This window comes from Coprobacter fastidiosus, from assembly GCF_982245605.1.
On sequence record NZ_CEVCIF010000014.1, the window covers coordinates 1 to 57,671 of the forward strand.

The 57,671-nt window shown below is 37.5% G+C and carries 50 protein-coding genes, 3 pseudogenes and 1 riboswitch (1 of these 54 running past the window's edge); of the genes and pseudogenes, 23 read left to right on the plus strand and 30 right to left on the minus strand.

Annotated elements, in window-relative coordinates; genetic code table 11:
* Window positions 1-264 precede the first annotated feature (264 nt).
* From AC0UMU_RS05095 to AC0UMU_RS05105, 3 genes are read right to left on the minus strand one after another with little or no spacing between them, the layout of a single operon-like run.
* Window positions 265-906 carry a hypothetical protein gene (locus AC0UMU_RS05095; protein ID WP_022390661.1) on the minus strand — a complete coding sequence of 214 codons (642 nt, stop codon included), beginning with the start codon at window positions 904-906 and terminating at the stop codon, window positions 265-267.
* Between the two features lie 11 nt (window positions 907-917).
* Window positions 918-1,757 carry a carboxylating nicotinate-nucleotide diphosphorylase gene (gene nadC, locus AC0UMU_RS05100; protein ID WP_009319227.1) on the minus strand — a complete coding sequence of 280 codons (840 nt, stop codon included), beginning with the start codon at window positions 1,755-1,757 and terminating at the stop codon, window positions 918-920.
* The gene (locus tag AC0UMU_RS05105; RefSeq protein WP_122337343.1) at window positions 1,757-2,143 is read right to left on the minus strand and encodes a DUF4783 domain-containing protein; all 387 of its coding nucleotides are present in this window, start codon (window positions 2,141-2,143) and stop codon (window positions 1,757-1,759) included. Before AC0UMU_RS05105 ends, nadC begins: the two co-directional genes overlap by 1 nt.
* A 147-nt stretch (window positions 2,144-2,290) precedes the next feature.
* Between AC0UMU_RS05105 and rlmH the strand changes: the two genes are divergently transcribed.
* The 8 genes from rlmH (at window position 2,291) to rlmB (ending at window position 10,463) form a co-directional block, all read left to right on the plus strand.
* The gene (rlmH, locus tag AC0UMU_RS05110) at window positions 2,291-2,764 is read left to right on the plus strand and encodes a 23S rRNA (pseudouridine(1915)-N(3))-methyltransferase RlmH (RefSeq protein WP_009319229.1); all 474 of its coding nucleotides are present in this window, start codon (window positions 2,291-2,293) and stop codon (window positions 2,762-2,764) included.
* Complete coding sequence (locus AC0UMU_RS05115; protein ID WP_278714509.1) at window positions 2,757-3,437, plus strand: DUF2490 domain-containing protein; 681 nt, start codon at window positions 2,757-2,759, stop codon at window positions 3,435-3,437. The genes rlmH and AC0UMU_RS05115 overlap by 8 nt, the downstream gene beginning before the upstream one ends.
* A 472-nt stretch (window positions 3,438-3,909) precedes the next feature.
* Entirely contained in the window at window positions 3,910-5,037 is a 1,128-nt protein-coding gene (gene dnaN, locus AC0UMU_RS05120; protein WP_009319231.1) for a DNA polymerase III subunit beta, read from the plus strand.
* Window positions 5,038-5,053: 16 nt separating this feature from the next.
* Window positions 5,054-5,821: a 3'-5' exonuclease gene (locus tag AC0UMU_RS05125; protein ID WP_009319232.1), complete on the plus strand. Its 768-nt coding sequence runs from the start codon at window positions 5,054-5,056 to the stop codon at window positions 5,819-5,821.
* Window positions 5,822-5,919: 98 nt separating this feature from the next.
* On the plus strand, window positions 5,920-7,116 hold the full coding sequence (coaBC, locus tag AC0UMU_RS05130) for a bifunctional phosphopantothenoylcysteine decarboxylase/phosphopantothenate--cysteine ligase CoaBC (RefSeq protein WP_278714511.1): 1,197 nt from the start codon (window positions 5,920-5,922) through the stop codon (window positions 7,114-7,116).
* 14 nt (window positions 7,117-7,130) lie between these two features.
* Window positions 7,131-8,033 (plus strand): type IX secretion system protein PorD, encoded by a 903-nt coding sequence (porD, locus tag AC0UMU_RS05135; RefSeq protein ID WP_009319234.1) that lies wholly within the window; start codon window positions 7,131-7,133, stop codon window positions 8,031-8,033.
* Window positions 8,034-8,043: 10 nt separating this feature from the next.
* The gene (recN, locus tag AC0UMU_RS05140) at window positions 8,044-9,702 is read left to right on the plus strand and encodes a DNA repair protein RecN (RefSeq protein WP_009319235.1); all 1,659 of its coding nucleotides are present in this window, start codon (window positions 8,044-8,046) and stop codon (window positions 9,700-9,702) included.
* A 14-nt stretch (window positions 9,703-9,716) separates the two neighbouring features.
* The gene (gene rlmB, locus AC0UMU_RS05145) at window positions 9,717-10,463 is read left to right on the plus strand and encodes a 23S rRNA (guanosine(2251)-2'-O)-methyltransferase RlmB (RefSeq protein ID WP_022390658.1); all 747 of its coding nucleotides are present in this window, start codon (window positions 9,717-9,719) and stop codon (window positions 10,461-10,463) included.
* 444 nt (window positions 10,464-10,907) lie between these two features.
* On the opposite strand, the gene AC0UMU_RS05150 is transcribed toward rlmB, so the two are convergent.
* Complete coding sequence (locus AC0UMU_RS05150; protein ID WP_039928723.1) at window positions 10,908-12,257, minus strand: sigma-54-dependent transcriptional regulator; 1,350 nt, start codon at window positions 12,255-12,257, stop codon at window positions 10,908-10,910.
* 241 nt (window positions 12,258-12,498) lie between these two features.
* Here AC0UMU_RS05150 and AC0UMU_RS05155 point away from each other — a divergent pair.
* Window positions 12,499-14,071, plus strand: a pseudogene (locus AC0UMU_RS05155) (ABC-F family ATP-binding cassette domain-containing protein); the annotation flags it as partial.
* A gap of 95 nt (window positions 14,072-14,166) precedes the next feature.
* Window positions 14,167-14,385 (plus strand): annotated as a pseudogene (locus AC0UMU_RS05160) (ABC transporter C-terminal domain-containing protein); the annotation flags it as partial.
* A gap of 118 nt (window positions 14,386-14,503) precedes the next feature.
* On the opposite strand, the pseudogene AC0UMU_RS05165 reads toward AC0UMU_RS05160, so the two are convergent.
* Window positions 14,504-14,919: pseudogene (locus tag AC0UMU_RS05165) on the minus strand (DUF1349 domain-containing protein).
* Between the two features lie 265 nt (window positions 14,920-15,184).
* On the opposite strand from AC0UMU_RS05165, the gene AC0UMU_RS05170 reads away from it, so the two are divergent.
* On the plus strand, window positions 15,185-16,852 hold the full coding sequence (locus AC0UMU_RS05170) for a C10 family peptidase (RefSeq protein ID WP_288641695.1): 1,668 nt from the start codon (window positions 15,185-15,187) through the stop codon (window positions 16,850-16,852).
* 75 nt (window positions 16,853-16,927) lie between these two features.
* Here AC0UMU_RS05170 and AC0UMU_RS05175 read toward each other — a convergent pair whose 3' ends face one another.
* The 10 genes from AC0UMU_RS05175 to thiD all read right to left on the minus strand — a co-directional run bounded on the left by AC0UMU_RS05175 (window position 16,928) and on the right by thiD (window position 26,465).
* Window positions 16,928-19,093: a S46 family peptidase gene (locus AC0UMU_RS05175; RefSeq protein WP_278714737.1), complete on the minus strand. Its 2,166-nt coding sequence runs from the start codon at window positions 19,091-19,093 to the stop codon at window positions 16,928-16,930.
* A gap of 98 nt (window positions 19,094-19,191) precedes the next feature.
* Window positions 19,192-19,884 carry a HesA/MoeB/ThiF family protein gene (locus AC0UMU_RS05180; RefSeq protein ID WP_009319243.1) on the minus strand — a complete coding sequence of 231 codons (693 nt, stop codon included), beginning with the start codon at window positions 19,882-19,884 and terminating at the stop codon, window positions 19,192-19,194.
* Between the two features lie 11 nt (window positions 19,885-19,895).
* Entirely contained in the window at window positions 19,896-21,011 is a 1,116-nt protein-coding gene (thiH, locus tag AC0UMU_RS05185; protein ID WP_022389670.1) for a 2-iminoacetate synthase ThiH, read from the minus strand.
* 4 nt (window positions 21,012-21,015) lie between these two features.
* Window positions 21,016-21,561, minus strand: coding sequence for a HEAT-like fold family protein (locus AC0UMU_RS05190; RefSeq protein ID WP_009319245.1), 546 nt, complete (start codon window positions 21,559-21,561; stop codon window positions 21,016-21,018).
* 6 nt (window positions 21,562-21,567) lie between these two features.
* Window positions 21,568-23,265 carry a phosphomethylpyrimidine synthase ThiC gene (gene thiC, locus AC0UMU_RS05195; RefSeq protein WP_278714736.1) on the minus strand — a complete coding sequence of 566 codons (1,698 nt, stop codon included), beginning with the start codon at window positions 23,263-23,265 and terminating at the stop codon, window positions 21,568-21,570.
* Window positions 23,266-23,291: 26 nt separating this feature from the next.
* Window positions 23,292-24,059 carry a thiazole synthase gene (locus AC0UMU_RS05200; protein ID WP_278714735.1) on the minus strand — a complete coding sequence of 256 codons (768 nt, stop codon included), beginning with the start codon at window positions 24,057-24,059 and terminating at the stop codon, window positions 23,292-23,294.
* Window positions 24,052-24,681, minus strand: coding sequence for a thiamine phosphate synthase (locus tag AC0UMU_RS05205; protein WP_122303578.1), 630 nt, complete (start codon window positions 24,679-24,681; stop codon window positions 24,052-24,054). Before AC0UMU_RS05205 ends, AC0UMU_RS05200 begins: the two co-directional genes overlap by 8 nt.
* A gap of 11 nt (window positions 24,682-24,692) precedes the next feature.
* Complete coding sequence (locus AC0UMU_RS05210) at window positions 24,693-25,280, minus strand: thiamine phosphate synthase (protein ID WP_009319249.1); 588 nt, start codon at window positions 25,278-25,280, stop codon at window positions 24,693-24,695.
* Window positions 25,281-25,363: 83 nt separating this feature from the next.
* A complete protein-coding gene (gene thiS / locus AC0UMU_RS05215) occupies window positions 25,364-25,552 on the minus strand; it encodes a sulfur carrier protein ThiS (protein WP_270214540.1) in 189 nt (62 codons plus the stop codon).
* 70 nt (window positions 25,553-25,622) lie between these two features.
* Window positions 25,623-26,465: a bifunctional hydroxymethylpyrimidine kinase/phosphomethylpyrimidine kinase gene (gene thiD, locus AC0UMU_RS05220; RefSeq protein WP_278714734.1), complete on the minus strand. Its 843-nt coding sequence runs from the start codon at window positions 26,463-26,465 to the stop codon at window positions 25,623-25,625.
* A 69-nt stretch (window positions 26,466-26,534) separates the two neighbouring features.
* Window positions 26,535-26,624: riboswitch (TPP riboswitch) on the minus strand.
* A gap of 191 nt (window positions 26,625-26,815) precedes the next feature.
* On the opposite strand from thiD, the gene mscL reads away from it, so the two are divergent.
* The gene (gene mscL, locus AC0UMU_RS05225) at window positions 26,816-27,253 is read left to right on the plus strand and encodes a large-conductance mechanosensitive channel protein MscL (protein WP_278714733.1); all 438 of its coding nucleotides are present in this window, start codon (window positions 26,816-26,818) and stop codon (window positions 27,251-27,253) included.
* A gap of 257 nt (window positions 27,254-27,510) precedes the next feature.
* Here the strand turns inward: mscL and AC0UMU_RS05230 are convergent, their stop codons facing one another.
* From AC0UMU_RS05230 to AC0UMU_RS05260, 7 genes are all read right to left on the minus strand, one after another.
* Window positions 27,511-28,266: a hypothetical protein gene (locus AC0UMU_RS05230; RefSeq protein ID WP_022600910.1), complete on the minus strand. Its 756-nt coding sequence runs from the start codon at window positions 28,264-28,266 to the stop codon at window positions 27,511-27,513.
* 64 nt (window positions 28,267-28,330) lie between these two features.
* The gene (locus tag AC0UMU_RS05235) at window positions 28,331-29,563 is read right to left on the minus strand and encodes a porin family protein (RefSeq protein WP_270214542.1); all 1,233 of its coding nucleotides are present in this window, start codon (window positions 29,561-29,563) and stop codon (window positions 28,331-28,333) included.
* 48 nt (window positions 29,564-29,611) lie between these two features.
* Entirely contained in the window at window positions 29,612-30,136 is a 525-nt protein-coding gene (locus tag AC0UMU_RS05240) for an RNA polymerase sigma factor (protein WP_009319258.1), read from the minus strand.
* A gap of 164 nt (window positions 30,137-30,300) precedes the next feature.
* Window positions 30,301-31,548, minus strand: a complete 1,248-nt coding sequence (locus AC0UMU_RS05245; protein ID WP_022390719.1) for a DUF1015 domain-containing protein — start codon at window positions 31,546-31,548, stop codon at window positions 30,301-30,303.
* Between the two features lie 118 nt (window positions 31,549-31,666).
* Window positions 31,667-32,587 carry an NAD(P)-dependent oxidoreductase gene (locus AC0UMU_RS05250; RefSeq protein ID WP_009319260.1) on the minus strand — a complete coding sequence of 307 codons (921 nt, stop codon included), beginning with the start codon at window positions 32,585-32,587 and terminating at the stop codon, window positions 31,667-31,669.
* Between the two features lie 15 nt (window positions 32,588-32,602).
* On the minus strand, window positions 32,603-33,670 hold the full coding sequence (serC, locus tag AC0UMU_RS05255) for a 3-phosphoserine/phosphohydroxythreonine transaminase (protein WP_009319261.1): 1,068 nt from the start codon (window positions 33,668-33,670) through the stop codon (window positions 32,603-32,605).
* Between the two features lie 289 nt (window positions 33,671-33,959).
* Window positions 33,960-35,234 carry a replication-associated recombination protein A gene (locus tag AC0UMU_RS05260; protein WP_473979889.1) on the minus strand — a complete coding sequence of 425 codons (1,275 nt, stop codon included), beginning with the start codon at window positions 35,232-35,234 and terminating at the stop codon, window positions 33,960-33,962.
* Window positions 35,235-35,479: 245 nt separating this feature from the next.
* Between AC0UMU_RS05260 and AC0UMU_RS05265 the strand changes: the two genes are divergently transcribed.
* The 4 genes from AC0UMU_RS05265 (at window position 35,480) to AC0UMU_RS05280 (ending at window position 41,038) form a co-directional block, all read left to right on the plus strand.
* Complete coding sequence (locus AC0UMU_RS05265) at window positions 35,480-37,024, plus strand: sulfatase family protein (protein WP_278714730.1); 1,545 nt, start codon at window positions 35,480-35,482, stop codon at window positions 37,022-37,024.
* A 126-nt stretch (window positions 37,025-37,150) separates the two neighbouring features.
* Window positions 37,151-38,731: a sulfatase family protein gene (locus tag AC0UMU_RS05270; protein WP_278714729.1), complete on the plus strand. Its 1,581-nt coding sequence runs from the start codon at window positions 37,151-37,153 to the stop codon at window positions 38,729-38,731.
* Window positions 38,732-39,026: 295 nt separating this feature from the next.
* The gene (locus AC0UMU_RS05275) at window positions 39,027-40,460 is read left to right on the plus strand and encodes a DHA2 family efflux MFS transporter permease subunit (protein WP_022600923.1); all 1,434 of its coding nucleotides are present in this window, start codon (window positions 39,027-39,029) and stop codon (window positions 40,458-40,460) included.
* A 44-nt stretch (window positions 40,461-40,504) separates the two neighbouring features.
* Complete coding sequence (locus AC0UMU_RS05280; RefSeq protein ID WP_022390415.1) at window positions 40,505-41,038, plus strand: GNAT family N-acetyltransferase; 534 nt, start codon at window positions 40,505-40,507, stop codon at window positions 41,036-41,038.
* A 27-nt stretch (window positions 41,039-41,065) separates the two neighbouring features.
* On the opposite strand, the gene AC0UMU_RS05285 is transcribed toward AC0UMU_RS05280, so the two are convergent.
* From AC0UMU_RS05285 to AC0UMU_RS05295, 3 genes are all read right to left on the minus strand, one after another.
* The gene (locus AC0UMU_RS05285; RefSeq protein WP_022600926.1) at window positions 41,066-41,848 is read right to left on the minus strand and encodes a formate/nitrite transporter family protein; all 783 of its coding nucleotides are present in this window, start codon (window positions 41,846-41,848) and stop codon (window positions 41,066-41,068) included.
* A 583-nt stretch (window positions 41,849-42,431) separates the two neighbouring features.
* Entirely contained in the window at window positions 42,432-42,626 is a 195-nt protein-coding gene (locus AC0UMU_RS05290; RefSeq protein ID WP_009319270.1) for a hypothetical protein, read from the minus strand.
* A gap of 53 nt (window positions 42,627-42,679) precedes the next feature.
* Window positions 42,680-44,419 (minus strand): thiamine pyrophosphate-dependent enzyme, encoded by a 1,740-nt coding sequence (locus AC0UMU_RS05295; protein WP_031258477.1) that lies wholly within the window; start codon window positions 44,417-44,419, stop codon window positions 42,680-42,682.
* Between the two features lie 251 nt (window positions 44,420-44,670).
* On the opposite strand from AC0UMU_RS05295, the gene AC0UMU_RS05300 reads away from it, so the two are divergent.
* From AC0UMU_RS05300 to AC0UMU_RS05310, 3 genes are all read left to right on the plus strand, one after another.
* Entirely contained in the window at window positions 44,671-46,731 is a 2,061-nt protein-coding gene (locus AC0UMU_RS05300) for an RNA degradosome polyphosphate kinase (protein ID WP_288641333.1), read from the plus strand.
* The gene (locus tag AC0UMU_RS05305) at window positions 46,728-47,651 is read left to right on the plus strand and encodes a Ppx/GppA phosphatase family protein (RefSeq protein WP_288641330.1); all 924 of its coding nucleotides are present in this window, start codon (window positions 46,728-46,730) and stop codon (window positions 47,649-47,651) included. The genes AC0UMU_RS05300 and AC0UMU_RS05305 overlap by 4 nt, the downstream gene beginning before the upstream one ends.
* A 100-nt stretch (window positions 47,652-47,751) precedes the next feature.
* On the plus strand, window positions 47,752-48,378 hold the full coding sequence (locus AC0UMU_RS05310; protein WP_022600931.1) for a DedA family protein: 627 nt from the start codon (window positions 47,752-47,754) through the stop codon (window positions 48,376-48,378).
* Window positions 48,379-48,598: 220 nt separating this feature from the next.
* Here AC0UMU_RS05310 and AC0UMU_RS05315 read toward each other — a convergent pair whose 3' ends face one another.
* The 5 genes from AC0UMU_RS05315 to AC0UMU_RS05335 all read right to left on the minus strand — a co-directional run bounded on the left by AC0UMU_RS05315 (window position 48,599) and on the right by AC0UMU_RS05335 (window position 52,770).
* Window positions 48,599-49,249, minus strand: coding sequence for an HAD-IA family hydrolase (locus AC0UMU_RS05315; RefSeq protein ID WP_009319278.1), 651 nt, complete (start codon window positions 49,247-49,249; stop codon window positions 48,599-48,601).
* Between the two features lie 248 nt (window positions 49,250-49,497).
* On the minus strand, window positions 49,498-50,064 hold the full coding sequence (locus tag AC0UMU_RS05320; protein ID WP_278714298.1) for an NAD(P)H-dependent oxidoreductase: 567 nt from the start codon (window positions 50,062-50,064) through the stop codon (window positions 49,498-49,500).
* Between the two features lie 20 nt (window positions 50,065-50,084).
* Window positions 50,085-50,948, minus strand: coding sequence for an aldo/keto reductase (locus tag AC0UMU_RS05325; RefSeq protein WP_278714296.1), 864 nt, complete (start codon window positions 50,946-50,948; stop codon window positions 50,085-50,087).
* A 6-nt stretch (window positions 50,949-50,954) separates the two neighbouring features.
* Entirely contained in the window at window positions 50,955-51,515 is a 561-nt protein-coding gene (locus AC0UMU_RS05330) for a flavodoxin (protein ID WP_278714294.1), read from the minus strand.
* Between the two features lie 73 nt (window positions 51,516-51,588).
* Window positions 51,589-52,770: an iron-containing alcohol dehydrogenase gene (locus AC0UMU_RS05335; protein WP_288641323.1), complete on the minus strand. Its 1,182-nt coding sequence runs from the start codon at window positions 52,768-52,770 to the stop codon at window positions 51,589-51,591.
* A gap of 165 nt (window positions 52,771-52,935) precedes the next feature.
* Here AC0UMU_RS05335 and AC0UMU_RS05340 point away from each other — a divergent pair, with 165 nt between their 5' ends.
* The 4 genes from AC0UMU_RS05340 to AC0UMU_RS05355 form a co-directional block, all read left to right on the plus strand.
* The gene (locus tag AC0UMU_RS05340; RefSeq protein ID WP_288641320.1) at window positions 52,936-53,835 is read left to right on the plus strand and encodes a helix-turn-helix domain-containing protein; all 900 of its coding nucleotides are present in this window, start codon (window positions 52,936-52,938) and stop codon (window positions 53,833-53,835) included.
* Between the two features lie 313 nt (window positions 53,836-54,148).
* Window positions 54,149-55,435, plus strand: a complete 1,287-nt coding sequence (locus AC0UMU_RS05345) for a DEAD/DEAH box helicase (RefSeq protein ID WP_009319284.1) — start codon at window positions 54,149-54,151, stop codon at window positions 55,433-55,435.
* Between the two features lie 84 nt (window positions 55,436-55,519).
* Window positions 55,520-55,981 carry a DoxX family protein gene (locus AC0UMU_RS05350; protein WP_022600938.1) on the plus strand — a complete coding sequence of 154 codons (462 nt, stop codon included), beginning with the start codon at window positions 55,520-55,522 and terminating at the stop codon, window positions 55,979-55,981.
* Between the two features lie 39 nt (window positions 55,982-56,020).
* Window positions 56,021-57,671, plus strand: the 5' portion of a protein-coding gene (locus AC0UMU_RS05355) for an AsmA family protein (RefSeq protein ID WP_473979890.1). The gene runs 1,331 nt beyond the window's last position; 1,651 of the gene's 2,982 nt are visible here — the first part of the coding sequence; its start codon is at window positions 56,021-56,023; the stop codon falls past the right edge of the window.

Here is a 57,671-nt window from a genome sequence, read left to right on the forward strand (position 1 = left end):
GTAGGTAGCCGCCGATTTTAGATAGGAAGGGGAGACGAGAAAAGATCGTCTCCCCCCTTTTTTTTGTCCCCCCCTCTTTCTCCCCTTTGTATCATCCTCTCCCTTGTCCGGGGGGGTGGGGAAAACTCTCCGCAGAGCAGGCCTCTCGGCAGTGAGAAATGACGGTATGCTTTCCCTATTGTCCTGTAAAATAAAAAAAGAGCCGTTTGTAAAGTAAACGGCTGTTCAGGCTAAATAAACAAAAACGATTAATTATTATTATTATTATTGTCTCTCTATTAATGAGTCTATTAAAGAGTAAATGATAGAATTTGACAGATTATCTTTTTGTTTATTATTTTTGAGTAGCTGCGGTTGAAATAAAAATTGATTGAATATTTTATTATTTTGTCGGATTTTATTGTCTTCAAAAAATTCTAATGCTTCACGGTTTATATAATAAATTAAGTTAGATGAAAAAGACGAATCACCTTTGTAAACTTTGTAATATTCATCTGTATATTCTACCGTATATGTTAAATTAGACATAAACGAAGGATCTCCTTTATAAATTTTATATCCTTCGTTTGTATATACCAATGCATAAATAAGGTTTGAAGAAAAATCTGTATCTCCTTTATAAATTCTGTAACCTTTATTATCTGCTTCTACTGCATAAATTAGATTTGAAGAAAAAGCGGAACTACCTTTAAATATTTTGTAATTTTTGTTGGAAAACTCAATTGTATAAACCAAATTTGAAGAGAAAGCCGGATTCCCTTTATAGATTTTATATTCGTTATCAGAGCTTTCGATCGTATATCCCGGGTAATGAAAAATAGGTTCTCTTCTTTTCCCTATCTCAGAGCAGAATATATTCCCAATTGTGCAAATACTAAAAATAAAGGAGATGATCAGTTTCTTCATAAAGTTTATTTTTAGCAGGCTTTAAAACTCATGTCTAACCCTTTGACAGAATGAGTTAATGCTCCTACTGATATAAAATCTACACCGCATTCTGCATAATCCCTAATCGTGTCGAAAGTAATTCCTCCGGATGATTCTGTTTCGTATTTTCCTCCGATTCGTTTTACAGCTTTACGCGTAAGTTCAGGAGTAAAGTTGTCTAACATGATACGATCTATGCCTCCGATACGCATAACTTCTTCGAGTTCGTCCATGTTGCGGACTTCGATTTCTATTTTCAGATCTTTTCCTTTTTCCTTCAAGTATTCTTTTGCACGTGTTATAGCTTTTTCTATGCCTCCGGCAAAGTCTATGTGATTATCTTTAAGTAAAATCATATCGAAAAGTCCGATTCTGTGGTTTACTCCACCTCCGATTTTTACAGCCGCTTTTTCGATCATGCGCAATCCCGGTGTTGTTTTACGAGTATCTAATATGCGGGTATGAAGACCTTCTAATCGTTTTACATATTTATTTGTAACGGTTGCTATTCCACTCATTCGCTGCATTACGTTCAACATTAGACGTTCGGTTTGCAGAAGGGATCTGACTTTTCCTTCTACAGTAAAGGCTATATCTCCCGGTTTAACAGCTGTTCCATCTTTGATAAATATTTCCATCTTTAGATTAGGATCGAAATCTTTAAAAATGCGTTGAGCCATCTCTACGCCAGCTAGAATGCCTTCTTCTTTGATTAGTAATTTAGATTTACCCATAGCGTTTTCTGGAATACAACACAAAGTTGTATGATCTCCATCGCCTATATCTTCGGCGAATGCCAATTTTATTAAATCATCAATTAATTTGTCCATTAGAAATTTTCTATTCTTAATTGGTTTATAATATATTTTTTATCTGTTATTTTCATTAAAATGTGTACTCTGAATTCATGATTGTCAGAGGTAAGTTTTCCGATCATGTATCCTGAGTTGTTTTGTTCGCTTTGGTGGATCGTTTTAAAATCTGTCGGTTTATTTTTAGAAAAGAATGCTGATAGTTTTTCTTTTGCTTTTGGACGAGGCAATTGTTGTTTTATGCCTGATATAGTTAGAAGTATTTTATCTTCCATGTATTTTTCGAGACATTGAACATCTCCGGTTTTAAAAGCTTTAGGAATATCATTCGGTATATTTTGAGACAGAGTAGTTCCCGTTATGATTAGACCGAAAATCAATAGTGTAATAACTTTTAGCTTCATAGCATTATTATTTTATGAGTTGTCAATCCTTAGAACTTTCTGTAAAATTTTATTACCTTTGCTCCCCAAAAAAAGGAAAATATCCGGATCGATTTTTATTACTTAAATGCAAATGTAAACAAAAAGCGGGAATATCATATCTATAAGATGAAAATACTCCTTTTAGTTGTCGGAAAAACTACTGAATCTTATTTTTCAGAAGCAATTAAAGAATATAGTGAGCGATTAAGGCACTATATCTCTTTTGATATGGAAGTAATACCTGATTTGAAAAATATGAAGAATTTGAGTTTTGACCAGCAGAAAGAGAAAGAGGCCGATCAGATTTTTAAATTTTTGCAATCGGGAGATTATTTGGTTTTATTAGACGAACGGGGTAAAGAATATTCTTCTGTGCAGTTTGCTGCTTATATTGAACGGAAAACACATGTAGTTCCTAAAAGACTTGTTTTTATTGTAGGTGGGCCATACGGTTTTTCCTCTCGTGTGTATAAGGCTGCTAATGAGAAAATATCACTTTCAAAAATGACTTTTTCGCATCAAATGATCCGGATGATATTTGTAGAACAACTTTATCGGGCTATGACTATATTGAATAATGAACCGTATCATCATGAATAGATTTGTTTGTTTTAGAATAACGTTAATAATAGTGTTTGTTGCTGTTTTTTTTAATCGTGTTTCTGCTGTAGAGTTTGATAGTGGGATGATGTTCGGCATCACTGTACAAAAGCAATTTACAAAACGATTTGGTGCGCAAGTGCAACAAAATTTGTGGATAAATCAGAATTTTACTCGTTATGAACGTTATATGCCTATTGTTGGTTTGCATTATTCTATATGGAAAAATTATTTGAAAGCTAATGTATATTATTACTATTTGAACCAGCAGTCCGAAACAGGATATCGAATACATCGGCAACGTTATCAATTAGGATTAAGCGGAGGATATACATTTACTCACTTGTCGGTATCTCTTTTGTCTCGTTTTGAGTCTACTTATACCAGAAATGCTTCTCGGAATCCTAATAATAAATGGCGTAATAGGGCACAATTCAGTTATATAATCGGTAGACAATGTAATTGGAAACCGTTTATTGCTGCAGAGGTATTTAATACTTTAAATCGTTTAGGTGGAAATGCTACTGAACGTGTATGGTATGAAATCGGAGCTGAGTGTAGTTTAGATAAGTCGATGTCTATAGAATTAAAGTTGCGTGAAGAACAAATGCTTTTGACTTCACCTGAGAAATTGAATACTTTTTTAGGTGTAGCTTATAAAGTAAGATTATGATATTTATTGTCTCTTTGTAATAAGAAAGTTACAGAAAATCGCATTTGGGAATTCTGTACTGTGAATTGATTGATTTTCGTAGTAACTTATAGTTGTTAGATATTTCGAAAATATTTTCCACTTTCATGCATGATAGGAAATTATTTTCAGGTGTAGCATATTGTGTGGGGATAATCATATGTGCCGACTTAGACAAGGTACGACAATAATTATTATGATAGTAGATAGGATTCCGATGAAAATTCAGAAATATTTCCGATCTAGTTTCATAGTAGAAAATTTATAAAAATCGATGCTAAACAAATGTAGTGAATAAATCTGATTTCTTTTTTTTCGTATGTCTTTTTTCAATTTAAGATAGAGCGATTTTCTAAAAAATGATTACATTTGTTCACTATAAAGAGAACTCCGTATTTGTGGAAAAATATTTTTCGGAGGGATTGAGAAGAAATAATAAATAAAATATAACATCATGAAATTTATTGTATCAAGCACAGCTTTATTATCTCATTTGCAAGCGATCAGTCGAGTGATAAATACAAAAAACTCTATGGCTATTCTTGATAATTTTTTATTTCGGCTCGAAGGTAATTCATTGACCATGACAGCATCGGATCAAGAAACCACTATGACTACCACAATAGAAGTTTTGGAAGCCGAAGGGCAAGGGTTATTTGCTGTTTCTGCAAAAATTTTGTTAGAACCGTTAAAAGAATTGCCCGATCAGCCTTTGACATTTGAAATCAATGATGAGAATTTGGAGATATTTTTGTATTTTCAAAATGGTAAGTATAATTTTATTGGTGTGAATGGCGATGAGTATCCTCAAAAATCTCCGTTGAGTGATACGGCAAAAACATTTTCTATCAGTTCACAGGTATTGTTGAATGGAATTAATCGCACGATATTTGCTACGGCTGATGATGAATTGCGTCCGATAATGAATGGTATCTGTATGGATATTCATCCTGAGGATATTGTTTTTGTAGCTTCAGATAGTCATAAGTTGGTTCGTTGTAAAAATGATTCGGTACAATCCGGAATCCAGGCATCGTTTATTCTTCCCAAAAAACCGGCAAATCTTTTAAAAAATATTTTACCCAAAGAAGCCGGAGATGTAACGGTCTCTTTTGATGATAAGAATGCATGCTTTACATTATCGAATTTTGTTTTGAATTGTCGTCTTATTGAAGGCCGTTACCCTAATTACGCATCGGTAATACCTCAAAATAATCCCAATAGATTGATTATCGACAGGGCTTTATTTACAAATGTATTGCGTCGTGTATCCGTATTTTCTAATCAGGCGAGTAATTTGGTGAAATTGCAGTTGAGTGAAAATCAGATTGTCGTTTCTGCTCAAGATATAGATTTTTCTACATCGGCAGAAGAAAGCATTTCTTGCAGTTATTCAGGAGACTCTATGGGTATCGGTTTTAAATCGGTATATCTTATTGAGATATTAAATAATATCTCTTCTCAGGAAGTCTCTATAGAACTTTCTGATCCTTCGCGTGCGGGGCTTATTTTGCCAATAGAGAATCAGGCTAATGAAGATTTGTTGATGTTACTGATGCCTATGATGTTGACCGATTTTTAAACAAATAAGAAATTAAATGCAGCTGAATCTTAAAAATCCGATTGTTTTTTTTGATTTGGAAACAACCGGAGTTAATATTGCCACCGATAGAATTGTCGAAATAAGTTATTTAAAAGTATATCCTAACGGGAAAGAAGAGTGTAAAACATTGCGGATTAATCCGGGAATACCTATTCCTCCTGAATCGACAGCCGTTCATGGAATAAGTGATGCTGATGTTGCAAATTGTCCGACATTTAAAGAAGTTGCAAAAACGATCGCTCGTGAAATTGAGGGGTGCGATTTGGCTGGTTATAATTCGAACCGTTTCGATATACCTCTTTTGGTCGAAGAGCTATTGCGTGCAGGGGTCGATATTGATCTTTCAAAGCGAAAGATGATCGATGTACAGACTATTTTCCATAAAATGGAGCAACGTACGTTGTCAGCAGCTTATAAGTTCTATTGTGATAAAGATTTAAATGATGCTCATACGGCAGAGGCTGATACACGGGCTACTTATGAAGTTTTGAAGTCACAACTTGATCGTTATGAGAATTTACCTAATGATGTAGCTGCACTTGCAGAATTTTCGACTCATAATAAAAATGTCGATTTTGCCGGTCGTATAGTGTATAACGATAAAGGTGAGGAGGTCTTTAATTTTGGAAAATATAAAGGACGTTCTGTTGCCGAAGTTTTTAAAACGGATATCGGATATTATGGCTGGATGATGCAGGGTGATTTTACTTTGAATACTAAAAATGTGATTACTAGCATCAAATTGAGAGCCTTTAATAAATAAGATTGTTAAGCCCGGTATTTTTTTCTACCAATAATTGGCGTGAAGAGAATATTGGGGCTTTTTATATAAGATTTTTTCTGATAAAGATTATTTTGGAGATGAGAGGAAAAAAAATTATATTGGGTATAACCGGAAGTATTGCAGCATATAAAGCCGCATATTTGGTGCGTGCATTTATAAAGAAGGGAGCGGAAGTTCAGGTCGTGATAACACCGGCAGGAAAGGAGTTCATTACTCCGGTTACGCTGTCGGCATTAACGGGTAAACCGGTAGTAAGTGAATTTTTTACGGCAAATGACGGTACTTGGCATAGCCATGTCGATTTGGGGTTATGGGCTGATGCGATGGTTATTGCACCGGCAACGGCAAGCACGATCGGAAAGATGGCAAATGGAATTGCCGACAATATGCTGATAACGACTTATCTTTCTGCGAAAGCTCCTGTATTTATCGCTCCAGCTATGGATCTTGATATGTTTGCTCATCCGTCCACTCAGTATAATCTTGATTTACTACGTTCGTATGGCAATCATATAATAGAACCCGGAGTTGGAGAATTAGCAAGTCATCTTGAAGGGAAAGGTCGGATGGAAGAACCGGATAAGATTGTTGCAATTATTGAAAACTTTTTTTCTGTCCAGCAAGAGTTGGCAGGAAAAAAAATTATAATAACTGCCGGGCCAACATATGAAAAGATCGATCCTGTACGTTTTATAGGTAACTACTCTTCTGGAAAGATGGGTTTTGCTTTAGCCGAAGAGTGTGCAGCAAGGGGGGCAGAAGTTACTTTGATAGCAGGTCCGGTCTCTTTAAAAGCATATCATTCTTCGATCCGTAGAATTGATGTTGAATCTGCTCGGGAAATGTATGATGTCGCATTAAGAGAATATCCCGGTGCTGATGCTGCGATAATGTGTGCGGCCGTTGCCGATTATGCTCCAGATCATTGTAGTGATATAAAGATAAAACGTTCGGGAGATGATATAGTCTTACGTTTGCAGCCAAATCCGGACATTGCGGCTGCTTTAGGAAAGATAAAGCGTCAGAATCAAGTGTTGGCGGGTTTTGCTTTGGAGACTGATAATGAAGAAGAGCATGCACGGTTGAAGATGAAGCGGAAGAATTTAGATTTTATTGTTTTGAATTCATTGAAGGATGCCGGAGCAGGATTTCGATGCGATACGAATAAAGTTACGATATTAACAAGAGACGGGGAAAAAATTCCGTTTGAAGTTAAGCCTAAAAAAGAAGTGGCATCCGATATAATATCGGTTTTATCCGGATATATGAAATAACAGGAGAATAAAGAATGAAACGAGTATCTTTTTTTATCATGTGTTTTTTACTTTTGTCGTCTTTTTTGTCGGCACAAGAATTAAATTGTCGGGTACAAGTCAACAGCGATAAAATACAAGGTACCAATAAGCAGGTTTTTACTACGTTAGAACAAGCTATTTCGGAATATATTAATAATCGGAAATGGAGTAATGCTCAAATTTCTAATAACGAGCGTATCGAATGTACTTTTTTGCTTACAGTAAATGAAGTGGAAGATAATCGGTATAAATGCGATTTGCAAGTGCAATCGAGACGTCCGGTTTATAATGCGTCCTATTCTACGGCAATGCTTAATTTCAGGGATACGGAATTTGAATTTAATTATCAAGAGTATGAACCTTTGGTATATAATGAAAATACATTAGAGAGCAATCTTACTGCAGTGATAGATTTTTATGTGTATATGATTCTGGGATTGGATTTTGACAGTTTCTCTCCTGAAGGAGGAACGGTGTTTTTCCAAAAGGCGGAAAAAATTGTAGCGATGGGACAATCTTCTATGGAAATCGGATGGAAAGCTTTTGAGAGTAATCGTAATCGTCATGCTTTAATGTCGGCTTTTATTGAACCTCGAACTGCATTATTCCGCCAATTGTGGTACACATATCATCGGAAAGGCCTGGACGAGATGACTGTCAGTGCGGATAAGGGGCGAGCTAAAATAACAGAGGCTATCAATCAATTGAAAGAGGTTCGTTCCGAATCTTCTACTTCGGTGGTATTGCCTATATTCAGCGACAGCAAGTTGGATGAAGTAATTAATATATATTCTAAAGCCCCACAGCAAGAAAAAGAAGATATTTATAAAATTTTGATAGGTATATATCCTACCGAAAACAGTCGTTTGAAAGCAATTCGCGAGGAAAGTCGCTAATAGAATAACTATGATTCGAAAATTGTCTATTCGCAATTATGCACTCATTGATGCATTAGATATTGATTTTTATTCCGGTTTTTCAGTTGTTACGGGAGAAACAGGGGCTGGTAAATCAATTATTTTAGGAGCTCTTTCTCTTCTATTGGGGCAAAGAGCAGATAGTAAAGCTGTAAAATCTGGGGCGACAAAGGCGGTTATCGAAGGCTTCTTCGATATTTCTGCCTATTCATTACGATCGTTTTTTGAATATAATGATTTGGAATATGATCCAGAAAATTGTATTTTAAGACGTGAGATGCAGGCGTCAGGAAAGTCGAGGGCATTTATTAATGATACTCCGGTGTCTTTGGCTCAGCTTAAAGAATTGGGGGATCAATTGGTCGATATCCATTCTCAGCATCAAAACTTGCTTTTAGGAGATGGTCGTTTTCAGATGAAGGTTATTGATGTGTTAGCTCATAATGACCAAATTTTGAGCGATTATCATAAGGAATATAAAAAATATAAGTTACTTATTAAAGACCTTGAACGGCTAAAGATTGAGAATGAGAATAACCGTCAGGAAGAGGATTATATTCGTTTTCAGTTAGAACAGCTTCAGGAAATTGCTTTGGTTGACGGGGAGCAAGAAACTCTTGAGCAGGAACAGGAGATGCTTACACATGCCGAAGAAATTAAAAGCGAATTATATACTTTGTCCGGATATTTCGAATCGGAGAATATCGGAGGGCTTTCTTTAATGAAGAATATTCTTTCCGGTGTGCGCTCCTTACACCGGATTTATCCGTCTGTTGAGTCTCTTCAAAATCGTTTAGAGACACTCTATATAGAATTTAAGGATATTGCTGAAGATATAGAAACCCGATTAGAGTCTGTTTCTATTGATCCGGAAAGATTAGCAGAGGTGGAGGAGAGATTAGATGCCATTTATCGGTTACAGCAAAAGCATCGTGTTCAGACTGTTTCAGAGTTATTGGAAATTCAACGAAAGCTGGCGGCTAAACTTGAAATGATCGATAGTTCTGATGAGGCGATAAATTTGTTGGAGCAAAAGATTGCCGGACAAAAGGATGTGCTATGCCGTATGGCAGGCGAATTATCGCAAAAGCGTGCTGATGCAGCCTTGTGCTTTTCTAAAATGCTGGTTTCAGCGGCGACTCCTCTCGGAATGCCAAATCTTCGTTTTGAGGTTTTTTTTAGGACTAAAGAAGATTTAGACGAAAATGGGGCAGAGCAAGTGCAATTTTTGTTTTCTGCAAATAAAAATCAATCTTTACAGCCTGTTGCCGAAGTTGCTTCAGGAGGTGAGATTTCGCGATTGATGCTGTGTATAAAGTCGTTGATTGCAGGAGCTGTAGCATTGCCTACTATTATATTCGATGAGGTGGATACCGGCGTATCGGGAGAAATTGCCGATAAAATGGGTGTTATTATGAAAAATATGGCATGTTATATGCAAGTAATCAGTATAACACATTTGCCTCAGGTTGCGTCTAAAGGTTCATTTCATTATCGGGTATATAAATCGGATACCGATTTGGATACGGTAACCCGAATCGATTGTTTATCGGAAGAGGAGCGAATTGAGGAAATTGCCCGTATGTTGAGTGGAGTCGAATTGACTGATGCTGCTTTATCTAACGCACGTGAATTGTTACGTAAATAAAAAAGAATTAAAGAATGGAAAGAAATGAAATGATCTTTGGTATTCGAGCGGTAATTGAAGCTGTTGAGGCCGGAAAGGATATAGATAAAATATTAATAAAAAAAGATTTGCAGAGTGATTTGGCTCAAGAGCTTTTTGCTGCTGTCAGAGGACGTAATATCGTGGTACAAAAAGTGCCGATTGAGAAAATTAACCGGATGAGCCGCAAAAATCATCAAGGTGTTCTTGCGTTTATTTCTGCCGTAACTTATCAGCATCTCGATGACATTGTTCCTGGATTGTATGAAGAGGGAAAAAATCCCTTTATTATCTTGCTCGATGGTATAACGGATGTCCGAAATTTCGGTGCTATTGCCCGAACTTGTGAATGTGCCGGAGTGAATGCGATTGTGATACCGGAGAGAGGAAGTGTCTCAGTCAATGCCGATGCAGTGAAAACTTCGGCCGGAGCATTGCTCCATTTGCCGGTTTGTCGTGAATCATCCGTTTTTGAAGCAGTACGATTTTTAAAAAATAGTGGATTTAGAACCATAGCGGCTTCTGAAAAGGCTGTAGTCAATTATACAGATATTGATTATACAGTACCGGTAGCTATTGTAATGGGAGCAGAAGATACAGGAGTTTCTAAAGAGGTGTTGCGTTTGTGTGACGATATGGTTGCTCTTCCTCAAATGGGAGTTATAGGGTCGTTAAATGTTTCAGTGGCAGCAGGAGTTATGATGTATGAAGTCGTACGTCAACGAATGGGGAATTGTAAATAGATATTTATTAAAGAATAAGCACAGCGCGACGCTCATTTTGGGCGTCGCGCTGTGCTTATTCTTTACTTAGGTAAAGATCCTGTCTTTTTTATATAATAAAATATATGGTGAAAGAGAGGGCTGAGAGTTTTTACTCTCGGCAAGACTATACATCCCCGACCGAATGTTTAGGAGCCTTGCAATCGTAACGGATAGTGTCGGCGTTTTTTGTGTGTTTTAGGTATTTAGAAGGATAACAAGATTGGTAAGAAGGTAACTCTTGACCTTCTACTTATATTCCATCTTTGCAAAGGTAGGCTTTTTCTTTAAACTTCCTTCTTGAAAGAGAGAAAAGTTTTGTCCAAATAGTTGATTTATATATAATATATGTTAAATTCATAATAAAACGATAGATAAGTGTAAAATATACAATCAATTTACACTTTCCATTATTGATAATGGAGACTATTCGAGCCCGTATAATTTCAATTTGTTATATAAAGTTTTTCTGTCTATTTGAAGTAGCCGTGCAGCTTTGGATTTATTATTTCCTGTTTTTTCTAATGCTTCTTTTATTAAGATCTTTTCTGTTGTTTCATTTCGTAATGGCATTGCTGTTTTGGTTTCCGAATGTTCGTATATTTCCGGTGGAAGTTCAGATAAAGAAATATAGTCTGTCGATGCAAGTAGAGCTGCCCGTTTTATAACGTTTTTCATCTGGCGTAGATTTCCCGGCCAACTGTATTGTAAAAAGATAGCAGAACATTCGGAAGTAAACCCTATTACATGTTTCCCCAATTCTTGATTTGCCTGATCTAAGAATAGATCAGCAAATAAAAGAATATCATCTTGGCGTTCTTTCAATGTCGGGATACGCAAAGTAAATTCGTTGATCCTGTGATATAGATCTTCTCTGAAATTACCTTTATTAATAGCCTCTTCTAAATTTTCGTTCGTTGCTGTAACCAAACGTATATCGACTGTTATTTCTTGATTACTACCTATCGGTTTTATTTTTCTTTCTTGTAACGCCCGTAGGAGTTGTACTTGCACTTCATAACTAAGATTTCCGATTTCATCCAAAAACAGAGTACCACCTTGTGCGGCTACAAAAGCTCCTGTTTTATCAGTTAAAGCTCCGGTAAAAGATCCTTTGACATGTCCGAAAAATTCAGATGCAGCCAATTCTCGAGGTATAGCTCCACAATCGATCGCAATGAACGGTTTATCCTTGCGCTTACTTAGTTGGTGTATTTCTTGTGCAATATGTTCTTTCCCTGTGCCGCTTGCTCCGTTTACAAGAACAGACATGTCAGTCGGAGCTACCAGACGAATATATTCGTATAATTGACGAGCCTGCTCGCTTTTCCCTTCCATGAATCGTGGAGGGGCAGGAGCTTTAGCTGAAGATTCATTTTGATGGTTATTGACCGAAGATAATTCTGTTTTTTGCTGTAATAACTCGTTTATTTTGATTAGTAATGCTTCTGGATTAAAAGGTTTGGCAATATAATCTGATGCTCCTGATTTCATTGCCAGCACCGCCGATTGTATATCTGCATAACTCGTCATTATGATAAAAGGGGGGACGGGAAAATTTTGCTTTTTTAGCCAAGCTAGCAGCATTATTCCTTCTTGATCCGGTAATCGGAGGTCAGATAGTATTAGATCGAACTCTCCTTTGGATAATTGTTTCTGAGCATCAGCCACATTTCCGGTATGAGTTACATCGAAACCTTTGCGAGAAAGCCATGTTTTCAGCATTAGAGCAAATGTTATGTCATCCTCGATAATTAATATTTTCCTTTTATTCATGAAATCTATTAGTAAGTCTGTTACAAAAATAAAGGATTTTAGGAAATTTGTTTTGTTCGATCATACTTTTTTCACCTATATTATATATTGATAATCTGTCAGAATTTTCTGATAAAGTAATCTGGTCGGTTCTTTTTTTGCATTTTCTTCCGACCTGTTGTTTTAAATATAACTTCGAACAAATCTCCAGAATATGTCGAATAATGATTACCTTTATCCCATTAAAAGAAGATTGAGAAGAATGATAAGTTTTTTACAGGTAGAAGGATTGACTAAATCTTTTGGAGATTTGGTATTGTTCGAGAATCTCACTTTCGGGATTTTTGAAGGGGATCGTATCGGTTTGATTGCGAAAAACGGAACGGGAAAGACTACGTTATTGAATATCATTACGGGAAAAGAAGATTATGACTCCGGTAATGTTGTCTATCGTAGGGATTTGCGTATCGGTTATCTACCTCAAGATCCTCATTTTCCCGAAGGTATAACAGTTCTCGAAGCCTGTTTTCATAGCGATAGTGAGGTTGTGGGTGTTATATCGGCATACGAAGAAGCTTTGATATCGGGAGATTCCGGTCGTATAGAAGAATTGGTAGAACAGATGGACCACCTGAAAGCGTGGGACTATGAATACAGGGCAAAACAAATTCTTTCGCAACTGAAAATTAATAATTTTGATCAGAAGATAGAACATTTGTCGGGAGGACAGCTAAAAAGGGTGGCTTTGGCAAATGTTCTTATTTCAGAGCCTCAGCTGTTAATTTTGGATGAACCGACCAATCATCTCGATTTGGAAATGACAGAATGGCTCGAAGAATATTTGAAGCGTAATAACATTACTCTGCTGATGGTTACTCACGACCGTTATTTTTTGGATCGAGTTTGTAGTTCGATTATGGAGATTGACAAACGGTCTTTATACTCATATAATGGTAATTATAGTTATTATTTGGAGAAAAGGCAAGAACGTATCGATGCGCAGAATGCAGAGGTTGCCCGTGCGAATAATCTGTTGCGAACCGAACTTGACTGGATGCGTCGTCAGCCTCAAGCTCGGGGTTCCAAAGCTAAATATCGTATAGATGCTTTTTATGAACTTGAAAAGAAAGCCAAACAGGAGCATGATACTGGAAATGTCAAACTCGATGTAAAGTCATCTTATATCGGATCGAAAATATTTGAAGCAAAGCATCTTTCAAAACGATTTGGAGATGTGAAAATCTTGGAAGATTTCAATTATATTTTTGCCCGTTATGAAAAAATGGGTATTATCGGAAATAACGGAGCGGGAAAGTCTTCGTTTATTAAAATGCTGATGGGACAATTGCAACCTGATAGTGGAGAAATAGAAATTGGGGAGACTGTACGTTTTGGTTATTACAGTCAAGACGGGTTGCAGTTTGACGAGCAGATGAAAGTAATAGATGCCGTACGCAATATAGCAGAAGAAATATCATTGGGAGATGGGCGACGTTTATCTGCATCTCAGTTTTTACAACATTTTCTTTTTACACCCGAAACGCAATACAACTATATCTATAAATTGAGTGGGGGAGAGAAAAGGAGACTTTATCTCTGCACGGTGTTGATCAACAATCCCAATTTTTTAGTTTTGGACGAGCCGACAAATGATCTTGATATTGTTACCTTGAACATTCTTGAGGAATATCTCAGATCGTTTAAAGGATGTGTTATTGTAGTTTCCCATGATCGTTATTTTATGGATAAGGTTGTCGATCACCTGATGGTTTTTAAAGGTAATGGAGAACTAAAGGATTTTCCGGGAAATTATAGTGATTATAGAGAATGGAAGAATTTAATGGAGGAACAAAAAAAACTGGAAGTTTCCGAGAAAAATAAAAAAACGAAGAATGAAGCGAAGCAAATACGTGAAGTAACGACGACATCGAAGCGTCGTCTATCTTTTAAGGAAAAAAGGGAATTTGAGGAGCTGGAAATATTGATTCCCCGATTGGAAGAGAAAAAATCGAATCTTGAAGTAGAACTTAGTTCAGGGACTCTTTCTAATGATGAATTGTTAGAAAAATCGAAAAGAATTAGTGTACTTATCGATGAGATCGATGAGAAAACAATGCGTTGGCTTGAACTGAGTGAGATAGAAAGTTAAGCAAATATTAAAATGACAACCGTTATTATTATAGGAATAATAACGGCTGCTTTTATTTATTCCCGATGTTTAAATTTTCTGGAAAAGAAATTTAAGCAGGCTCATGTCAGAGATGGTTTTATTTGTTATTTTCCAACCATTTTAAACGACGTTGGTCGGGTAGATGCTTTACTTTAAAATATTCGAATTTTGCATCGAAGCCGTTTCCGTCCGGACTGGCGGCCATTAATCCGACCATGACAGGAGTATTATCTTGTAAATGAGCGTTCCTCATCATCGTATAAGTTTTATTGTCATACGAATAGAATATTTCTACAGCGTCGAGGCGTCTGACGGCTTTTATCCACACAAAATCCGGTGTTTTAACACTCCAATCACTTGTTTTATGTGTTACTACAGTACTTAAATTGAATTATCTTTTATTTCCCATTTTTCAGGTTCGTTGAACCATTGCATTTTTTCTAAACTTTGAGTGTATGTGCTTTGGAATATTCCTAAAACCAAGATGTCTGATTTTTTTTGTTTATTTAATATTTAAGGTGTGTTTTTATTATTATATTAAAAAAATAAATGGAGCTAAAAATTTACCTTTGAGATATTTGCAAATATAGAAGTTGATAAATTCGGAGTCAATGTGATTAATTATATTTAATAAAATATCATTAGTTGGCCTTTGGGTAGAGGAACGGACCAGTCATTTCTTTTAATGGGATGATGTATTATCTTGAATTATTCTTAAAATGGAATATAATAATCTATAGTAAAAGTGTAGAGGAAGTCTTTATTTTATGGGTTTAATATGAAAAGAATTTTTATTGTGGTTTTATTGCTATTGGGTGTTAATAGTATATTTGGGATAGAACGGACTTTGTCTCAAAAACAAAAGGTTGCAGCGGCTATACTTGCACGGTCTGAAATGAAAGTTAAAGCTGTATCGGATATAATACCTGTGAAGATGATGGATGCTCTTACGATTATGGGATATTCGGATGAAAAAGGTTTTGTGGTTGTAGCCAATGATGATGCTTATGATGCTGTTTTGGGGTATTCATTTTCTATGTTTTCTGAGAAAATTCCTGAAGGTCTTGATTGGTGGCTGAAAACCGTAAATGCATTATTAGCAAATAATACAAAACAGAAAACAAATGTTGAAAAATTTTTTCGAGAAAAAAGTTCTGTTAGTGCTGTTTCTTATTTGATGAGTAGTACATGGAGTCAACGTGAGCCTTTTAATGAAAAATGTCCCCTTTCATCTATATCGGAAAATATGCCTTCAGGTTGTGTTGCAACAGCTATGTCACAAATTATGTATTATCATAAATGGCCTGAGAAGGGTATAGGAACAAATGAGTATGAATGGATTCGTGATGATGGACAACAGTTATTGTTGAGGGCGGACTTTGGGAATACTCATTACGAATGGAATCAAATGTTGGATCATTATAATGATTATACTGATATTCAGGCAGATATTATTGCTACATTGGCTTTTCATTGTGGTGTCGCTGTAAATATGAATTATTCTCAAAGCGGAAGTGGTGCGGATTTGAAGAATGCTTGTACGGCTTTGTATAAGTATTTTGGGTATAGTGAAAATGCGCAAATGCGATGGAGAGCATATTATAGTGTGGATGAATGGATGGAACTTATTCGACAAGAATTGAATTCTGGAAGACCAATATTGTATGCAGGACAAACTGAAGATTATTCGGCTCATGCCTTTGTTATTGACGGGTATGATGAGAACGGCATGGTGCATGTAAATTGGGGGTGGGGTGGAGATTATGACGGTATGTATAATATAAAGTTGCTTGATCCGGTGTCGGATAAGTCTTATAGTGTAGGGCAGTATATGGTTATCGGTATTGCAAAACCTTCGGAAGGGAACATTCCTTATTATAGTGAACTTGCGAATAGTAGTGGGTTTAGTGGCTTTAATATATATGGTAAATATATAGATTCGGATGTTTCACCTATGGCTTGCAATGAATCGGATAGAACCGTTTTTGGAAAATTTGCTGTACTGATCGAAGGTGAAGGGTACTTTGGAGAATTGAAAACAGAGGATTATTCACAGGGGATTGAACCTGGAAAGGTTGCAATTTTTAGATTATATACAAAATTGCCGGATGATTTGCCGGATGGAACATATAGAATTTATACGGCATTTCTTGAAAATGGTGAGAGTGAATGGAAAGAAATACGTTATACTCCGGGATTGGCAAATGGATGTATGTTGACAAAGCGTGCAGGAGAGTTTGTCTTAGAAGAAATTATTTCTGGTATAGATTCTGTAAATTATTCTGACATAAAAACAGGAAATATAACTCGAGTTTATGATATAAACGGTAAAGAGATTTATTCTATACCGGCAGCATCTTTTAATAAAGATAATGTTCCCGGATATGGAATATTTATTGTTAAGACTGGTAGTAATGTCGAAAAAATAATTAAACTGAAAAAATAATTGTAATGGGATAATAAAAGAGCGATTTATCTTTCGTAAACAAAAATAAATCGCTCTTTTATTATTTGGATACCTTTATCTTATTATGTTCAGTTCTTCTATCAAGTGGGACGCATTTGCATATTTATCGATGATAAATAATATATATCTTATATCTGTACAAATGGTGCGTTGATAAGTTTTTTGATATTGAATGTCTCCGGTTATACCCTCCCAATTCCGGTCGAATCCGATACCGACAAGCTCTCCTTTTGAGTTCATTACAGGACTTCCCGAGTTACCTCCTGTCGTGTGAGTGTTTGCAATAAAATTTACAGGCATAGAACCGTCTATCCTACTATAATTCCCGAAGTCTTTTTTCTTGTATAATTCTTTTAGACGAGGTGACACCACGAATTCCCAGTTGTCGGGATCTTCCTTTTCCATAACTCCATCTAAAGTAGTATAATAACGACAAGAAATTCCGTCTGCCGGATTTAACGGAGATACGTTTCCGTAAGTTAACCGGATAGTGAAATTTGCATCCGGATAATTGGGTTTATCCCCGTTCATTTCTAAAATACCTTTGATGTAGGTGCGTTGAGCATTAGCTATTTTTATCTCATCTTGCTTTAGCGCTTTTGAAATATTTTTTGCTTCATCTCGTATTGATCGGGCAAAAGCGATCATGCAGTCCTGTTCTAAAACCTTAACGGATGGATGTTTTTTGAATTTTTCATATTGAGAGGGATTACCATATATCGATTTTTCAAATAATTCATCGACATACCTATCGATATTTCCGTTATATTTTTTGTCTACTGTTTTAAAGAATGTCGGACGCTCTTCCGGAGATATTTTTTCAGCATATAGTTTCAATAATGCTTTTGCGATTTTCTTGTCTACTTCAGGTGCGTAATCTTTATTTCGGAAATTAGAGTACCCTTTATTTATGATCTGCATAGCCGAGTCCGGAAAAATTTTCTTTCCGGATTTTTTCATTTTTTCAATTAAACTTTGATGCGTAGGAACCCGACTGAATTCAATGCCGATAAATAGAGCTTCATTGAGATATTGCATGCGTTTTTTTAGATTGGCTCTGTTATTGACAATCGTTGCTATATCTTCTGCGGCCTGTTTATATTCCGGTTTGTCGTTTTGTTTGCTCCATTTCAACAACTGTTGTTGCTCTTTCTCCTTAAGAGCTACAAGTTGCTGTTGGTTTATCATTTTGTTCATTCCTTTACTGCTTTTATAGCTATTGGTAGAATTGGCATATTTCCCGGAATATTGAATGCGTATTTTCGGATCTTTCAACATTTCTTCCAACATTAATTGTTGACGAAGGTCTCGTACCTCGACTCGAATGCTATTTTCTATGTCTCGTCGTTCGATGACTTCGGCCGGAGTATAGTAATGATTAGTGCGTCCCGGAAAGCCCATGAGCATGACAAAATCATTTTCTTGAATACCTTGTGTCGAAAGATTGAAATATTTTTTAGGTCTTAAGGGAATGTTTTTTTCAGAATACGGGGCTGGATTACCCGTACTGTCGGCATATACTCTGAATATAGAAAAATCCCCTGTATGACGAGGCCACATCCAATTGTCCGTATCTGCACCGAATTTGCCGATAGAAGAAGGTGGCGCTGCTACCATTCGCACATCCGAATAAACTTTTTGGGTGAACATGTAGTATTGATTTCCGCCATAGAACGGTTTTATCGTAACTTCGATTCCCGGATGTTTTTTTAAAAAATCTTTGCCGATTCTCTTTTCTGCAAGATTATTCAAATATGATGCAGACAAATAATTCAGTTCTTGTTTTGACGTATCTTTTTTTATCTCGTTTTGAACATAAGCCGTTACATCTTCTATTTTGTCGATAAATGTGACGGTCAGTCCGGGATTGGGGAGTTCTTCTTCCCTGTTTTTAGCCCAGAACCCGTTGGTCAATAGATCGTTGTCAACAGAACTATGTTGCTGTATGTAACTATATCCGCAATGATGGTTAGTCAAAATCAACCCGTTGGGGGATATGACTTCCCCGGTACAACCTCTTCCGAAAATCACAACGGCATCTTTCAGAGATGTGGAGTCCGGATGGTAAATGTCTTCGGCACAGATGTCTAATCCGAGACCTTTCATTTGTGATATGTTTTGTTGGTTTAAGAGAGGAAGTACCCACATTCCTTCATCTGCCTTTGTGGAAAAGAAGGAGGAAGAAAAAAACAATAGAATAAAAAGAAAAATTTTTTTCATAGAGGAGAAAATCTAATTTGTATATTCGAGGCGAAGATAAAAATAAAATCATCCCGTTCCAAATAGTGGAGCAGGATGATTTTTTGTATGAAAGAATATCAAAATTCCAATATTTCAGATTGCATAGAAAGGACATCTATTGTAAACAGCCGGTTACGTAACGGTTTTCCGCATCCGGTGATCACTTTAATGGTTTCCGAAGCCTCTATACATCCGATAATACCGGGGACTACACCTATGACACCGTTTATTGTACGGGGCTTAGAGGTCAGTTCTTGTTCGTCGGGGTAAAGATCTCGATAAGTCATACCACCTTGATAATTGAATACGGACGCTTGACCGAAAAATTCTCCGATTGTTCCGTATATATAAGGCTTTCCTGCTGCAACACAACAGTCGTTTATCAGATAACGTGTAGCGAAGTTATCGCACCCGTCTATAACCAGATCATATTTCTCGACTAAACTCATCGCATTTTTTTCTGAAAAAAACTCTTGATATGTATCGATTTGTATATTTCCTGACAGAGCCTGAAGGCGACGTTTCGCACATTCTACTTTCGGTAATCCTATTTCTTGTTCGGTGTATAGCACTTGTCGTTGTAAATTACTTTCTGAAACAACATCGGCATCGATTAATCCGATACGTCCTATTCCTGCTCCTGTAAGATAAAGAGATATAGGAGAACCCAATCCTCCTACACCCACTAATAGTACCGATGCTTCAGAAAGTTTCTTTTGTCCTTCGTTCCCGATTTCGGGAAGCATAATTTGACGGCTATAGCGTTCCATATTCGTTTAATTTATCTATCGAATATCTCATCCCAGTCTTTCCATACAACTTCATATCCCTGCTGTTTGATCGCTTTTTCGACCTCTTCGGGGGATCTTTCGTCACTGACTGCGAATTGTTCCAAAGCTTGAGGATAAGTAAAATATCCACCCGGTTCGGTTTTTGACCCTGCGCTCATCGATGTGACACCAAGAGTCGTAATATTGTTCCTGAAGTTGGGGCTTTCTCGTGTAGAAATCGATATATCGACATCATGATCAAAAATGCGATACGCAAAAATCAGTTGAGCCAGTTGTCTGTCGGTCATTACTACATTCGGCTGGAAATGTCCTTCAGAGGGACGCATACGCGGAAAATTTACACTATATTTCGTTTTCCAGTAGTGTTTTCTCAGATATTGTAAATGTATGGCCATCATAGTCGTGTCGGTACGCCAATCTTCCAGTCCGATCAATACGCCCATTCCGATTTTATGGACTCCTGCTTGCCCCATGCGGTCAAACCCGTTTACTCTCCACTCGAATTTCGATTTCATTCCTTTGGGATGATATACCTTATAACGATCTTTGTTGTAAGTTTCTTGAAAGCATACCACACCATTTAACCCTGATCGGGTCAGTCGATAGTATTCTTCGCTTTTCAGAGGCATTACTTCTATTGTCAAATTCGAAAAATAAGGGCGGGCAAGCCGTAAAGCGTTTTCAAGATAATCGACACCTGCGTCACGGGGATTTTCTCCTGTCACTATCAATAAATTTTCAAATGGCCCGATTCTGCGTATGGCCTTGCATTCGTTGACAATTTCTTCATCCTTCAATATGACTCGTTTTATCGGGTTATCATGTTGAAATCCGCAGTACACACAATGATTTGTGCAGGAATTTGTAATGTATAAAGGTACATACATTTGTATCGTTTTACCGAAACGTTGTTGGGTGTACATGCGGCTTAGAAATGCCATTTTTTCAAGATATTTATCTGCTGCCGGAGAAATTAGCGCCATAAAATCGTCTATTTGCAAATGCTTTTTATTTAAAGCTCTTTCTACATCGGCATCTGTTTTGGCATAGATCTGTTGTGTGATCTCATCCCATGAATATTTTTCTAATTCTTCAGAAAATAACATATACTTATTTTTCTTTTTTATGCAATGAATTGATTCTTTTGAGAATGTTTTTTCGGGTACATCGTACACCAACGGAATAATATTCCGGTTCGGCATTCTCCAGATAAACTTTTAGTTCACGTAATAACTCCTGTTCTTGCATACACAATTTATAGGCTAATTTCATGCAAAGAGCCTGTACCGCAATGCTTTCACCGGGAGATAGCATATGATTGATACAATAATCGAAAAGGGTAACAGGGAAATCCCCCGTTACCGGTAATTGATATAATATAGACAGTCGCAACCGCTTTATTCCGTCGTGAGGAGAGTCCGGGAGTTCCTGTATCAATTGTTCGTAATAGGGGACGAACCATTCAGGATACATTTTACATAACTTTTCACATGCCCAAGTTGCTCGCCATGCAATTTTTATTTCGCTGTCTTTAGTTAATTGTATTAACGGAATAAACTCTTGTGGACGGCGCGAAACAGAAGTGACAATCTGATCGATAATCTTGCGTGACAAGGACTCTGATAACAATCGGCGAAAATCGGTTACTTTTTCCATTTATATTTATTTTGTACAGTCGTTTAAGTTTTGACTGATGCGCATGGCACAAAAATTCGGACCGCACATCGTGCAATATTCTCCGTCATTTTTTGAGCCTTCTTTATAATACTCTAATGCTCTTTCCGGATCTAAGGAAAGGTTAAATTGGTCTTTCCAGCGGAATTCGAAACGGGCTTTGCTCAGAGCATCGTCCCGTACCTGAGCACCCGGATGACCTTTGGCTATATCTGCTGCGTGAGCTGCGATCTTATATGCGATAACGCCATTACGTACATCCTCGCGATTGGGGAGACCTAAATGTTCTTTAGGAGTTACATAGCAGATCATTGCTGTACCGTACCATGCGATCATCGCGGCTCCGATAGCAGACGTTATATGATCATATCCCGGAGCGATATCGGTAGTCAACGGTCCTAACGTGTAAAAGGGTGCTTCATGGCATGATGTCAGTTGCTTGTCCATATTTTCTCTGATTTTTTGCATGGGAACATGTCCCGGACCTTCGATAATGACTTGTACATTATGAGCCCATGCTTTTTGGGTTAATTCTCCAAGTACATCTAATTCGAGGAATTGTGACCTGTCGTTGGCATCATGTATCGATCCAGGGCGCATGCCGTCACCTAAGGACAAAGCAACATCATACTGTTTCACGATTTCACAGATTTCGTCGAAATGGGTGTATAGGAAATTTTCCTGATTATGACTTATGCACCATTTTGTCATAATAGAACCTCCACGAGATACGATTCCTGTGAGTCGTTCTCCGACAAGTTCGGCATGAGCTTTTAATACTCCTGCGTGTATAGTGAAATAATCTACACCTTGTTCGCATTGTTCAATTAAAGTGTCCTTATAAATTTCCCATGTGAGGTCTTCGGCTTTTCCGTTTACTTTTTCGAGAGCTTGATAGATAGGAACAGTTCCCATCGGAACAGGACAATTGCGAATGATCCATTCTCGTGTCTCATGAATATTATCTCCGGTAGACAAATCCATTAAAGTATCTCCTCCCCAGCGACAACTCCATAACGCTTTGTCGACTTCTTCTTCAATACCAGAAGAGAGTGCCGAGTTACCGATATTCGTATTTAGTTTTACTAAAAAATTTCTGCCGATAATCATCGGCTCGGCTTCGGGATGGTTGATATTTGCAGGGATAATAGCCCGTCCGGCGGCAACTTCATCTCTGACAAATTCCGGAGTAATATGGCTTTTTATACCAAGCATCTCGTTTTGTAGATTTTCTCGGATAGCCACATATTCCATTTCCGGGGTAATAATTCCTTTTTTGGCATAGTACATCTGAGTAATTTCTTTCCCTTTTTTGGCACGATAGGGCAGTTGTACATTTTTGAAACGAATCGGATCTAAAGATTTATCTGCCGTGCGGGAACGTCCGTATTGGGATGTAATTTCGGAAAGACGTTCGACATCATTACGTCCTGTAATCCATGATTCCCGCAAGCGTGGCAATCCTTTTTCCAAATCTATTTCTATTTTCGGATCGGTATAAGCTCCGCTGGTATCGTAAATATATACGGGGTCATTATGCCTTGTGATCCGTTTTCCGTCAATGATTTTTACCGTATCGGTCAAATTTACTTTCCGCATGCCTACCTGGATGTTATATAATTTTCCGGGTACATAGATTTTTTCAGATCCCGGATAACTATTTTTCATGTCGTTTTTAGGTTTCATATCGTGTATTTTATTTATCAGGTGAATTAATCTAGAAAAGAGGTGAGGGGGCTGCTTGCTTCGGCATGACGTCTTTGAGCTCCGAGTCCTGATTCATAAGCTAACCGTCCGGCTTCTACGGCTTGTTTGAAAGCTAAAGCCATTTGCTCAGGATTTCCTGCGATTGCGATTGCCGTATTTACGAGTACGGCATCTGCACCCATTTCCATAGCTTCTGCAGCATGTGACGGAGCTCCGATACCTGCATCTATAACGACAGGGATATTGCTTTGCTCTATGATAATTTCAATGAGATCCCGGGTAATGATGCCTTTGTTCGTTCCGATAGGAGCACCTAAAGGCATCACAGTAGCAGCACCTGCTTCTTCTAACCGTTTGCATAGTACCGGATCGGCTTGAATGTAAGGCAATACGACAAACCCCATTTTCGCTAACACCTCGGTTGCTTTCAGTGTTTCTATGGGGTCTGGTAATAAATATTTCGGATCGGGATGTATTTCTAATTTTATAAAATTAGTTCCGAATGCTTCTCTTGCTAATTGTGCAGCAAGTACTGCCTCCTCTGCATCACGGACTCCCGATGTATTCGGAAGTAATTGTATATGATCTCGATTGATATGGACTAAGATATCATCTTCCGGATTTTGCATATCAACACGTTTCATGGCAACGGTCACCATCTCTGATCCTGAAGCGATGATCGCTTTTTCCATTAACGGATTAGAACTGAATTTGCCTGTACCTACAAAAAGACGGGAGTTGAATTCCCTGCCTCCGATTACTAATTTATTCATTGTTATACTTGTTTATAAGATTTATAATCAATTGAGTTTCGACTTGAGGATTTTCTGCTCGCAGAATGCTTCCTGATAAAGCAATGCCTGTGACTCCGGTTGACATGATTTCAGGAATGTCATTTTTGGTAATTCCGCCTATCGCAACGATGGGTATTGTATACCCTTTTTCTTTACAAGCCATAAGTATTTTTTTATAACCGTCGATCCCTAAAATAGGGCTCAGATTTTTTTTTGTTTCTGTATAGCGAAAAGGTCCTAACCCGATATAATCGACTCCTTCTTTTATTAGCCGTTCGATATCATCGAGCGTATTGGCTGTTCCACCGATAATATATCCGTTCCCTAATATTTTTCTGGCATCAGATGGGGACATATCGTTTTTCCCTAAATGCACTCCGTCTGCTCCGGTTTTCAATGTCGCTTGTACATGATCATCGAGAATCAATTTTGCATTATATTTTCGACAATATTCTTTTAGTTGTAGAGCTGTTGCTATAACGGTCTGTTCCGGTATATTTTTCATTCGGAGTTGTATCCAGTGGCATCCTCCTTTTAAGGCTTCGATTGCAGATGTCAGATAATCGTATTTTTCGTTGCTATGGGTAATGAATTGTAACATAAACAGATTTGTTAGCAGATTGAATTTTTTAAGATGTTTATTCGATGTTGTAAAGTATGTAGCGTTATGTCTTCCCATAAATAACCGAGTACGGCAACGCCTCCGAAACCGAATTCTTGCAGTAATGGAATATGTTCGGGAGTTATTCCTCCTAATGCATAGACCTTTGAATTGATAATTCCTTTACGTGATGCATCAGCGAGTTCTTCTTTAGAAAAAGCAGATAAGTATCCTTTTTTGGAAATACTGTCGAATATGGGACTGAGGAAGCAGTAGTCTATATCTTCGATATGATCGAGTTCTTCTATTGAATGGCATGATCGGCTTACCGACCCTGTGTGTATTGATGGACATACAGGATTGCGTTTGTTCAAATGAATGCCTTTTAAAGGAAAGGATTCGATTAAATCGAAATGATCGTGAATAACGATTTGTGAATACAGATGAGGTGGTATATCAGACAATAGAGATGCAATATTTTCGGACAAAGAACCCGGTTTACGTATATGTAATAAATCGAGTCCCCCCTCTAACAAAAGTGTTATGGCGTCTGCTTCTCCTTTAAAGAAAGTCGGTCGAGTAATTCCTACTAATTTCATGTAGTGTGCATCTTTTGGAAAGTTCGGTTCTTCTAATGAGAACCGAACTTCAGATTAATCGTATTTTAAGGAACTGAACCGAATCAGCCTCCACACGTAGCCCGAATTACCGTAACTTTATCGCCGTTGGCTAAGAAGGTATCAGGCCAATCTTCTTTACTGATAATTCGGTTATTGACAGCTACTGCTACTCCGTCTGACGTGATGCTCTGACCCGCGAGTAGATCTCGTAGTGTGACCCTGCTTCCTACACAGATTTCTTGGTGATTCAAAAATACTTTCATACACTGTTTTGTTTAATTTCAAGTCTAGGTTGTTACTATTTGTTTTGTTGTTGTGAGTTCAGTGGAATGTGTCTTCTTCCTTTTTTAGGATATGCAAGGGCTGTGGGGCAAAAAAGTGATTTAATGGACCATGTCCCTTGCCGGTTGTAACTTTACTGCCGGTTTTTATGGCTGAAGTAACAAACTGCTTTGCTAATTTTACCGAATCGGATAAGGAATGACCCAATGCCAGATAAGAAGCTATAGCCGAGGATAGGGTACATCCAGTTCCGTGAGTATTGGATGTTGTTATATTCTCAGCTTTAAAGATATATTCTTCTCCATCTGCTGTAAGTAACAAATCGGTCATTATCTTACTTTTTAGATGCCCGCCTTTCATTAAAACTGCGTGGCAACCTTTCTCCAATAATTTTTTCCCGGCTTTATACATGTCTTTCTCTTCCGAGATTGGTATATTGCTTAATAGTGAGGCTTCATCAAGATTAGGAGTGATAATTGTCGATCGGGAAAACATTGTTTCTCGAATAGTATCGATGGTATTATCTTCGATCAATTTATGCCCGCTTGTCGATACCATTACCGGATCGAAGACGACATAACGAGGGGTATATTTGTCCAAAATTTCAATGACCGCTTTTATGATATTGACGGAGTGTAACATTCCTATTTTTATAGAATCTGTTCCAATATCGCTCAGAACTGCTTCTAATTGTGCCGTTACAATATCAGAATCGATGGGCTGTATAGCTTTTACGCCACAAGTATTTTGTGCAGTAATAGCTGTAATGACAGACATCCCGTACACTCCAATTGCCGACATGGTTTTTAGATCGGCTTGTATTCCGGCTCCGCCGCCACTGTCAGATCCTGCAATAGTCAGACATTTCGGATAATAAATCATCTTTGCTCAACTAATTAGATTTGAGTTTTGTTTTAACTCAAAAGAGGCAGGACCCTATGTAGTTTATAATATATGCTATGAACAAATTCCTACGCCGGCATTATCCGTCAGGTTCATAGGGTATAATCTCAGCCTTTTAGGGCACCCCTTTTGTTTCGTACAAAAGTAGAAAAAAGGTTTGGTTTTATTGCTATAATTTGATTAAAATCGGAAAATAAATTAAAAATGAACTTTAATTTAATATAAGTGGTTTATAAACAATGTTATGAATAATCTGTATATTTGTTTTATTGATATTTTCGGAGTTCTTGAAATTTTGAAAGATTTTTATAATACTAATTTGATAAAATATGAAAATGAAATTTGTAAATGATTTTAAGCAGTTTGCTATGCGTGGTAATGTGGTCGATATGGCTGTCGGTATCATTATCGGTGGTGCATTTGGTAAAATTGTATCGTCTGCGGTTTCTGATGTAATTATGCCGGTGGTCGGTTTATTGATCGGGGGTATTAATTTTACGGATTTGAAGTTGACGTTACATGCTGCTGAGGTCAATGCTGCAGGAGAGGTAGTAACTCCTGCTGTAGAGCTGAATTATGGAAATTTTATTCAAGCAAGTGTCGATTTTCTGATTATAGCGTTTGCTATTTTTTGCATGATTAAGTTAATGGCGAAGTTTACTTCTCGGCAAAAAGAAGAAAAACCGGCTACACCTCCAGCCCCTTCAGAAGAAGTTCAGGTTTTAACACAGATCAGAGACCTTTTGCAAAAACAAAAAACAGAGTGATTATTCTAAATTTTCCCGAAAGATATTATCAGGTCATTTGAGTGTTTTATTTCGGTCTGTTTTCGTTTGTCGGATAGCTGTTGTCACCTTGCAAAGGTAACAAACTATACTTGATTGAAAGAAACTCTTAAATCTGATCCGAATAGATTTTATGTAAGCTCTAAAGAAGTATAATCATTCCGCTTTTCTTAACAAGTCACCCTGCAAAACCAAAATTTTGCAGGGTGACTTTATGGAAGTTATGGAAATTATGTGCTTTATTCTGTGGTTGTTGATTCCGTACCTGTAGAATAAGATAATTCTGTATAATAAGCATTCTCAATCACTTTACCTTCATCGTCTTTTACAGAAAAGACTCCGTTAGGTTTTTGTGAGCTTTTAAATTGGAATACGAGTTTGGTTATTCCGGCCTCTTTAGGAATATAGAATGATCTCCATGCCGCTTCAGTTGCATCTTGATTTATAGTCCCTTCATCATAAATGAGCATGACGGTTTTAGTTTTAGCATCAATTTCTTCTCCTTCAGCCGGTAGCTTTTCTACCAGTTTCAAAGAAGATGCTGTTCCCCCTTCTGCGGTTTTATAAGTTAAAGTTCTGAATGTAATAATGTTGTCTCCATAATCATTAACTTCCATCGTAATAGAAAGATTAGCGATATTGATCAAAGGATCGCTATCTTGAATGGTTATTTCCGAAGATCGGGTGTATTCCTCTATTTCCCATATAGAAATGTCACTCAACTCGGCTTGTATTATAGGAGAATCCGGTTGATTATCCCAGTCTATCAGATAACCGCAGTAGATGCGTTTGCCCCGATCTTCTGCGCTGATACCGTTTCCTGTAATTTTTGCATTCAGATTATCTAAATTAATGCAAGGAACTCCGCTTGAAATCTGTATAGTCCCTATCCCTGAAGATTGTGTCGTATTGCCGTTATCACCGATACATCCGGTTAATAATATCAGAGATAAAACTGTAAATGTAATTCCAACTGTTTTTAAGAATTTGTTCATATTTATTTTGTCGTTTATTTTGTGTGTATAAGATCTTTTTTATTGAAAACTCAAAAAACTCCTGTTAAAAGTTTGTTCTTAAACCTACTTGAAAAATGAAATTCAAGGGTTTATCTTTCCATAAATCGGGAATATCGCTTTTATTATTAATGTAATATGCCATTGATGGTTCTGCATATAATTCTAATTGAGGAATAAATGCATAAGCTGCTCCGGCTCTGAGTTGCAATGACCACTGCGGTTTTTTATCTCGAATATCTTCTGTCCCGTTACTGGATGCAATACCGTTTCTGGCAGTTTCGGTCCTGCGCCCGCTGACATTGAAATCTATTTTAGGCCCTGCCGCAGCATAGAATGAAAAATTCCCGGCACGGGCAAAGCGATATATCGCTTGTAAAGGTATACCTATGTAATGTAATTCTTGTTTTCCTTCTTGACTTAATGATTGAGTTTTGTAGTCTGAACGTAATAGTGTATAGACTATACCACTTTCGATTCCCCAATGCTTACCGAGATGTTTTTCAATAGTCAAGCCGACAGATATGGGTGTCTTGTGTGTGAACTTTAACGGTTCGGGAGTCGAGAATAAACTAAGCTCATCTCCCATAATCGAAGAACTTCTTGTCAGAGGTTGGTTATTCGTATTTTTTGATCCCGGAAGAGCATTCGCAGCCAATAATCCGAGAGAAAAACCGTTTCTTTTTTGGGAATTGAAATTGGTTTCTGTCAAGACCTCTTTTTGACCTGCTTGTTCAAATTCTTTTAGTTTACGATTGTATTCTTCTTCGGAAATGTTATCCGGATGTCTTTTCTGTTCGTTATTTGCTTTTTTTACAACAGAAGGAAAAGTCTTGCTCAGTTTTTCCTCTTTCCCCTGATTATTCGGTTGTTGTGTAATAAATTCATTTATCACCACATTCTCTGATAATTCTTTCTGAACATTTTTTTCTTTTTCAGTAGTCGTTTTAGACTGAGTGATCAGGGGCTTGTGTGGCAGGGAAACCTTAGCTTCTTGTATATTCGGTTCTTCTGTTTTAGGAGGTTGTTGTTGAGGAATGGCAGAATGTCGGTTTTGAACAATTTGTATCTTATCCGATTGTTCTAAAAACAGATAAGCGGTAACAGAGCATACGGCAACAATGATACATGCTGCTGCGTATCTGATAAATACAGGTAAAGAAAAGACTTTTTTACGAGGCAGTTCTTTTTCGATAGATTCCCATAAACCTACAGGAACCTCTGTTTCGTGGTCTTTTAATTTTTCCTGTATAAGATGTTCAAAATCTTTATTGTTCATCTTTCTCTGTTTTACAAGGCATAAACCTTTTTATTTTTCAATTATCTATTATAATTCTTCTAATTTTTTTTGTAACAGCCGTTTGGCTCGGGTCAATTGGGAACGAGATGTACTTTCTGTGATACCTAAGGCATCTCCTATTTCTTTATGGGAGTAGCCTTCTATGACAAACATATTGAAAACCGTCCGAAATCCCGGGGGAAGCTCCGCTATCAGTTCCATTAACTCGTCTGCCGATATTCGTTCTATGGCCGAATAATCTACCTCTTGTAAAACTTCCGTATTGTCGATTTCAACCGACTCTTTCAGAATATCATTTTTACGGAGATATTCTAATGCCGTATTTACAAAAATACGTCTCATCCAACCTTCAAAAGATCCGCTTCCTTCAAAAGATCCGATTGCAGAAAAAACCTTGATAAAACCCTCTTGCAACAGATCCTCAGCCGTTTCCCGGTTACTTCCGTAACGCAGGCATACCGACATCATTTTCCGTGCATAGGTATCATATAAAGCTTTTTGAGCTTTCGGATTATGCTGTTTACAACCTTCTATAAGTTGCGTTTCATTCATTCGGTTCGCGTAATTTATTGCGAACAACTATCAAATAGATGTTTTTCTCTATTTGATAGCTGCATCACATACGTATTTTTTGTCTTTTTTTAGGAATCTGGAACTTTAATAATCGTTTTAATGTCAAAAGTTCCAGATTGCTTCTATATATTTCGGAATAAGAATTAATCTAACTTGTGGATTATAAGTCCAGATCGGAGCTTGGGCTCGAACCATGTCGTTTTGGGAGGCATGATATTTCCGGAGTCGGCAATGTCCATTAATTGTTTCATTGATACAGGATAAAGGGCTAAAGCCACCTGCATTTCTCCGCTATCCACTCGTTTTTTCAGTTCTCCTAATCCGCGGATTCCTCCTACAAAATCGATACGTTTATCAGACCGGAGATCTTTAATCCCTAAAATTTCGTTTAATATGAGATTGGATGAAATCGTTACGTCAAGAACTCCGATCGGATCATTATCGTCATAAGTTCCCGGCTTTGCCGTAAGACTATACCATTTGCCTGCAAGATAAAGAGAGAAATTATGTAAAGCAGAAGGTTTGTATATCTCGTATCCTTTTTCTTCCACAATAAAATTCTGATGTAATGCAGACAGAAATTGTTCGGCTGTTAATCCGTTGAGGTCTTTTACGACGCGATTATAATCGATGATCGTAAGTTGGTTGGCAGGGAAACATACGGCCATGAAATAGTTGTATTCTTCGTCTCCTTTATGATTTGGATTTTGTTTTGCCTTTTCCGCACCGACCAACGCTGCTGCTGCCGAGCGATGATGTCCGTCTGCGATATATAGTGCCGGCATTTTTGCGAATTCTGCCGTAATGGTAGAGATGTCGTTTTCATCATCGACTATCCAGAATGTATGCCCGAATCCGTCCCCTGGTGCTATAAAATCATATACAGGTTTTTGATCTGTATATTTCTTTATGATCATGTCTAATATTTTATTATCCGGATAAGCAAAAAATACCGGTTCGATGTTGGCGTTATTTACACGAACATGCTTCATCCGGTCTTCTTCTTTATCCCGGCGAGTCAGTTCGTGTTTTTTGATAATGCCGTTCATATAATCCGGAACATAAGCTCCCACGACGAGACCATATTGAGTTTTCCCGTTCATGGTTTGTGCATAAATGTAATAATTTTCTTTTTCGTCCTGTATCAGCCAGCCTTTATCTTGAAATTTTTGAAAATTTTCGGCTGCTTTTGCATATACACGCTCATCATGTTCATCTGTTCCGGAAGGAAAATCTATTTCGGGTTTAATAATGTGATAGAGTGATTTTTCATTTCCCGCAGCTTCGGTTCGAGCTTCTTCCGAATTCAATACGTCATAGGGGCGGGATGCTACCTCTTCTACAAATTTTTGGGGTGGTCTTATTCCTTTAAACGGTTTTATTTGAGCCATATTATAGATTTTAAAATATATGCGAAAATAATATTTAGAACGGATAAAGCGTTAAGATGACAGAGGAATTTAGATTTCTTTGTCATCTTAACGCTTTGTTATAAACGTAAAAATATGTTTATTTGTTTACTTTAAACTTGTCTATACCCTCTTTCAAAAATCCTACCGATTGTTTTGCTGCGGCGATTCCTGCGTTGATGTTGGCTTCGGCTGTTTGAGCACCCATTTTCTTCGGAGTGAAGAAATAGCGTCCTGTAAATTTTTCTGCGAACACAGATGCATTATCAGGTGTAATGTCCGATACGTAACGGAAATCCGGACGTTCATCCATTATTTGCACTAATTCTTCTTCATTTATGACTTCCTTGCGTGCTGTATTAATGAGCATAGCGCCTTTGGGCATTTGTTTCAGAAGAGCATAATTGATCGATTTTTTAGTTTCATTGGTTGCCGGAATATGCAATGATACATATTGACAGGTTGAGTAAAGTTCATTGATGTCTGTAATCGGTTTTACTCCCTCTGCTTCCATCACTGATGCCGGGCAATAAGGGTCAAAAGCGAAAACTTCCATTCCGAAACCTTTCGCAATGCGTGCAACGTTGCGACCTACCTGACCAAATGCGTGAATACCTAATTTTTTACCTTTTAACTCTGTTCCTGATGTTCCGTTATACAGATTCCGGGCCATCATAACTGTCATCCCGAATACTAATTCGGCTACTGCGTTTGAATTTTGTCCGGGAGTATTCATTACACAAACTCCGTTGGCAGTTGCTGTTGCAAGGTCGATATTGTCATATCCTGCTCCGGCACGGACAACGACTTTTAATTGTTTGGCGGCATTGAGAACTTCTGCATCGATAATATCACTACGGACAATTAAGCCGTCAACGTCTTTAACAGCGTCCAATAATTTACTTTTTTCTCCGTATTTTTCGAGTAAAGCTAATTCGATACCGGCACTTTCTACTACATCTTTGATTCCGTTTACAGCAACAGCTGCGAACGGTTTATCTGTTGCAACTAATATTTTCATGATCGTATCTCCTTATTAATGAGCTTTTTCAAATTCTTTCATCGTGTCGATCAAAGCTTCGACACTTGATTTTGGCATTGCATTGTAAATGGATGCTCTGAAACCTCCTACGGAGCGGTGACCTTTAATGCCGACCATACCTTTGCTTGTCGCGAATTTGATAAATTCGTCTTCCAGGTCTTTGTATTCGTCATTCATTACGAAACAAACGTTCATGATCGAGCGGTCTTCTACATTAGCTGTTCCTTTAAACAGTTTATTGCGATCTATTTCATCGTAAAGAATAGCTGCTTTTTCGATATTCATTTTTTCAAGCACCTTAACGCCACCCAATTGCTTGTAGTATTTTAATGTTTGCAATGCTGAGAATACCGGTAAACAGGGAGGAGTGTTAAACATAGATCCTTTTTTGATATGGGTTCGGTAATCGAGCATGGTGGGAATAGCACGATCTACATGTCCGAGAGCATCTTCACGAACAATTGCGATTGTAACACCGGCAGGTGCTAAGTTCTTTTGTGCTCCGGCATAAATGATATTGTATTTGGCAATATCGATCGGGCGCGAAAAAATGTCCGAAGACATATCTGCTACCAACGGTACTTTTACGTCCGGATCATAGCGCATTTCAGTACCGAAGATAGTATTATTGGTAGTGATGTGAAAGTAATCGGCATCTTCGGGTACTGTATATCCTTTAGGAATATAAGTAAAGTTAGCTTCTTTTGAAGAAGCGACAACATCGACTTCACCGAATAACTTGGCTTCTTTAATAGCGTTTACAGCCCAAGTTCCGGTTTCAAGATAAGCGGCTTTCTTTTTCAACAAATTGAACGGAACCATGCAGAATTGCAAACTGGCGCCACCACCGAGGAAAACGACTTCGTATCCGGACGGAACATCTAATAACTCTTTTACAAGAGCTTGTGCTTCATCCATTACAGCGACAAATTCTTTGCTACGGTGTGATATTTCCAATAAAGATAATCCTGTCCCTGCAAAATCTAATACGGCATCAGCCGTGTTTTTGATGGTGTATTCACTCAGAATAGAAGGACCTGCGTAAAAATTGTGCTTCTTCATTTGTTCAATATTTATAGTTTATATACTGTTCTATTAATATTTAGGAAATTGTTTTCCGGCATGCATATTAAGGTTTCTATAAATATGTAATATTCGGAGAATTCCGGATCGGATTAAAAACAATTTCTGTTGTATATCGATGCTGCGAAATTAATACAAATTTTATGTATAACAAAAAAAATATCCGATCAATTTGAATATAAATGGACAAATAAAAAAACTATTTGTTATTTTACTCTTCGTTTGGTTTACAATATTATAGTTGTAATCCCGTTTTTAAGGAGTTTGTCTATTTATAACGGTCTTTCCATAAATAAGATAAATGGTCTTTTAATTTATTTTCTGCCGGATTGGGCTGAGGTTTCCATATAGAGTCGTTTTTTAATTCATCCGGAAGAAATTGTTGTTTGACAAAATGATTTTCATAGTCATGTGCATATTTATAGTTTTTACCGTATTCTAATTCTTTCATCAAAGATGTCGGCGCGTTTCGCAAATGTAACGGAACAGGTAGATTTCCGGTACGTTCTACTATCCCTAAAGCATCATTTATTGCCATATAGGCCGAATTGCTTTTAGGACTGCTCGCCAGATAAATCGTTGCCTCGGCCAAAATGATCCGTCCTTCAGGCCATCCGATATTCTGAAGCGCGTCGAAACAAGCATTGGCGATTAACAAGGCATTCGGATTAGCGAGTCCGATATCTTCTGCTGCCGATATGACAAGACGTCGGGCGATAAAGGCCGGATCTTCTCCTCCGGCTACCATTCGGGCTAACCAGTAAATAGCTCCGTCTGGGTCGCTTCCCCGAATCGACTTGATAAATGCCGATATGATGTCATAGTGCATTTCTCCGCCTTTATCGTATGCTGACGGATTTTGTTGCAGTCGTTCTGTTACTGTCGCATCATCGATAATTATTGTTTTTTCAGTTTCGTTCGAGCTGGTAATCAGGTCTAAAATATTGAGAAGTTTGCGGGCATCGCCTCCTGAGTAACGAAACAGTGCATTCGTTTCTTGTATTTTTATTTTTAAGTTTTTCAATACTTTGTCGCAATGAATCGCTCGATCGAGAAGCGCTTGTAAATTTTTTACTTCAAGAGATTTGAGAACATATACCTGGCAGCGCGATAGGAGAGGACGTATTACTTCGAAAGAGGGATTTTCTGTCGTTGCACCGATCAAGGTAACAGTCCCGTTTTCTACAGCGCCTAATAAAGAGTCTTGTTGAGATTTATTGAATCGGTGTATTTCATCAATAAAAAGTATCGGTCTGCCCGTTTGGAACATCCGGTTATTTTTGCATTTTTCTATAACATCGCGTACGTCTTTTACTCCCGAATGAATTGCACTTAGGGTATAGAACGGAACGTCTAACTGATTGGATATGATTTTAGCTAAGGTCGTTTTGCCGACTCCCGGAGGCCCCCATAAAATAAAGGAGGAAATTTGTCCGGCATCGATCATTCGCCGTAAAATAGCGTCTTTCCCTACCAGATGTTCTTGTCCTATGTACTCGTCTAAATTTTGTGGACGTAATCTTTCTGCCAGAGGTTGTAACATAAATATCGCTTTTTGATTTGATATTACAAAAGTACGAAAAAATAGATCGGTGAGATTCTTGTCGGAAGAATAATTTTGATGTGTATGTATAGGGTGTGGAAAGATTAACAACCAATTTATTGTTTTAACTCAAAAAGTATCTTATTTTTGTAAAAATACTTTGGATATACAAAATCTAAACTATGGAATAAGTTGTCCTTTTTATTAATGGTTGGTATATGGTAAACTTTAAAAATACTATTAGAATGAATCATCCTTATTTATTATGGAGTCTGCTCCCCGGATTTTCTTTATTTACCGGATGTACGGTTTCCCCGAAAAAAGAAGTTATAAAGTCAGATGATCGGTTACCGAATGTAATTTATATTTTTTCGGATGATTTGGGTTTTGGTGATTTGAGTTGTTATGGTGCGACAAAAATACAGACTCCACATATCGATTCGTTGGCGGCTCAGGGAGCTCAGTTTATGAACGCTTATGCATCGTCGGCAACAAGTACCCCTTCTCGGTTTTGTTTGTTGACAGGAGCATATCCGTGGCGTTATGAGAATACCGAGATCGCTACGGGGAATGCCGGTATGATTATCGATACGGCATGTGTTACTATGGCTGATCTGTTTAAGAACGCTGGTTATGTTACCGGTGCGATCGGTAAATGGCATTTGGGATTAGGAGGGCCGAATGGACCTGATTGGAATGGAGAGATAACTCCGAGCCCTCGAAATATAGGTTTTGATTATGATTTTGTTATTCCTGCTACGGTAGATCGTGTTCCGTGTGTATATATCGAAAATGACAGGGTGGTAAATCTTGATCCGAAAGACCCTATTTTTGTAGATTATAATAAAAAAGTAGGTAATTGGCCTACAGTAAAAGAGAATCCTGAGTTATTGAAATTGAAATCGAGTCATGGTCATGATAATACGATTATCAATGGTATAGGGCGTATCGGATATATGACGGGAGGTAAATCCGCTTTATGGGTAGATGAGGATATTGCCGACACGATAGTTTCTAAAGCTAAAGCCTTTATAGCCAAAAATAAAGAAAATCCGTTTTTTCTATATTTAGGGACTCAGGATGTGCATGTTCCTCGTATTCCACATCCTCGTTTTGCCGGAAAAAGCGGTTTGGGTGTGAGAGGTGATGTCATATTGCAACTGGATTGGACTATCGGGCGATTGATGCATACGCTTGACAGTTTGGGCATAGCGAATAATACTCTATTTATTTTTACAAGTGATAACGGACCTGTGATTGATGACGGATATATAGATGGGGCTTTGGAAAATCTGAACGGGCATACGCCTATGGGAATTTATAGAGGAGGTAAATATAGTGCTTATGAAGCCGGAACACGTGTGCCGTTTATTGTCCGATGGCCGGATAGAATCAAACCTGTAAAGCAACATGCGTTGTTTTCGCAAGTCGATGTATTTGCTTCTATGGCAGAATTGTTGGGCAAGGATTTACCGAAAGGTGTTGCTCCGGATAGCCAAGGCAATCTTTCTGTCTTTTTAGGTGACGAATCGAAAGACCGGGAATATGTCGTTCAGCAAAATCTGAATAATACACTCTCGATTATTCAGGGAAAATGGAAATATATAGAGCCGAGTAAAATGCCTAATGCCGTTTCATGGGTGGAAATGGATTTGGGAAACAGCCCTGAAGCTCAGTTGTACGATCTGTCTACCGACCCGGCAGAAAAGCAGAATGTAGCGATACAATATCCGGAAGTTGTAAAGCGTCTTTCGGTCTTGTTGAATGAGGTGAAATCTCGAAAAAAATAATGGAATAATTATTGTAAACCTTAAGAATCTGTTTCAGTCAAGTTTTTAAATTCTATTCGAAAGTCATCTTCATAGTTGAAACGGATAGTATAAGATTTAAACAGATTCTAAAATTTAACTGATACAATGAAATATTCTGGTCAAGTTTTATATTCGTTATCGGGAGTCGCAGTTCTGTTTTCTGCATTGTCTTGTTCAGGGGAAAAAGGAAAATCTGCAAAAAACTATAATATTGTATATATTATGACGGATGATCATACGGCTCAGATGATGAGTTGTTATGATACCCGTTATATAAATACTCCGAACCTGGACCGTATTGCAGCAGATGGCGTTCGTTTTACGAACAGCTTTGTTGCCAATTCATTAAGCGGGCCGAGCAGGGCTTGTATGATTACGGGAAAACACAGTCATGCAAATGGATTCACCGATAATACCACTTGTGTTTTTGACTCTTCTCAGCAAACAATGCCTAAACTTCTCCGAAAAGCCGGATATCAAACTGCGTTGGTGGGTAAATGGCATCTTGAAAGTCTGCCTTCAGGATTTGATTATTGGGAGATTCTTCCCGGCCAGGGCGATTATTATAATCCGGATTTTATCCGTATGAATAATGATACGGTACAAAGACGAGGATATGTTACGAACCTGATTACCGACATAGGAATAAATTGGCTGGAGAATGAGAGAGATGAGACCAAACCTTTTGCTATATTCTTGCATCATAAGGCTGTACATCGAGACTGGTTACCTGAGATAAAGAATCTTTCTTTGTATGAAGATAAAATTTTCCCGTTACCGGATAATTTTTTTGATGATTATAACGGACGTCTTGCTGCTGCGGCACAGGAAATGAGTATTGCCGAAGATATGGATATTATTTATGATCTGAAAATGTTGGCAGTTGGGAAAGAGAGTCGTTTAAAATCGGTATATGAACAAATTATAGGTCGGATGACTCCGGAAGAACGTAAGGTTTGGGATCATTTTTATGATCCGATAATACAAGATTTTTATTCTCGGAAACTAAGCGGGAAAGAGTTGGCTGAATGGAAATTTCAGCGTTACATGAGGGATTATATGAAAGTAGTAAAATCCTTGGATGACAATGTCGGGAGGATTCTCGATTATCTTGATAAAAAAGGCTTATTGGAGAATACATTGATTGTTTATACCTCTGATCAGGGATTTTATATGGGAGAACACGGGTGGTTCGATAAACGTTTCATGTACGAAGAGTCTATGCGTACCCCCTTGATTATGCGTTTGCCGAAAGATTTTGATAAAAAAGGAGATATTTCTCAATTAGTTCAAAATATAGATTATGCACCTACATTTTTAGATTTGGCAAGAGTACCTGTCCCTGAAGATATGCAAGGTATTTCTTTACTTCCTTTATTGAAAGGGAAGAATCCGAAAAATTGGAGAAAGTCTCTTTATTATCATTTTTATGAATATCCGGCAGAACATGCCGTAAAACGTCATTATGGAGTTCGTACGGATAAATATAAGTTGATACATTTTTATAACGATATAGATGCTTGGGAACTGTATGATCTCGAAAAAGATCCGACAGAGATGCATAATGTGTTTGATGATCCGGAATACGGGAAAGTCGTTGATTTTATGAATCGAGAACTGGTGCGTTTACAAAAACAGTATAATGATACATTTGCATTATCCTTGAACAAGTTTATGATGGAATAATTGGGGGATACTTTCTCAGAACTTAATAAGAAAGAGGCTGTCTAAGTTTTCCGATAAGAGGATAATATTAGTCTTTTTGGCATTTTTGTTTTTTTAGTGAGAAATAGAGCGGTTTTGCGATATTCAAGAAATGATAAATGATATAAATCGAGTATCTTTGCATCGGTTTAAGGAAAATTCAGATAGGCTCTGAGAGCATGATCATTTTTCCCGATCTGAATGAAAATACGGAGTTTGAATTTTTTCATGAAGTTTGATGAAAAAATTGTGTGATTTCGGTGGAAAATAGAGATGGATGAGGTGGAAAAAGAAATTACCGTTTAAGTTTAACAGATCTGTCACTGTATCTTTGATAGTTGCTATTGCATTTTTTATGCAATTCTTGGATACGACAGCCGTAAATACGGCAATACCCGCAATGGCTCGTTCTTTTAGAGTTGATGTTATTCATTTAAGTACAGGAGTAACGTCTTATTTAATAGCTTTGGCTATATTTATTCCGGTCAGCGGGTGGATTGCCGATCGTTTTGGTACACGCAATGTTTTTTGTATTGCTGTCGCTTTTTTTATTTTAGCTTCGACATTATGCGGGACATCTGTATCCTTGACTCAATTTGTTCTGTATCGTATTATGCAGGGAATGGCGGGTGCGATGATGTCTCCTGTGGGGCGTTTGGCTGTATTGAAGACTACACCTAAGGAAGACTTGCCGGTTGCAATGAACTATATTACTTTACCTGCATTAGTCGCTCCGATTATCGGACCTCTTGTCGGAGGATATTTAACGACTTATTGGGATTGGCGGTATATTTTTTATTTAAACGTTCCGATCAGTATTATATGCATCTTTTTGGCATGGAAGTATATCCCTTCTGAAGAGCGTAAAGAACGGTTGAAAGTTCGTTTTGACGCTGTAGGATTTGTATTGAGCGGTTTTTCTTTAGCCGGATTTATGTATGGAGTTGAAATTTTAAGCAAAGACGGTGTTTCTTATTTTTATTCTTTGTTGATTATAGGTTTTAGTTTGCTTTTGTTGTGGTTTAATGTCAGATATTCGAAACATATATCGCATCCTTTGATCGACTATTCTGTAATGAAAATTAATTCTTATAAAGTGACGATTCTTACCGGGTCTGTATCTCGGATGATTATAGGAGTTTTTCCCTATCTTGTACCGTTGATGTTTCAAGAAGGATTTGGACTGAATCCTTTTGAGTCAGGACTGCTGTTTTTATCCACAATGGTTGGAAATTTGTCTATGAAATCATTGACAGTATGGATTATGCACCGTTTCCGATTTCGTACGATATTGATCGTAAACGGTTGTTTTTCGGCTTTGTTTACTTTCTTTACCGCATTGTTGATGCCTACGACTCCGGTTTATGTCATTGTCTTAGTTTTATTTACAGCAGGTCTTTTTCGATCATTACAGTTCAGTTCTTTAACAACTCTGGCTTTTACCGATACACCAGCTTCCCAGACGACAGCGGCAAATACTTTGTATAGTACCATACAACAAATGTCAACAGGCATGGGAATCGCCATGGGAGCGGTAGTTTTGCGTTTTTCGAATATTATAAATCATGGAATTGCAGGACATTATACCATTCCAGACTTTAGATTGGCGTTTATTTTTGTAACGGTTCTCGGTTTTGTGCATCTTTATGGATACACTAAGTTGTCAAAAGATGCCGGTAGTGTAGTAATGCTGAAGAAAAAAATGTTTTGAAGTTCTCTTTTGTCGGTCAATAAGTTTGAGTAATTTTATAAATAATGAATATTAAAATTAGACAAGAACAAATTTTTGATTATAAGCTTGTTGACGATTTGGTAGAATATGCCTTCAGAAATGTAAAAGAAAGCGATCATACCGAACATCTATTAGTCGGTCGTTTGCGCAAATCGGATGCTTTTATTCCGGAACTTTCTTTAGTAGCAGAGGTTGATGAGAGAAAAATAGTGGGACATATTTTACTCACGAAAGTGGCGATAGTATCAGGAAATGAGTCGGTTATTTCATTAGCTGTAGCTCCGCTTTCCGTCTTACCTGAATTTCAGAAACAGGGTATAGGAGGAGAGTTGCTTCGGGAAGCACATAAACGAGCTTCACAGTTGGGCTATAGTTCTGCCGTTTTATTAGGGCATAAAGACTATTATCCGAGATTCGGTTATAAAAAAGCTTCTGATTTTAACATCGAGTTTCCTTTCGATGTCCCAGAAGAATATTGTATGGCAATAGAATTATTTCCCGGTGCTTTGGACGGAGTACAGGGTATAGTACATTATTCCGATCCTTTTAGGATATAAGATATATAGGCTTTAAGAGCAAATGTTTTATTTTTTTAGATAAGCATACCAATAAAAACTACCTACGAATAGAGCACCTCCGATAATGTTTCCTAATGTTGCCGGAATGAGATTGCTTACCAAGAAATCGTAAACCAATATGTCTGCTCCTTGGAGCATACCTAACGGAATGAAGAACATGTTGGCTATACTGTGTTCATATCCGATTGCGACAAAACCCATAACCGGGAACCACAATCCTATGAATTTCCCGGCAGTACTTGACGAACTCATTCCTAACCATACGGCAAGACATACGAGCCAATTAGCTCCGATTCCTTTTAAGAAGACTGTAATCCAAGACATCGATACTTTGGCGACTGCAATATTTTTTATTGCCGAATGCCAAGGATCGGATGCGACAACTCCTGTCGAATGTACCATAACATAAACAAAAAAAAGAGCTCCGAGAAAATTACTGAAGTAAACGATAACCCAGTTTTTCCATACTGCCGTCCATTTATATTTGTCGTTTAATACTCCCGGTATTAAAATCGCATTATTGCCGGTGAATAGTTCTGCTCCGGCGATGACAACTAATATGAGCCCCAAAGGGAACATGCAACCGGAAAGAAGTTTTTGTAGTCCGGGATTGTTATTCGTTATTTCAGGAAATCCGCTGCCGATTAGAAGAGACAATAATCCTCCCATTGCTATATAAATTCCGGCCAATATGCCTAAAATAACGGTTTTTCGTGTACTGAATTCGATTTTTTGCAAAGCCGATTTTTCTGCAGATATTACTATTTCTGAGGGAGGTAATGTGCTCATAATGTGTTCCGTTTTTTAATAAAGTGCAAATATAACGGATTTTATTGCAGTCGAAGCGGGTGGAAAAAATATCTTCATAAGATTGAATCGGTTTTCATTGTTAAATAATGTTTATTGAAAAACAATTGAGAGATTTGGAATGTTTTATAGTCAAACAAGCGATACAGGATCGTTTATTAGACGAACAATAGAGATTGTAGTCTGGAATAACGTGGAAAGCTTTAAGTTTTATCTATTTATGATATTCTTGTTTTTTGTGTGTTTCATTGGTATTATTATCCTTGCTTATTCTTGGAATAAGCTATCCTCTTTCTTGTTTTTGATATATTTCAAGTTTGGGAAGGCCGGCTCGGGAGAGACCGGCCTTCTGTTTTTATATTCAATAAAATTTAAACATCTCCTTTGGGAGTTTACCTGAATTTTATACGGGTCGGTTAGGAGCTTCCTTCGAGGATGTTCTGTTGTCTTTACGAGGATGATAGCGGGCTATTTGACGAGGGAAAACGGGAAAATAAACCGGAAGAAAGCGCAAAAATGACCTGATGATATTTTCTTATTGGCAAATTTAGATAGGCTCTAAATCTCATGCAGCTTTTTCAAATAAATAAGGCAGGTTTTTGTCGCCTGCCTTAATCCTTTTTCGGTTATATACTTTTTTTGAGACATGGATTCGATTAAAAGAAACCGGACGTCCGTGTTTTTCGATTTCTTCCTCTCGGCTCGCTTTTCTGTTAGCTTTGAGGTAATCTTCTTGAGTAAATTTCATTTTCTTTTTCATCGCCGAATTAAATTAACGGACTGCAAAGATAGTGAAATTTAGTGGATAACACATCATAAAGCTTCTTTCCAATGTTTTATATTGGAATTTATCGTTTCCATGACTTCTTTTGTTCTTCCATTCAAAATTAGTTTGTACATAGATTGTGCAAATCCGAGCATTTGGTCGAACTCTATTTTGGGGGGCATTGCTAAAGCATTAGGATCGGTCATAATATTTACTAATACCGGACCATCTGTTTTCATCGCCGATTCGAGAACAGATTCTACATTGTCAGGATGTCGTACGGTAAACCCGGTCATACCCATAGCCTTAGCTACAAGTTCAAAGTCAGGATTCAGCATATTCGTTTGGTTGTCAGGGAGTCCGGCTACTTCCATTTCTAATTTTACCATTCCTAAAGCCCTGTTGTTAAACACTATGATTTTTACAGGGAGTTTATACTGTACAATTGTTTCTAAATCTCCCAAGAGCATAGAAAGTCCGCCATCACCGCACAGGGCTATAATTTGCCGTTCGGGAGCAGCCAATGCAGCGCCGATTGCTTGAGGCATAGCATTTGCCATTGATCCGTGATTAAATGAGCCTAACATCGTTCGTTTTCCGGTACTTTCCAGATAACGAGCTCCCCATACGCAAGTCATCCCTGTATCTACGGTAAATATGGCATTTTCATCGGCTTTTTTATTGATAAGATGCATTACATATTCGGGATGTATCTTGTTTTCCGCACCTTTGTTTGTGACATAAGTATTGAGATTCTTTTTTACGGTTTCGTATATTTTCAAATGCCGTTTAAGGAAACTGTCATCCTTTTTGGGTTCTATAAGCGGGTTTAGTATTTTGAGAGTATCTTTAACATCTCCGACTACACCCATATTTACTTTCGCTCTTCTTCCTATGCGATTAGCTCGGATATCGACTTGGATGATATAACTGTTTTCGGGCATAAAGGGGGTATATGGGAAATCCGTGCCTAACAATAATAATATTTCCGCTTCTTGCATACTATAATATCCTGATGGCAAGCCCAATAGTCCGGTCATGCCTACTTCATTCGGATTATTATGTTGAATTCCCATTTTCCCTTTAAACGAATATGCGACAGGTGCATTTAAAGATTGTGACAATTCGACTACTTCGTCATGAGCATTTTGTGCACCTATACCGCAAAAGATGGTGATTTTATTCGCTTTGTTCAATAAAGAAGCAATTTTTTTTATTTTTGTAATCTGGGGAGAAACAACGGGTTGTGTGTGATAAGGCGTGTTAGAAGAATCTATGTTGGCAACTTTCTGAGAAGTTAAGTCTCCGGGTAACCCGATGACAGAAACGCCTTTTTTTGAAATAGCTGTTTGAATTGCAGCTTGCATCATTCTCGGCAATTGCTGTGCGGTTGTCGCTATTTCGTTGTAATAGCTGCAATCATCGAATAATTTTATCGTATTTGTTTCTTGAAAGTATTTAGTGCCGAATTCATGGGTGGCGATTGTTGAGGCTATTGCTATTACTGGAGCATTGGAACGATGAGCATCATATATTCCGTTTATCAGATGCACATGCCCCGGTCCGCTGCTTCCGGCACAGCAAGCGATATTACCGGTTATTTGGGCTTCAGCTCCGGCGGCGAAAGCTCCTGTTTCTTCATGACGGACATGTATCCAATCTATTTTTTCATTTCGTCTTACTGCGTCATTGATTTCATTCAAACTGTCTCCAGTGACAGCGTAAATTCGCTTTACTCCGGTATCGACCAGCATGTCAACGACTTGTTCTGCTACTTTTTGTGCCATAAATATCTCTATAAGTTTATATAATAACGATTTTGCGTAGATATAAAACATTTGACAGGGAGAATGGTTTTCATATATTGGCAATTTAAAGATATGATTTGGCGTGAAAAATAGTTTTGATAGTAAAAAGAGGTTATATTTTGGAGTTATTGGCTGTGAAAGAAGAACTTGTGCCGAATTTAATTGTATTATTATAAATATGTAATATAATTGTAACGTAAGTATTCTTCTTTTGCAGAAAATACGATGATATGGGAGATAAGAAGTTAAGCCGATATTACTTAGACCGGGATATTAGTTGGATGTATTTTAACCGAAGAATTCTTCAGGAAGCCTGCAAGGAAGATGTTCCTTTGTTAGAACGTTTAGCTTTCTTGGGAATTTATTCTAATAATTTAGATGAATTTTTTCGGGTACGTGTGGCAACTCAAAATCGGATTGCCGAATGTAATGATCGCTCTGCTTTACGGGAAAGAGAGAATGCCAAACAACTTATTAAGCGTATAGCTAAACTAAATGGCAGTTATTCTAAGGATTATGAGAAGGCGGTAAAGGATGTGACAGAGAAATTGCGCGGTGAAAATATCTATTTGATTTCTGATAAGGAAGCAGATGAGGAGCAACTCGGTTTTATTCGTTCTTTTTATTGGGAAAAATTGAATGGTTTTATTGTTCCGGTTTGGTTTTCGGCAATAAAGCAACTTGACAGTGAGACTGATGAAGACATATATTTGGCTGTAAAATTGTCGAAAGAGAATACGAACGCTACTTCGGAATATGCATTGCTTGAACTTCCGGTTTCTGTTTGTGGGCGTTTTGTACGGTTACCCGATAAAGACGGGAAAAGTTTTTTGATGTATCTCGATGATGTAGTCAGATGCTGTTTATCTTTGATTTTTAATGGATTGGATTATGTCCGTTTTGAAGCGTACTCTTTTAAATTTACTCGTGATGCTGAGATGGAAATCGATAACGATTTGCGTAACGGAATGCTTCAGAAAATATCCAAAGGAATCAAAAGCCGTAAAAAAGGAGAGCCTTTGCGTGTCGTTTATGACATGGAGATGCCTAAAGATCTTTTGAAAAGGGTATTGAAAAAATTAAATCTTGACAGTCTCGATACTGTTTTGGGAGGTGGACGTTATCAGAATCATAAAGATTTGATGCACTTCCCGGATTGCGGGCGTAAAGATCTGAAATATCCTTTGTGGCCTCCTATATTGAAGAAGGAACTTTCTGTTTCCGGAAGTATTTTTGATGAAATTCATAAAAAAGATCGTTTTATACATGTTCCTTATCACAGTTTTGATTCTTTTATACGGATATTGCAAGAAGCTGCGGTAAATAAACAGGTAAAAGGTATCAAAATAACTCTTTATCGTTTAGCTAAAGAGTCGAAAGTGGTAAAAGCTTTGATTGGTGCTGCTCGTAATGGGAAGAAAGTAACTGTTGTTATCGAGTTACTTGCGCGTTTTGATGAGGCTTCTAATATCGGATGGTCGAAAAAAATGCAGGATGCAGGAATCAAAGTGATTTTTGGAGTAGAAGGTTTGAAAGTACATTCGAAAATTGCCCATATTTCAATGAAAACAGGTATGGATATTGCTTGTATAAGTACGGGAAATTTTCATGAAGGAAATGCACGGTCTTACACTGATTGTATGTTGATGACCTCAGCTCCACGTATTGTGAAAGATGTTAATTCCGTATTCGATTTTATCGAATATCCTTACATACCTGTTCGTTTTAAAGAATTATTGGTTTCACCGAATGAGATGAAGCGAAAGTTTTTATCTCTTATCAATGACGAGATAAAAAATAAAAAAGCGGGAAAACCGGCGTATATTAAGATTAAGATAAATCATGTAACAGATCCTGTTATCGTAAATAAATTATACGAAGCGTCGCAAAAAGGAGTGTTGATAGATATGCTTGTACGAGGAAATTGTTCTCTTATTACAGGAGTGCGGGGAGTAAGCGATAATATACATATTAACGGTATTGTCGATCGTTATTTGGAGCATTCGCGCATATTTATTTTTGCGGCAGGAGGAAAGGAAAAAGTTTTTCTCGGTTCGGCAGATTGGATGCCGCGTAATTTGGATAACCGTATAGAAGTCATAACGCCGGTGTATGATCAAGCTATAAAGGAGGAAATGAAAAAAATTATCGATTATGGATTGAGAGATACTTTGCAAGGACGTGTAGTAGATGGTACTGGTAAAAATTGTTCATGGACTACGGACAGTGATGTCTCATTTCGTTCCCAAAGTGCATTGTATGATTATTATTTAGAAGAAAATCAAAAATGAATAAAGAAAATAGGAGTAAAAATAAGCGGTCTGAAATGAATTATGCTGCTATCGATATAGGTTCTAATGCGGTGCGATTGCTTATTAAGCATATAAACGAAAATTCTGAAAAAAAATTCTCGAAAGTATTGTTGCTTCGTGTACCTCTTCGTTTAGGATTTGATGTCTTTTCTAAAGGACGTATCTCTGAAAAGAAAGAAAAAAATATGATTCGTTTGATGAAATCGTATCGTCATTTAATGAAGATATATGATGTCGCAGACTATCGAGCCTGCGCAACTTCTGCAATGCGGGATGCTGTCAACGGGAAAGATATTATTAAAATGATAGAGAAAAAAACCGGAATTAAAATTGAGATTATTACGGGACAGGAAGAAGCCCGTATGGTCTATAATAACCATATAGAGTGTATGGAAGACCGGCATGGGAATTATATGTATGTGGATGTTGGCGGCGGAAGTACAGAGGTCAATTTATTGGTAAAGGGTGAGTTGGTCTGTTCCAAATCTTATAATATAGGAACGGTACGTATGTTGAATGATGCGGTAGATTTTGGAGAGTGGAAACGTCTTGAAGCCGATATGAGAACATTATCGGAAATCTATTCCGGAACTAATATTATCGGTTCAGGTGGGAATATCAATAAATTGTATCGTTTGGCAGAGAAAACCGATAAGAAACGACAGCGCATATCGGTTATAGTATTGAAGTCTCTTTATGAGAAACTTAAGTTGCTTTCGTTCGAAGAACGTATGCAAGTATTTAATTTGAAACCCGATCGGGCAGATGTTATTGTTCCGGCATCCGAAATATTTCTGACGATAGCAGAAATTCTCCATTCTGAATACATTTATGTGCCTGTGATCGGACTGGCTGATGGCATTATAGATGGGTTGTATGCAGCTAACCGTAATAGGTAATATGTGTTTTTGTAATAAAAATGTAATATAAATGCATTATGAATGAAACATGAATGGCTAATTCGCTGGTTATCTTTGCAAAATAATTAAAAGATAATATATGGAGTCATTGGCTTTTATACAGTGGTGTCTTGACCATTTGAATTATTGGACTATTACTTTATTAATGGCTATAGAAAGTTCGTTTATCCCTTTTCCTTCGGAGATTGTAGTTCCACCTGCTGCATACAAGGCGGCTGCCGGTGAACTGAATATTTATCTGGTGGTTTTGTTTGCAACATTAGGAGCAAATATCGGAGCTTTGGTGAATTATTATTTAGCGATGTGGATAGGACGCCCTTTAATATATAAATTTGCATCGAGCCGTATCGGACATATGTGTTTGATCGATGAGGCATCCGTTATGAAAGCCGAAAAATTTTTTGATGATAACGGTCGTATATCGACTTTTGTAGGACGTTTAGTTCCTGCAGTCAGACAGTTGATTTCTATACCTGCCGGGCTTGCACGTATGAAGTTGTCTACATTCTTGCTTTATACGACATTAGGGGCAGGTCTTTGGAATATCATATTAGCTGTGATAGGATATTATCTCGAATCGGTCGTTCCTCAAGATCAGTTAATGAGTAAAGTAGCAGAATATAGTAAAGAGCTTTCTTGGGGTTTTATAGCTTTGGGTATTTTAGTATTAGGGGTGTTGATATATAAAGGAGTAAAAAAGCCTTGATGCATTATGAAAATTTTGGGCAAGGTTCTTTGAGTTTTCACTTTTAGAGCCTGTCGTAAATTTTGCTCGGGTCAGATTTGAGAGTTTCTTTCGAGGATATTTTTCTGTTTTCAGGAGGATGATAGCGGGCTATTTGACGAGGGAAAACGGGAAAACAGACCGGAAGAAAGCGCAAAAATGACCTGATAATATTTTTTTATCGGGAAATTTAGACAGGCTTTTAGATAAGTACTGTTTGCAGTTCCTTTAAATCTTTGACTATATAATCGGCTTTGGCCTGTATGAGTTCTTCCTTACTACCGTAGCCATATAGGATTCCTGCTGAAGAAATGTGATTAGCCTTAGCTCCTTCTATATCGTGTTTCCGGTCTCCGATCATGATACATTTATCTAATTTGTTTTTGAGTTGGCAGTTTTCTAATACGTAGTTAATGACGTCTTTCTTGGAAGATCGGCTGTCATCAAAAGTCGCGCCTCCTATAAAATCGAAATAGAATGATAGTTCAAAATGATCGAGTATCTGTTTGGCTAAAATTTCAGGTTTAGACGTTGCTAATAATATTTGCTTGTTTTCCTTTTTCTGTTTCTGTAAGAAATCTTTTATTCCGGGATAAACTGCGTTTTCGAATATTCCTTTTGAAGAAAAATATTCATGATATTTTGATGTTGCAAGAGTTGCTTGCTCTTCAGTAAAATGATAGAATTCTTTAAAAGAATCTTTGAGAGGTGGACCAATGAACGGTTGCAGCAAGCTTAATTCTTTTATTTCAATTCCAAAATGTTTCAGAGCATATTGTACCGATCGGGTAATGCCAGTCATTGAATCGGTAACAGTTCCGTCCAAATCTAAGAGCAGATAGGAGTATTTCATTTTTTATTTAAGGGTTATTTTGACGGTTATTTTTGAGTGTGGCAAATAAATATAATTTTTTTTAATCCGTCAATAGATGATGTTGGAAAATCGATTTTGAAAAAACAGAATCTGATTTCTTGGATGTAATTTTGAAAACATTATAGACAACATCTTGTTGCCTATAATGTCTCCTATATATAGGAATAAAGAGTCTAAATTTCGCTCGGCTCTGTTTTGAAAATAATAATTTCTTAATCGGAAAATATTTAAGGATTTTCCAAGTTTTTTATTTTCTCGGCCAATGAATAAGCGTGATTAATGGCTTTGTCTTTCATTTGTCTCAGAATCTTCTCATCATGCCGGTTAGCGTAAGAGAGGCCTCCGCTATATATATAGCCTTCCCATTGCAATCCGCATAGATTGGCCAGCTGTTTATAGGGCGGAAGAAAATCTTCGATAGGATAATTTTGTAATCCGCCGTAACAGTACATTTCCTCTGGAGCACCGGAAGTGAAAGAAAGTATCAACTTTTTGCCTTTCAGCTTGTCTCCTGTTCGCCCGTGAGAAAAACCGTGTACAAACGTTTGTTCTATCCAACGATGCAGTAGAGAAGGTGCACTATACCAGAATAGAGGAAATTGGAAGACGATAATATCTGCACGAAGCAGCCGTTTTTGTTCTGTTTCTATATCTATGCGGAAATCCGGATATAATTTGTCTAAATAAGCAAACTCTGCTTCAGGTAACAGACTGTTCAGTTCTTCCAATATATTTTTATTTGCGAATGAATTATTTAAATCAGGGTGTCCCGATACTATCAATATATTTTTCATATTTCAATGTAACAGGTTATTTACTTGTTTTTGGGATTGAATTGTTTATCATAATTCAGCAAAAAACGTACCAGCTCGGGATTACGATGTGACCATTGGAAATCTGCTTCTTGATCGAGCGGGCGAATAGCTTCCATTTCTGCATCGGTAAGGGAGAAATCAAATACATCCAAATTCTGCTTCATCCGTTCTATATGAGTAGACTTGGGAATAGCGATAATATTTCGTTGAATGAGGTAGCGCAAGGCTACTTGTGTGGCTGTTTTGTTGTGATTCTCAGCAATTTTTGCGATAGTAGGGTTGTCGAACAGAGTTTTATTTGCCTGTGTGAGCGGAGCCCATGCCATAATATGGGTATCGTATTTGTTCATCTCTATCTCCGCATCCCATTGTTGGCTGAATACGTTCGTTCGTAATTGATTTACCGCAGGCTTTATATCGACATTTTCTGCTAAATCTACGAAACGGTCGGGATAAAAGTTACTCAAACCAATACTTCTTACTTTTCCGGCTTTTACAGCTTTTTCCATAGCTCGGTATGTTCCGTAATAATCTCCGAAGGGTTGGTGAATGAGTAACAGGTCGATATATTCGGTGCGCAATTTTTGTAAAGACTCATCGATACTGGCTGCTGCTCTACTTTCTCCTGCATTGCTGATCCAGACTTTGGTAGTAATGAATAATTCGCTGCGAGGAACACCACATTTCGTAATGGCTGCACCTACACCTTCTTCATTATAATATGCTTGTGCTGTGTCTATGCTACGGTAACCTACACTGATGGCATCGAGTACACAACGTTCGCATTCTTCAGGAGAGACCAGATAAACTCCATAACCTAAGATCGGCATCTCTACGCCGTTATTTAATTTTACTTTTTGCATGATTTCTTATTTTTTTAGCATTTCTATTTTTTCTAACCATTTCATAACATCTTCTTCAGCTTGTTTTACCTGACTACCTCGTATCGGAAGCCCCTTTAAAACATTCGATTTCGGACAAAGAGCCTTTATGTCGTTTTCTGAATGCCCCATGCGGCTTCCTTCATGAGTCATAAACGGAATGACTGTTTTTCCTGAGAGATTATAACTTGATAAAAATGTCGCTACCGGAGGTGCTATTGTTGCCCACCAGCAAGGTGAACCGACAAAAATGACATCGTATTTATCGATATCTTTTACTTTAGTTTTTAAAGCGGGTTTATAGTTGTCGTTGATTTCTTTTTTAGCTTGATCGACAACTTCTTGGTAGTTTTTGGGATAGGGTTTTATAGGTTGAATTTCAAATAAATCACCATTAGTACCTTTTTGTATCTGTTCGGCAACAGCTTTGGTATTCCCGCTATAAGAATAGTAGGCTACTAAAATTTTTGAATCGTTATTTTGTGCCGAAGAATTAAAGGTAGTTGATATCATAAGGATAAAAATAAGTATAGAATGCCGAGTTTTCATAATTTTTTATGTTTAGACATTGAGAGAATACTCCCTTTTTCTATTTGTTTCTTCCTTTTGCTATTAAAATTATTTATTTGTAAGATGCTGCATAAATATTTATACAATCCTCATTACTTAGCGGGATACGATCACAAGAAAAGAGAAAACCCATGGTATCTTTAGCATTGATGGCGAATTTCTCAAATTCATCGGGGGTAATACCATAATCGGACATTTTGAGATCGGCTACGCCGCAATCTTCCTGAAGCTTTGTAAGAGCAGCTATAAAATCCATTGGTTTTGTTGCGTTTTTCATACCCATGACCTTTGCCATCTTTATAAAACGATCATCGCATACGTGTTGTTTAATAAGGTGGGTAAAGTAAGCTTTGCTTATCATGATCAGCCCGGCTCCGTGAGGAAGTTCCTGATGATAAGCAGACATGGCATGTTCCAGAGAGTGTTCGCTGTTACACCGGCCTACACACATTACAGATCCGGAAAGAGTATTGCCGAATGCAACTTTTGTGCGGGCTTCTATGTCGTTTCCGTTTTTTACTGTCTTCGGCAGATTGAGAGACACATTTTCTATAGCAGTTAAAGCATACATGTCGCTCATTAAATTTGCACCGTTCGATACGTATGCTTCTATGCTGTGAAATAGTGCATCAAATCCTTGATAGGCAGAAAACTTCGGAGGAACGGATAGCATTAGTTCAGGATCGACAATTGCGAGAACGGGAAATAAAGCAGGATGTACAAAGCCTGTCTTCTCATGAGTCGTTTCATTCGTGATGACGCAGCCGGGGTCGGTTTCCGACCCTGTTCCTGCGGTTGTCGTGATGGCGATAATAGGTAATGGTACATTGGTTATAATCTTACCTTTTCCGCTTCCTGAAGGAATATAATCCCAATAATCTCCGTCATTAGTAGCCATAACAGCGATAGCTTTTGAAGCGTCCATGACACTACCTCCTCCCAAAGCTACAATAAAATCACATCCATTTGTTCGGGCAGCATTTCCTCCTGCCATGACCGTAGATTTTAAAGGATTTGCTTCAATCTGGTCAAATATAGTAAATTCTACCCCGGCTTTTTGAAGTTGTTCTTCTGTACGTTTTAGGTACCCGTTTATTTTAGTTGATTTGCCGTTAGATATTACGAGTAAAGCTTTTTTCCCCGGCATTTTCTGAGAATGCAAATGGTTTAACATTCCTGCACCGAATAAGGTATGTGTCGGGACATACATATCAAAGTTCATTTTTGTGTTCATAATTGATTTTGTTTTTTGTTATCTATATTGCAAAATTATATTGGTTATTTATATTGATTTGTAGATGAATTACAGGTATTTGTACCATTATTACGGATTTGAAAAAGTACAGATTATAGTATCGATAAAAGTGTTAACTTTGCATTAATCCAAAACAGCAAAGCTATGAAAGATAATATTTTAAAGATAGAGACGGTCGATCAGTATAATTCTCGTATGGGGATCGAAACTTTGCATCCGTTAGTTAGTGTGATAGATATGTCGAAGGCAAAGCCTGTGCGTCATGCTCGAATGAGTTTTGGTTTTTATACGATTTTTTTGAAAGAAGTGAAGTGCGGAGATTTGATATATGGCAGACAATATTATGATTATCAAGAGGGGACTCTTGTTTTCCTTGCTCCGGGTCAGATAATCGGTGTCGAAGATAATGGGGAGATTATTCAGCCTAAGGGGTGGGCTTTGACTTTTCATCCTGATTTAATAAGAGGAACATCTCTCGGTAGAAATATCAAAAATTATACGTTTTTTTCTTATGAAGTGAATGAAGCGCTTCATTTATCGGATCAAGAAAGACAGATCGTATATGATTGTTTGCATAATATAGAGCATGAACTTCGACATGGTGTAGACAAGCATAGTAAAACTTTAATTTCAAAAAATATCGAGTTGTTGTTAGATTATTGCATTCGTTTTTATGAGCGTCAATTTGTAACACGGACTAATGTCAATAAAGATGTACTTATGAAATTTGAGGACATTCTGAATGACTATTTCCATACAGATAAACCTCGTAGTATAGGATTACCTTCTGTGAAATATTGTGCCGACCGGTTGTGCTTGTCTCCTAATTATTTCGGTGATTTGATAAAGCGGGAAACCGGAAAAACGGCACAAGAATATATTCAGCTCGAGCTGATAAATATGGCAAAAGAACGGATTTTAGATACGGATAAGACGATAAGTGAAATTGCGTATGGTTTAGGTTTTCAGTATCCACAGCATTTCAGTCGTTTATTTAAAAAGTGTGTAGGTTGCACGCCAAATGAATATAGACAGCAAAGTTAATTGGTAGATTTATGGGAAAGTTCGGCAATTGTAACAGAGTAATTCTTGAGCTTTAGAGCTCATCTGAATTTTACTCGAGATTTGGGAGTTTCGTTTGAGGATGCTTTTTCTGTTTTATGAGAAGGGTAAGAGATATATCTGTCGATTGAAAACGAGAAAAAAGACCGGAAAAAGACGTAAGTCTTAATTTATTTGATTACCGATCTTTCATTTTTTATGACTATCTTTGTTCAAACTATTTTATTGATAAGATCCGGCTGATAAATGGGCTTTGGTTATCGTGAGTAGTTTTTTTGAAAAGTAGTAGAATTATATGAGATTTGATGAATTAAATCTAGGACCGGAAGTTCTGGAAGGTTTGAGTGCAATGAATTTTAAAGAAACGACTCCGGTGCAGGAACTTACCATACCTGTAATTTTGGAGGGAAGAGATTTGATCGCTTGTGCTCAGACGGGAACGGGTAAGACTGCCGCATATATACTTCCTTTGTTGAATTTACTTACTAAAAATAAGAACGGTGATGATGCCGTAAGGGCTGTGATCATAGCGCCGACAAGAGAATTGGCGCAACAAATAGATATGCAGTTTGAGGGTTTTTCTTATTTTTTACCTATTTCGACTTTTGTCGTGTCCGGAGGTGGCGACGGGGCGCAATGGGATCAACAGAAACGAGGATTGCTTATGGGGGCTGATGTGGTAATCGCTACACCGGGGCGGCTTATATCTCATTTGGTAAATAGCGGAGTGAAGTTGCCTTTTGTGGAATATCTTATTCTTGACGAAGCTGACAGGATGCTGGATATGGGATTTTATGACGATATTATGCAGATATGTAATCACCTTCCGAAGAAGCGGCAGACAATTTTATTTTCTGCAACTATGCCTCCTAAAATAAGACAGCTTGCTAAAAATATATTACATAATCCTGCAGAAATTAATATAGCGGTTTCAAAACCTAATGAGGCGATAAGGCAGTCGGCGTATGTTTGTTATGAAAACCAGAAAATGGCGATCATAGAAGCTGTTTTTTCTAAGAAAATTGAGGGTAAGACTATTATATTCTCTTCTTCGAAACAGAAGGTTAAGGAACTTACGACGAAACTTAGGCGAATGAAGTACAATGTCCGGGCTATGCATTCTGATCTTGAACAGTCTCAACGGGAAGAGGTAATGCTTGATTTTAAAAACGGTAAGGTTGATGTTTTGGTTGCAACGGATATTGTGGCCAGAGGCATTGATATTACAGATATCGGTTTGGTTATCAATTTTGATGTACCTCATGATCCTGAAGACTATATTCATCGTATCGGACGTACGGCACGTGCAAGTGCTGAAGGGGAAGCTATTACTTTTATATCTGATATAGAACGGGATAAGTTTTTCAGGATAGAAAAGTTTATTGATAAAGATATCTTTAAAAATCCTATTCCTGAGGGGTTAGGCGAAGCTCCGGGATATGATGTGGAACAGCTTTCCCGAGGACACCGCAGAAGAGGGAGACATAATAATTCTCGTTCGGCTGGAGGAAGAAGTCAGGGGAAACGGACTTTTTACCGGAAAACACCTAAGAAAGACGGGAACAAAAGAAAAGAATTGTAAATTATAATTTTTATAAAACTTTTTACTTGAAGAAATGTTATTGAATTATAGTTTTTAATATATCAAACTTAAATAATTTAGGATATGGAAAAGGAATCTTCTTCAAGTGTGAAATCAAATAAATTTATACAAATGACTCTGACTTTTTTATTGTCGGAGTGCTGTTCCAATGCAGCAAGGCTTTTTTTACGGTTGTTTGTCGGGATATTAATGTTGACTCATGGAATTGCTAAAATTGAAAATTTCGATACATTAGTCGATACTTTTCCCGATCCGATAGGTTTGGGAACGTTGACTTTGCCTTTGATCATTTTAGTCGAAGTAGGAGCTTCTATTTTAGTTATGGTCGGCTTTCTTACCCGATTAGCTTTAATCCCGTTGATTTTCTCGATGATTGTCGCTGCTTTTTTGACATTCCCTACATTCGCTTTGGCTACATCCGAACTTCCGTTGATGTATTTGGGAATTTTTATAACGCTTTTATTAGCCGGTCCGGGAAAATGTTCGATAGATTATCTCTTGGACAAGGCCTATAACAGAAAATAAAAACCTTATATTTGTACTCAAAAGTATGAAGATAAGGTTATGAGCAAGAATTTGAAGAGGGCATTGAAGATAACGTTTATCTCTATGCTCTCATTAATTGTTATCGTATTATCGGCTATTGCGGTAGCCGTGAATTTTGTGTTTACTCCGGAAAAGCTTACTCCGGTTGTTAATCAAATTGCGAATAGAACTCTAAACGCTCAAGTTGAAATTGGAAGCGTGGAGTTGACTTTTTTTTCATCGTTTCCTGATTTCGAGTTGAAAATATCCGATGGGAGATTAGTCTCTAAAGTCTTCAAAGATACATTATGGCAGAAAAGTGATACTTTGTTGCAATTTAAAAAATGTGCAGTTTCAGTAAATCCGCTTTTATATTTTCAAAATAACCGGGTCGAGCTGAGAAAATTCGTTTTTGATGATGCTACGATTTATGCGTTTATTGACAGTGTTGGAAATCCGAATTGGAATATTATGCGAGCTGATACTTCTGCCGTGCAACAAAATGCCGATACGGTTTCTTCGGGTTTTAATAGCAGTATAAATATCAATCGTGTCAAATTTAAAGATGTATCATTGATTTTTGATGATCGCAGTACACAGGTGTACAGCCGGATAGATAGCCTTAATCTTGATCTAAAAGCGTTCTTGTCTGAAGATATAGCCGATTTGAGAATGAAAACCTCTTGTAAGAATATTCTTTTTTGGCAGGATGGAGAATTGTTGGCGAACAGGATCGCTTTTGAATTTGATACAGACCTTTCTCTGAATCGAAAAACCTTATTTTGTAATATAGAACGTTCATCGGTCAATCTAAATGGAATATCTTTTGACGTTGGCGGTTCATTGCATAGAGATACGATTGCAAAAATTATAGATGTTGATTTGTCATATAAACTTAAGACTCCGGATGTTGCTACTGTATTGAATATGCTTCCGGCATCGGTTATCAAAAAAAGTGCTGTTACTGCAGCCGGAGATGTAGAACTGTCGGGTTCGCTTAAAGGTGCGTACGGAGACAAGCAAGTACCGGTATTGACAATGCTTATGAAGATTCAGCAAGTTTCTGCCCATTATAAAGGTATGCCTTATGGAATCGATAATTTAACGGCCGATCTAAGTTGTTATTTAGATGTGATGAAAAAAAAGCCGTCTTATCTGAATATGAAAATATTTCGTTTTCAAGGAGCGGAAACTGATGTATTGGCAGATGGTCGTATAGATGATTTGATGGGAGATCCGTTGATAACTTTTAATACTCATGCAAAAGTAAATTTTTCAGCTTTAGCAAAGACTTTTCCGCTGCAGGATGGTGTTGAAATGGGAGGAAAAGTTTCTGCCGATTTAAAATTTACAGGCAGATTAAGTGCTGTAAAAGAAAAAGATTTGGGGCGTTTACAGATAAAAGGAAATGTGGCGATTGAGAATGTACTGTTTAAAGATTCCAATAAAGATTTTAATTTTAAAGGTAATGCTAAATTAGGCTTTATCGGAGATAGTTCTTTGGCCGTAGGGGCAAAGATTTATGATCTTATTTTAAAAAGTCGAATGGGGTCGGCTCAGGTAAAACAGATGTCGGCGTCAGTATCGACCCCTGTAACCGAGATAGATACCACGAAAGTCATACCTTTGGACTGTAAATTCGCATTGGAAGAAGCTAAGGTGATAATTGGCGATACGATTCGGGCATATA

Bases quoted from the DNA above. Each gene is read 5' to 3' on its own strand.
- AC0UMU_RS05095 (WP_022390661.1), bottom strand. From the start codon at position 906: ATGAAGAAACTGATCATCTCCTTTATTTTTAGTATTTGCACAATTGGG.
- nadC (WP_009319227.1), bottom strand. From the start codon at position 1,757: ATGGACAAATTAATTGATGATTTAATAAAATTGGCATTCGCCGAAGAT.
- AC0UMU_RS05105 (WP_122337343.1), bottom strand. From the start codon at position 2,143: ATGAAGCTAAAAGTTATTACACTATTGATTTTCGGTCTAATCATAACG.
- rlmH (WP_009319229.1), top strand. From the start codon at position 2,291: ATGAAAATACTCCTTTTAGTTGTCGGAAAAACTACTGAATCTTATTTT.
- AC0UMU_RS05115 (WP_278714509.1), top strand. From the start codon at position 2,757: ATGAATAGATTTGTTTGTTTTAGAATAACGTTAATAATAGTGTTTGTT.
- dnaN (WP_009319231.1), top strand. From the start codon at position 3,910: ATGAAATTTATTGTATCAAGCACAGCTTTATTATCTCATTTGCAAGCG.
- AC0UMU_RS05125 (WP_009319232.1), top strand. From the start codon at position 5,054: ATGCAGCTGAATCTTAAAAATCCGATTGTTTTTTTTGATTTGGAAACA.
- coaBC (WP_278714511.1), top strand. From the start codon at position 5,920: ATGAGAGGAAAAAAAATTATATTGGGTATAACCGGAAGTATTGCAGCA.
- porD (WP_009319234.1), top strand. From the start codon at position 7,131: ATGAAACGAGTATCTTTTTTTATCATGTGTTTTTTACTTTTGTCGTCT.
- recN (WP_009319235.1), top strand. From the start codon at position 8,044: ATGATTCGAAAATTGTCTATTCGCAATTATGCACTCATTGATGCATTA.
- rlmB (WP_022390658.1), top strand. From the start codon at position 9,717: ATGGAAAGAAATGAAATGATCTTTGGTATTCGAGCGGTAATTGAAGCT.
- AC0UMU_RS05150 (WP_039928723.1), bottom strand. From the start codon at position 12,257: ATGAATAAAAGGAAAATATTAATTATCGAGGATGACATAACATTTGCT.
- AC0UMU_RS05170 (WP_288641695.1), top strand. From the start codon at position 15,185: ATGAAAAGAATTTTTATTGTGGTTTTATTGCTATTGGGTGTTAATAGT.
- AC0UMU_RS05175 (WP_278714737.1), bottom strand. From the start codon at position 19,093: ATGAAAAAAATTTTTCTTTTTATTCTATTGTTTTTTTCTTCCTCCTTC.
- AC0UMU_RS05180 (WP_009319243.1), bottom strand. From the start codon at position 19,884: ATGGAACGCTATAGCCGTCAAATTATGCTTCCCGAAATCGGGAACGAA.
- thiH (WP_022389670.1), bottom strand. From the start codon at position 21,011: ATGTTATTTTCTGAAGAATTAGAAAAATATTCATGGGATGAGATCACA.
- AC0UMU_RS05190 (WP_009319245.1), bottom strand. From the start codon at position 21,561: ATGGAAAAAGTAACCGATTTTCGCCGATTGTTATCAGAGTCCTTGTCA.
- thiC (WP_278714736.1), bottom strand. From the start codon at position 23,265: ATGAAACCTAAAAACGACATGAAAAATAGTTATCCGGGATCTGAAAAA.
- AC0UMU_RS05200 (WP_278714735.1), bottom strand. From the start codon at position 24,059: ATGAATAAATTAGTAATCGGAGGCAGGGAATTCAACTCCCGTCTTTTT.
- AC0UMU_RS05205 (WP_122303578.1), bottom strand. From the start codon at position 24,681: ATGTTACAATTCATTACCCATAGCAACGAAAAATACGATTATCTGACA.
- AC0UMU_RS05210 (WP_009319249.1), bottom strand. From the start codon at position 25,280: ATGAAATTAGTAGGAATTACTCGACCGACTTTCTTTAAAGGAGAAGCA.
- thiD (WP_278714734.1), bottom strand. From the start codon at position 26,465: ATGATTTATTATCCGAAATGTCTGACTATTGCAGGATCTGACAGTGGC.
- mscL (WP_278714733.1), top strand. From the start codon at position 26,816: ATGAAAATGAAATTTGTAAATGATTTTAAGCAGTTTGCTATGCGTGGT.
- AC0UMU_RS05230 (WP_022600910.1), bottom strand. From the start codon at position 28,266: ATGAACAAATTCTTAAAAACAGTTGGAATTACATTTACAGTTTTATCT.
- AC0UMU_RS05235 (WP_270214542.1), bottom strand. From the start codon at position 29,563: ATGAACAATAAAGATTTTGAACATCTTATACAGGAAAAATTAAAAGAC.
- AC0UMU_RS05240 (WP_009319258.1), bottom strand. From the start codon at position 30,136: ATGAATGAAACGCAACTTATAGAAGGTTGTAAACAGCATAATCCGAAA.
- AC0UMU_RS05245 (WP_022390719.1), bottom strand. From the start codon at position 31,548: ATGGCTCAAATAAAACCGTTTAAAGGAATAAGACCACCCCAAAAATTT.
- AC0UMU_RS05250 (WP_009319260.1), bottom strand. From the start codon at position 32,587: ATGAAAATATTAGTTGCAACAGATAAACCGTTCGCAGCTGTTGCTGTA.
- serC (WP_009319261.1), bottom strand. From the start codon at position 33,670: ATGAAGAAGCACAATTTTTACGCAGGTCCTTCTATTCTGAGTGAATAC.
- AC0UMU_RS05260 (WP_473979889.1), bottom strand. From the start codon at position 35,234: ATGTTACAACCTCTGGCAGAAAGATTACGTCCACAAAATTTAGACGAG.
- AC0UMU_RS05265 (WP_278714730.1), top strand. From the start codon at position 35,480: ATGAATCATCCTTATTTATTATGGAGTCTGCTCCCCGGATTTTCTTTA.
- AC0UMU_RS05270 (WP_278714729.1), top strand. From the start codon at position 37,151: ATGAAATATTCTGGTCAAGTTTTATATTCGTTATCGGGAGTCGCAGTT.
- AC0UMU_RS05275 (WP_022600923.1), top strand. From the start codon at position 39,027: ATGAGGTGGAAAAAGAAATTACCGTTTAAGTTTAACAGATCTGTCACT.
- AC0UMU_RS05280 (WP_022390415.1), top strand. From the start codon at position 40,505: ATGAATATTAAAATTAGACAAGAACAAATTTTTGATTATAAGCTTGTT.
- AC0UMU_RS05285 (WP_022600926.1), bottom strand. From the start codon at position 41,848: ATGAGCACATTACCTCCCTCAGAAATAGTAATATCTGCAGAAAAATCG.
- AC0UMU_RS05290 (WP_009319270.1), bottom strand. From the start codon at position 42,626: ATGAAAAAGAAAATGAAATTTACTCAAGAAGATTACCTCAAAGCTAAC.
- AC0UMU_RS05295 (WP_031258477.1), bottom strand. From the start codon at position 44,419: ATGGCACAAAAAGTAGCAGAACAAGTCGTTGACATGCTGGTCGATACC.
- AC0UMU_RS05300 (WP_288641333.1), top strand. From the start codon at position 44,671: ATGGGAGATAAGAAGTTAAGCCGATATTACTTAGACCGGGATATTAGT.
- AC0UMU_RS05305 (WP_288641330.1), top strand. From the start codon at position 46,728: ATGAATAAAGAAAATAGGAGTAAAAATAAGCGGTCTGAAATGAATTAT.
- AC0UMU_RS05310 (WP_022600931.1), top strand. From the start codon at position 47,752: ATGGAGTCATTGGCTTTTATACAGTGGTGTCTTGACCATTTGAATTAT.
- AC0UMU_RS05315 (WP_009319278.1), bottom strand. From the start codon at position 49,249: ATGAAATACTCCTATCTGCTCTTAGATTTGGACGGAACTGTTACCGAT.
- AC0UMU_RS05320 (WP_278714298.1), bottom strand. From the start codon at position 50,064: ATGAAAAATATATTGATAGTATCGGGACACCCTGATTTAAATAATTCA.
- AC0UMU_RS05325 (WP_278714296.1), bottom strand. From the start codon at position 50,948: ATGCAAAAAGTAAAATTAAATAACGGCGTAGAGATGCCGATCTTAGGT.
- AC0UMU_RS05330 (WP_278714294.1), bottom strand. From the start codon at position 51,515: ATGAAAACTCGGCATTCTATACTTATTTTTATCCTTATGATATCAACT.
- AC0UMU_RS05335 (WP_288641323.1), bottom strand. From the start codon at position 52,770: ATGAACACAAAAATGAACTTTGATATGTATGTCCCGACACATACCTTA.
- AC0UMU_RS05340 (WP_288641320.1), top strand. From the start codon at position 52,936: ATGAAAGATAATATTTTAAAGATAGAGACGGTCGATCAGTATAATTCT.
- AC0UMU_RS05345 (WP_009319284.1), top strand. From the start codon at position 54,149: ATGAGATTTGATGAATTAAATCTAGGACCGGAAGTTCTGGAAGGTTTG.
- AC0UMU_RS05350 (WP_022600938.1), top strand. From the start codon at position 55,520: ATGGAAAAGGAATCTTCTTCAAGTGTGAAATCAAATAAATTTATACAA.